Origin of the sequence: Methanohalophilus portucalensis (genome assembly GCF_002761295.1) — an archaeon.
Lineage (GTDB): Archaea > Halobacteriota > Methanosarcinia > Methanosarcinales > Methanosarcinaceae > Methanohalophilus > Methanohalophilus portucalensis.
Map to the genome: position 1 here is coordinate 548430 of NZ_CP017881.1, position 56656 is coordinate 605085.

The following is a 56656-nucleotide window of genomic DNA, read 5'->3' on the forward strand; positions in this document are numbered from 1 at the left end:
TTGATATAAAATAATGTAAATCAAACACTTTTGTTATTGTTAGTTTAAACAGAACCTTTACGACTAAATATATGAAAATTTAAATTTGTTCATGGTTCTTATCATTATCAAAGGAGGCATGTAATGAGAAAAATGCAAAAAGGGCTTACAGACTTTTCAGACACTTTAAAGACACCGACACTATTGGTATCGTTATTTTTAGCTTTTGCATTTGTTTTAGCCGGGACGGTCTTTCCGGAGCGTTTCGGAGTTTATATGGATTTCACCTTTAATTGGATGGTCGCAAATCTTGGCTGGTCTTTCTTATTTGGTGGCAGTATTTTTTTATTGCTTATTGTATATTTGATGCTAAGTCCGCTTGGGGATATAAAACTGGGTGGGGACTATGAAAAACCTGCTTATTCCAATCTATCATGGTTTGCCATGCTTTTCAGTTGCGGAATGGGGATTGGCCTGCTTTTCTGGGGTGTTTCAGAACCGATATGGCATTATATGTGGCCACTCTATGAACAACCCAATACATCTGAATCCCTGCATGCCGCCATGAGGTATTCTTTCTTCCACTGGGGCTTCCATCCGTGGGCAATCTATTCTGTGGTTGCGGGCTCCTTAGCATATTTTTCCTACAGGAAAGGATTGCCAATGTTATTGAGTTCTACACTGGAACCTATACTGGGAAGAGAAGGTATTGATGGAAAATGGGGTATTGCTGTTAATACCATTGGTGTCCTTGCAACCCTGTTTGGTATTGCGACAACTCTTGGTTTAGGGGTTATGCAGATAGGCGCCGGGCTTGAGGAATTATTTGGTTATTCCAGCGGACCTACATTATGGGTAATGATAATTACTGTTGTTACGATTCTTGCGATAATGTCCACAGCATCCGGTATTGACCGGGGCATTAAATGGCTGAGCCAGATCAATCTGGGTGTGGCAGCTCTTTTAATGATTCTGATATTCATTCTTGGACCAACGCTATTTACCCTTGAGCTGTTTACTCATTCAGTAGGAGGATATTTGCAAAACTTGCTCCAGATGTCCTTTGGAACAGATCCTGCCGGAGTAGGAGCTGAAGGCTGGGGGGATTCCTGGACTATCTTCTACTGGGCATGGTGGATTGCCTGGGCACCATTTGTTGGATCCTTCATTGCCAGGGTTTCAAGGGGCCGGACAATCAGAAGTTTTGTTGTAGGGGTAATGCTTGCTCCTACAGTTGTCAGTATGGTATGGTTCAGTATATTTGGAGGATCTGCTCTGTTCATCGAGCATTTCGGAGCCGGTGGAATTGCTGGAGCTGTTGAAGTTGATTCTGCACTGGGCTTTTTCAGCATGCTTAGTTTTTTCCCTTTCTCTGATATCCTTATTGCAGTTGCAATGTTCTCAGTAGCCATCTTTTTCATAACTTCATCTGACTCGGGTACTTATGTCATAGGAATGCTGACCTCTAAAGGCAACCCCAATCCTCCGCTTCCACTGAGGATTATATGGGGTAGTCTTGAAGGAGCTGTTGCAGCAGTTCTTCTACTCGCTGGCGGACTGGGTGCCCTCCAGACAGCTTCAGTAGTCGGAGGATTCCCCTTCATGATAGTTATGCTTTTGATGCTCTATTGCTTATTGAAAGCATTATTTATGGAACTGCAGGAAGAGTCGCTGCCGTTGGAGAGGGCTAAATTAAGGGCAACAATTAATGAAATTAGAACACGGGACAATCAAAAGGACAAAGAGTGAGAACTGATATCCGATCGTTTAAGGGATGATTTGATGGAAGTTACATCATCCCTTTAATTTCTTGTTTTTCATTTCATCATAAATCTTTATCTATGCACCCGTTGCAGCACATGCAGCAACCACTTTTCTCTTTTTCCCCGAAACCTCAGTTTTGTGTATGCCCTGAATTCAATGCCACTCATTTTTTATTGACAATATTGCTCGACCGAGGAAATATATTTATGTAATCTAATTATTTGTTATTAATTGTACATGTCTTTTAAAAACAATCTTTGCAATGATGCGGATGGCCTTGCTCCGGTAGTTGGTACAATCCTGATGGTCGGGATTGTAGTCGTACTGGCTGCGGTTATTGGCACACAGGCTCTTTCTGTTGATACGCCTGATGACCACTACGAGCGGTTCAAGGAGATTACCGAGCAGGACATAAATTCCGAAACCCTTCCTGATGGCCTTGTGGCCCGCTGGAGTTTTGAAGGCAACTATGAGGATGTTACTGGTAATGGGAATGATGGTTCTGCTGTTGATGATGTCAGTTTTACTGATGGGATCTCCGGTCAGGCAATCCAGCTGGATGGGGATAGTTATGTGGAAGTGCCTTCTTCGGAATCACTGAATATCACGGATGAGATCACGCTTGTGGCCTATGTTAAGTGGACGATTGATCCGGCAGACGGGGATAAATGGGCAAACATTGTTTGCAAAGATGTCATAGGTGAGTGGAATGCTGCATATAGGCTTCAGCATGGAAATTCTCTTCTTTCTCCAAATACTGATTTTGAATTTGCAATTGATCGAGGGGGCAATAAATATGTTCAATCTGATGATGGTCCTGCTATAAACGATTGGTACAAGATTGCAGGCACATATAATGGTTCTGAAATGATTCTTTATATTAATGGAAATATGGTGGGTTCTGATGAGTTATCAGGCCCTATCACGGCAAGTAATGGAGGGAAACTATACATTGGTACAGATACTCCCTCTAAAGCCCGTAAATTCATCGGCTGCATCGATGAGGTGCAGATATACAACCGTGCCCTTTCACAGGCCGAGATTCGGTCCATAGGAAACTGATAGCCTGTAACTAATTTAAAAAAAAACCGCCTTGTGGGCGGCAACCTGTTGTCTTCACCCAAGACTGCAATCCGCAATCTCGTTCGCCATTTTTTCCTGCATCAATTTTCGCACTTCTGACAGGTCGGATGTCTGGCCCAGTACACACATAAGTTTTACAAGGGCAACTTCTGATAACATGTCTTCGGCTTCGATTGCTCCGGCTTTGAGCATATCCGTGCCGGTGTCATAGACACGGTCACAGACACGTCCGTGCAGGCACTGGGATGCGATCACTATCGGTATGTTTGCTTGTGTTGCACGCTTGATCTCAGGGACCCAGTCGGTGGACACATGACCCAGCCCGGTTCCTTCTATTACAATGCCCTTGTATCCTGCATCGATATAATTGCCCAGGATTTCGGGTCTTGCACCGGGTGTGAACTTGACAATAGCACATTCGGGCTCGATCTTATCCCTGAGAGCCAGTTCTGTCTCTCCGCGTGCGGTGTATTCTGATTCTGTGGTGATCTGTCCTGTGGCATAATCCACAAAACCAATCGGGCGGGAATTGATGGACTGGAAAGCATCCCTGCGTGAGGTGTGCATTTTCCGGACTCTGGTAGCATAATGTATGCCGCAGCGATCATCGGAACTGCTCTCATGCATGACCGTGCAAACTTCTGCAATATCACTGACAGCAACCTTTGTTGCACAGATTGCATTCATCACATTGTCACTGCTTGGCCTGTCTGCACTGCGCTGGGAACCTACAAAAACAACAGGCACCGGTGTGTCAAGCATGAATGCCAGAGCTGCTGCGGAATACATCATCGTATCGGTACCATGAGCAATCACTATGCCGTCTGCTCCGTTGTCAATTTCTTCATATACGGCCCGGGCAAGCTCTGTCCAGATCTGTGGTGTCATGTTCTCGGACAGGATATTCGCAACAACCCGTCCTCTTATATTGGCAATATCATCAAGTTCAGGGATTGTACGGACAATATCATCTGCAGAGCACTGTGAGCTCACAGCACCGCTACGGTAATCGATCTTACTGGCAATGGTACCTCCTGTGGAGATAAAAACTACATTTTTAAGTCCTTTATTTTTGGTTACCTTGCCCTGCTTTTCTGGCTTTTGTATTTCTTTTTTAGGCTCCAGGAAAGTGATCTCTGTACCATCCGGCTCTATTCCTACATTGTATCCACTGACCATCTTCAGCACAATATGGCCGGTGACACTGGGCATTACAACCCCCTCATAGGCAGTTCCGCCCTTCTCGACCCTTATCCTGTCTCCTTCTTTGTAATCCATAATTATCCCTGCAATGAATTTATCATCTTATTTTTGCTGTATGTAATCTTCAACAACCTGCATCAGCTTTTCAATGGAATCTGTGGTATGGTCCCTGATCCTTTCAACCTCTTCGGTCCACATTCCTGTTTTCGTACCAAAATTGTCGATTGATGTTTTCATGGCTTCTGGGGCAGGTCCTCCAGTGATTTTTCTTTTCTGTATGTTGAGCATTGGGTCCAGAGCCTGTTTTACCATATCCTCATTCAATCCCTTTTCTGTCAGGCTTTCCCCGAGGACCGTGCGTCCCACGGCTTCTACGTCTTCCAGGGTCGGTTCGACATCTCCTTTTGCCAGGATCCCCACAATCTGGTGTGCGGTCCTGAAAGGTATCCCGCATTCCCTGACCAGCGTGTCAGCAAGTTCGGTGGCGGTAGTAAATCCGGTTGAAGCCTGTAATTCCATAGTATTATTGTTAACTTTCATGCTATCCAGCATACCTGCCATGATCCTCACCGATGCACGTGTGGTTTCCACGGACCTCCAGATATGAGGACTGGCGTCCTGCATATCCCTGTTATAACTCATTGGCAGGGATTTGCAGACCGTGAGTAATGACATCAGGCTTCCCACAGCGATCCCGCTTTTGCCTCTCACAAGCTCTGCAGTATCAGGATTCTTTTTCTGTGGCATTATTGATGAGGTGGATGCATATTGGTCGGACAATTCAATAAAACCAAACTCCGTAGAAGACCACAGGACCAGTTCCTCTGATATCCTGCTCATCTCGATCATAATGTTTGCAAGTACAGAAGCCGTTTCCAGCAGGAAATCCCGGCCACTGACTGCATCCATGGAATTTTGCATTACTTCTTCAAACCCGAGCAACTCTGCAGTCCTGTTCCTGTCGATCGGAAAACCCGTGGAAGCAAAAGCCGCAGCTCCGAGGGGACAGCGGTTGATCCTGTCAAGACATCCAAGTATTCTTTCCACGTCTCTTCCCAGGCTCTCCGCGTGGCCCATGATATGGTGGGCCAGTGTGGTAGGTTGGGCATGCTGCAGGTGTGTATATCCCGGCATGATGGTATCATGGTTCTCAGATGCAATCTTTGCCATAGTGTTAACAAGCTGCAACATCTCTTCTGCCAGTTCCAGTACTTCTTTGCGCAGTCTCAAACGGATACAGGTGGCCACTTCATCATTGCGGGAGCGGCCGGAATGCATCCTTCCACCTACGTCTTCTCCTGCCATATCAATAAGTCTGGCTTCCAGGGATATGTGTATATCTTCGTAACTATGATCAAGGGAATCGATACCCTCTTCGCGGATGCGTTTCAATCCATCCAGGATTTTGGCACAATCATCTGCGGGGATGATTCCCTGCTCTTTCAGCATGACCGTGTGGGCAAAATCCACCAGGACATCAGAATCAAATATCCATTTATCGTCTTCCATGGATGAAGTATAACGCATTATTTCCTCGTCCGGGAGAGAATCAAGGCGTCCTCTTCTTAAAATATCACTCATGATTATTCCTCAAATGAACAATTTTAAAGGGTCTGCCCACATGAAAAGTGGTTTAATGGGACTTTCTGGCTGCCCTTCTATTTAAGGTCTTATCAAATAAAAGTAGCTGTTCTGATAAATTTAATTCTTTAATTTTCGGCTACAGGAAGTTTAATATGCACTTCTGTTCCCTTTCCTTCACCTTCACTTTCCACCCAGATTTCTCCATCGTGTGCCTCTACTATGGTTTTGGAGATATAGAGACCAAGCCCTGTACCGCCATATTTACGTTTCTGGGAAGAATCTATCTGGTAAAATCTCTGGAATAAATTGTCTATCATATCTTTCGGTATGCCGATTCCCGTATCTTTGATATTTATATGTATGTATTCATCTTCTTTGTTTGCAAAGATAGTAATTGAACCGCCCTTTGGAGTGAATTTGATAGAATTATCTATTATATTGGTAAACATATCAGTAAGTTTGTCCCGATCTCCTTTTATTGAAGGAAGGTCCGGTTCGATTTTCTTAATCATTTCCAGGTTTTTCTCTTCTGTCTGGATTTGCAGGTCCTCTATAATCTGATCTGTCAGTTCGGATATATTCAAGGTTTCAAAATCATACTTAACAGTGCCTGCCTGTGTGCGACTGAGGTATAGCAGTGAATCCACGAGTCTCTGCAGCCTTTTTGTATTACGCATCACGGTTTCTTCTGCATGTTTCTGTTCTTCTCCCAGTTCACCGAGGCTGCCGTCATTTAGAAGTTCTGTATAACCCATGATCGATGTGAGGGGTGTTTTCAATTCATGGCTCACATTGGAAAGGAATTCATCTTTCATTTTATCCAGTGACTTCAATTCCTCATTTGCCTTTGCCAGGTCTTCTGCATATTTCCTGAGTTCTTCTTCGGCCCTTTTACGTTCGGTAATATCACGGGCCACAACCAGGATTGTAGGTTTATCATTATATTCTATGACACGGGCACTGATTTCCACAGGAATTGTAGTATCATCCTTGCGTCTGTATGTAGCCTCAAAGATGGCATGCCCCTTTTCTTTGACCTCTTTGATCCTTTGGGGTATCTCTTCCATAGAAAGACTGGTGTTTATTTCTTTTGTTTTCATGCGGAGTAATTCATCCCTGCTGTAACCCACGGTTTCACAGGCCGCCTTATTAACTTCCATGATGTTGCCTTTAAGGTCGTGCATAAAGATCGCATCATTGGTGCTGGCAAAAATTGTGCGGAACTTCTCTTCTGATTTTTCAAGTTCCTTTTCAGCTTTGCGGCGCTGTACGATTCTCCACATTCCCTGCATAAGGAGGGTAAGCTGTCTTACATCAGAACTGTCATAATTTTCATTCTTATTCCCCACACCTGCAAGGGCTACAATCTTACCTCGCTCAAAAATAGGTACATCCATATGGCGAATCAGTTCCACATGGTCCTTTGGGTATCCACTTTTCCTGGCATGTGGTTTTTTGTAATCGTTATTTATAAATGGTCGTCTTTGTCGTATACTTTCTCCCCAGAGTCCCACATCTTCGATCTTGTATTCTATCTTTTTGTCCTTAATTTTACAACGATTCATTGGGGTGTCGGACCAGGATTTCAGTTGTATGCTACCTATATCTTCATCTACAAATGCAAGATAGCCAATCTTGCTTTCTGTAAGTCTAACTCCCTCAGCTCTTGCAAAATCGATGATTTCTTCCAGGGAGGCCTCTGTCATCTGGTTAAGCTTTACAAGGGTTTCCAGGCGAGATTCATCCAGGTGGAGGGCTTCTTCGGCCTTCATGCGGTCACTGATATCTTCAACAATCCCGACTCCTCCCAACAGCTCGCCATCTTCTGATATATAGGGGCTGTAATCGGCTTTTATGGGGGTTACTTTTTCACTTGTGGTGGAATGATAATTTCCCTCATAATGACCGGAGCGTCTCTGGAATACAGATTTTACGGCTTCATACATCTTTTTGTCTTTTAAGTCCTTGAGTATGTTGAAACCGATTATTTGTTCTCTGGTCACCTCGAGTATTTGCATTATATTCTCGTTGCAGTGAGTTATTACCCCATTTTCATCAAAATGGAATATTCCTAGGGGTGAATTCTCAAAGATCAATCTGTATTTTTTTTCAGATTCCCGCATAGCCTCTTCGGCCATTTTACGGTCTGTAATATCAATTATGATCCCCTGGTAGTAAGAAGGTTCTCCAACTTCATCTCTTCCTATAAAGGACCGCTCGATCACCCAGCGTATATCTCCGGATTTGGTGAGTATGCGGTATTCCTTGGAAAAAAAGATCTTGCCTTCAATTTCATGTTCGTTGACCTCGCTGCGTACCATATCAAGGTCCTCGGGACATATTATGTCTCCATAGACAAGTTTGCCGGAAGTGAAATCTTCGGGCGTATAACCAAACTGGGAAATGTTTCCGGATACGAATTCCACGGGCCAGTCTTTTTCTGCAGTCCACAGGAAAGCCACTACAGGACTGTTTTTATAGATTTCTTCGAGTTTCCTGTCCGAACGGAGTCTTTTACGTAAGGTTTTCTGGCTTATCTTCTGCTCGCTAACGCTTTCTACAGTACAGATCATCCCGTCATAATTTCCTTCCTTGTTGAGTAAAGGAATCAATCTGCCTGTCTGGAAACTTAAATTGCCACCCTTTGTAATGATTGGCATAGTTTTGTAGGGAATGGGTTTAAGAGAATCTCTCGCTCTCAGGAACATTTCCCTGAAATGGGCTTCATCACCAACGCTGTGGCGGGAAGCAGACATATATTGTTCCAGTTTATTCCCCACTACTTCTTCGCTTTTGATACCGGTGATTTCTTCCATTCCTTTGTCAAAATAGATGAAAACCTCGTCTTTGTCAACGGCCCACATGCCTTTGCAAATAGTGTCAAGTATCCTTTCCAGAAGATTTTCCATTGTAGTACCCTTTGTCATCTCGCCCATAAAAAATTACAATAAATGGTATCTGGCTGATTCAATTAATATTTTATCATTAGTTTCATGCTGTCTTTTTATTTTTTCCCTTGAATGGGAAATGCAGCATATAACCTGCTGCCATTGTTAGTATTATAGTGGCTCCGGAAGGTACGTCTAAGTAGTAGGATAAAAACAGGCCTGTAAAAGTAAATACCGTGCCGAATATTACGGCAAGTATCATCATCCTGTCAAGTCTGTCTGTAAACTCACGGCTCAATGATGCCGGTATTGTTAACAGGGCGATCACAAGGATCAATCCTACAACTCTGATCATGACTATTATAGTAAGGGCTATCAGGCAAAGCATGTACAGACTAAGTTTTTCAACCGGTAGTCCTGAGACCTGTGCAAATTCTTCATCAAAACTTATGGCCATGAATTCTTTGTAGAGCAGATAGACACTTACAATGATCAGGGTATCAATTAATATCATCAAATAGAGGTCATTTATAGGAACTGTCAGTATATTGCCAAAAAGGTAGGTCATAAGATCCGGTGCATATCCCGGTGTAAGGCCTATGAATAGGACTCCCAGTGCCATACCTACAGACCATAGTATTCCGATTGCGGTATCTTCGGCGATATTGGTACGTCTGTTGACAAGGCCTATTACAAGTGCAGAAAGCAGACTGAAGGGCAGGACACTGAAAAGGGGATTCATTCCCAGGTAATAACCCAGGCCAATTCCTCCAAAAGAGGCATGTGCGATTCCTCCGCTTATGAAAACGATTTTCCTGACAACCACATATACCCCGATAATCCCGCACGCTATGCTGGCCAGCAGGCCTGCAACGATAGCATTTTGCATGAATGTGAATTGTAAGATATCCAGCATATTCGATCTCCTCAATGGGCTTTCAATACCCTGTGGGGTACACCATGTGCTATCATTTCCACGGGGCACTTATAGGCTTCTTCCAGGTCTTCTGGTTTCAATTCTTTAGTACCATGGTAGTAGAGTTTCTGGTTTAGACAGGCCACTTTATCAACATATACTGAGACCGCACTTATATCATGGGTGACCATAATGATTGTTACACGGGATTTGAGTTCTTCAAGTATTTCATAGAACTCTTTTTGCATAGTTGTATCTATTCCGGCCACAGGTTCATCAAGAAGTAACAGTTTTGGTTCTGTGGCAAGTGCCCGGGCTATGAAAACCCTTTGCCTCTGCCCGCCGGAAAGTTCGGCAATATGGCGATCCCTGTATTCATACATTTTGACCTTTTCCAGGGATTCCTTCACCACTTTCCTGTCATTGGGATTGTATTTCCTGAAAAGGGATTTCTTTCCAATGCGTCCCATCATAACAACATCCCATACATTGATCGGAAAATCCAACCTTGATGCACTGTGCTGGGGAACATAACCTACAATATTCCTCCCTTCCTTCGGTTTTTTACCGAATATACGTACATCGCCACTGTCTGGTTCTATCAGGCCGAGAATTACTTTTAATAAAGTACTTTTTCCCCCGCCGTTAGGTCCAATGATCCCCAGAAAAGTACCTTCCTGCACGTCAAGGTTTATCTCTTTGAGGGCAGGCACATCGTGGTAGTACGACCACACATTTTTTATTTCCACTGCATGCGGATGGTTATTTAAGTCCTTCACGGAAAGCCTCTGTTACTTTATACATATTGTCTGTATAATTGCGTGCAAGGGGGTCCACTTTCACAACTTTGCCGTCCATTTCTTCTGCAACGGCTTCTGCACTCTGTGTACTGAATTGGGACTGCACAAAGATAACAGTTATGTTTTCCTGCTTTGCAAAAGTTATGATCTCACTGAGCTGTCTTGCACTTGCTTCCTTACCTTCGGTTTCGATGGGTACCATATTAAGGTCGTACCTTTCTGCAAAGTATCCCCATGCAGGATGATAGACCATGAAACTATTCCCTGACTTATTTTCAAGTGTTTCCTGGATCTCCATGTCAAGCGATTTAAGTTCCTTGGTGTAGGAATCCCGGTTTTGTGTATATGTTTCTTCGTTGGATGGGTCAATTTCAACCAGGGCTTTGTATATGTTATCGACCATTATAATTGCATTATTGGGATCATTCCATACATGAGGGTCCATTCCTTCTCCCATTGGCCTCAGATCAATTTCCTTGGAAGAATTAACAAGTAACATATCTTCATTTATGTCCTTTATTTTTTCCAGCCATACCTTTTCAAAAGGTAATCCGGAACCAACTTTTACGTATATTTCCGCTTTGCTGAGTTCTTTTAGCTGACTTGAAGTTGGTTCATAAGTTGCAGGACTTGCACCCGGGGGGATCATCACAATTGTTTCAACATGCTCTCCCCCAATCTTTTCCACAAATTCAGCCTGAGGAAGTATGCTTACAACAACGGTTGTTTTTTCCTGCTGGTCTGAACTGTTTTCCTCCATACAACCTGAAGTAGCAACTATGGCCAGTATTAATATAAGCAAAAACATATTTTTGGCATGGGTCCAAAAACGAACGTTTCTATAAATCGGTTCCATAATATATCTTCCTTATGGCATGGTTTATATATAAGCATTTTTGATTTTGTATCCACTATAATGTGTTTCAAACTTTAAATTCTTTGGCATTTTGGTACTACTCAAAAAATCTATTTCTAAATTGTTATGGCCGCACCGCCACATTTATTGTTCCACTGTTGGGAATATGGCTACAATACAATTCTAACACAAAAAAAATATTTATACATTTATCATTATACACTTCACCATGACTAATAATATCTGGCGTATTGCCCTGGTGAGCATTCTGCTATTTCTCGCTTTTTCAGGTTGCACCACAACAACGGATGAAACCTCCGTCTCCAATGATGATGTTCTTTTCCAGATATCTACAATTGATTCTTTAATTGCCGGTTCCTATGATGGGGTTATGCCGGTTTGCGAGCTTAAAGAACAGGGTGACCTGGGTCTGGGTACCTTTGACCGGCTGGATGGTGAAATGATCGTTATGGGCGGTGAAGTTTATCAGGCAAAGGCAGATGGACATATTTATCAGGTAAACGATACGACTACCACTCCCTTTGCTGCAGTGACCTTTTTTGAAGCAGATGATACGATTACAATTGGGTCAGGTACAGATTATTCATTTTTACAATCCACCATTAAAGAAATGGTTCCCGGCCCCAATCTCATGTATGCATTGAAAATAGAGGGAACATTTGCAAACATAAGTATACGAAGTGTCCCTGCCCAGAGTAAGCCCTATCGACCTCTACTTGATGTGGTAGCAGAAGAGGAAGCTGTGTATCATCATGAAAGCATAAATGGTACTATGGTGGGGTTCTTGCTTCCTTATTATATTGAGAATATCAATGTGCCAGGTTATCATTTCCACTTCATAGATGCAAACCGAACAATCGGAGGCCATGTGCTTGCATGTAATCTGACCTCTGGCACTGTTGAACTGGATTATACATATGATTTCACCCTGTCAATTCCCGAATCATCATCGTTCTCTGATGCATTGCCCGGGGATAAAGATGCCCTTAAAGCCATTGAGCAATAAGTAACCTTTTTCTTTTTTACGAGTGACAGGGTGCAGGGGCAGAGAAAGCCCATGAGTTCACTCATGGGATGAATCGTACCCCGCTTCCTGTTATGCACTGGATCTAAATATGGGACAAGCATTATATATTTGTCGAGCAAATACTGTAATGTGGCAACAAAGAGATGGACCTGTAGTAGGACAACTGTGTACAATATAGGGTACCACTTGATCTGGTGTCCCAAATATCGCAGAAGTGTTTTGGGAGAAAATATTCAAAACAGATTAAGTGAACTGTTGTTAGAAAAAGCCGATGAAATCGAGATAACAATAGAAAAAATGGAGATTCTTCCAGATCATGTGCATTTGTTTTTGAAATCCACGCCTACAGCAAGTCCACACTGGATAGTTCAGCAATTAAAAGGGTATAGTTCAAAGATTCTCAGACAAGAGTTTCCCGAACTCAAATCGAGGTTGCCGACACTCTGGACAAGAAACTATTATTGTGAATCGGTTGGACATATCTCACAAAAATCCGTCAAAAAATACATCGAACAGCAGAAGAATGTATGATATTGACTTACAAAATCAAGCATAATCGGGATTTTTCCGATGAACTCCTGAAAGCAAGGAGAATAGCCGAATATGTAGTAGCTCACAAACCGTCTTCTTCAAAGTTAACTTCCAGAGATGTAAAGCATCTTGGACTGAAATCTGTCATCTCCAATCAGATTATAAGGAAATATGGACGGAATAAGAAGATAAAGAAAGTCAATCGTGTCAATCTGATTATTCCAAATCAGGGTATACAAATCAAGGAAGATAATATAATCTATATTTCTTCGTTGAAGTTGAATCTCAAATACCAGTTTACTGCAAATTTTAAGAAAATCAATCAGATAGAAATCAATAATGAGTATGCTTTTGTTTCTGTAACAATTCCTGAAAATACTGAATATGAACCTGAACACTGGATAGGTGTGGACAGGAATACTACAGGACATGTCGTTGTTGCTGGTGAACCTGATAGTGGGAAAGTAATGAAACTTGGAAAACATGCACAGCACACCCATAACAAATACAAACATATCAGAAAGCGATTGCAGAAACAGGGTAAATACAGGAAGGTCAAACAACTTAAAAATCGGGAAAGCAGAATAGTTCGTGATTTAAATCACAAGATGAGCAGGAAGATTGTTGATACTGCAAAATCAGATAATAGCGGAATTAAACTTGAGGACCTTAAAGGCATAAGGAAAAACCGTAAACATGCAAAATCATTCAAGTACTCCCTGAACAGTTGGTCATTCTATCAATTGCAAACAATGATAGAATACAAGGCCAAGCTGCTTGGGGTACCGATTTCCTATATAGATCCGGCATATACTTCTCAGAAATGCAGCAGGTGTGGACATATTGGAGACAGGAATGGCAAACAGTTTGAGTGTCCTGCATGTGGACACGTTGACCATGCGGATGTTAATGCAGCTTTCAATATTGCGTTATCTCCATGTATGAGTCAATCCAGTGCAGAAAGGGATGTACTGGAAGGGAGTACTGATACCCCTGAAGTGGCAATGGCTTGAAAGCAGTCAACCACAGAACCCCACGGACTTTAGGCGTGGGAGTATGTCAGCACCCATGATTCTTAAATAGCTTCATTACAATATGACTACTGATACTGATATATAGAAATTTTTGATTGTAATTCAGGTGAAGCAATGTACTCAGACAGAATAAATGCACTACCACCATATTTGTTTGCAACGATAGATGAAGCCAAAGCCAAGGTCAAAGAAAAAGGCGTGGATGTAATAGACCTTGGTGTGGGTGACCCTGATCAACCTACTCATCAGCATATCGTCGATTCCATGTGCGAGGCTGTCCGCGATCCCTCAACCCACAGGTATCCATCCTATTCTGGCATGCCGGCTTTCAGGGAGGCAGCAGCCCGCTGGTGTAAGGAGACAAAGGGAATTGACATCGATCCGGCCACAGAAGCCCTCACAATGATTGGCTCCAAGGAAGGTGTAGCACACATCCCTCTTGCTTTCCTCAATCCCGGAGATGTAGCCCTTGTGCCTGATCCCGCATACCCGGTGTACAAGATAGGCACTCAATTTGCAGGTGGTGTACCTCATATTATGCCTCTGCTTGAGGAAAATGATTTCCTTCCGGATCTGGATTCGATTCCAAAGGATGTACTTGAGAAAACCAAACTCATGTTCATGAATTACCCCAACAATCCGACTTCAGCCACAGCAAGCCTCAAGTTCTTTGAAGAGGTTGTGGATTTTGCACGGGAAAATGATGTTGTGATAGTCCATGATAATGCTTATTCAGATATGGTTTATGATGGTTATGAGGCTCCCAGTTTCCTGAGTGTTGACGGTGCAATGGATGTAGGTGTTGAATTCTATTCCCTTTCCAAGACTTACAATATGACAGGCTGGAGGATTGCCTTTGCCGTGGGTAACAAGGATATTATCACCGGTTTTGGAAAGGTCAAGTCCAATATAGACTCCGGTGCATTCGAGGCAGTCCAGAAGGCAGGAATTACTGCACTGGACAGTTCCCAGCAGTGTGTCACAGATATGAATAGTGTATACAAGCAAAGGCGTGACGCCCTTCTGAAAGGTCTTGACGCGATGGGTCTTGATGTGAATCCACCAAAGGCCACCTTCTACGTATGGGCCCGCGTTCCTGAGAAATACAGTTCAATTGACTTTTCTTCTCTCCTGCTTGAAGAAGCGGGAATTGTCGCGACCCCTGGTGTAGGATTTGGCGACTATGGTGAAGGCTATATCAGGTTCGCTCTCACCCAGACAGTTGAACGTATAGAAGAAGCCGTAGGAAGAATGGAAAAACTGGATTTCTAATCCTTTCCTTTCTTTTTCTTTTCATTTTTCAGGCAGTATACTATCCGGATCTATGCGCCCGCTTTGTATCATATGATCGGCCAGTACAATTGCCATCATGGCTTCGGCGACAGGTACCATTCTCGGCGGGATAGTCGGATCATGTCGCCCCTTAATTTCTATAATTTCTTCTTTTTTTGTCAACATATCTGCCGTATGCTGGGTCGATGAGATCGATGGTGTGGGTTTTACAGCACAGCGGCAAATCAGTGGCATGCCTGTGGTAAGTCCTCCGAGCACACCGCCTGCGTTGTTGGTAAAAGGTTTTATTGTTTCGTTGTCAACTTCAAAGGCATCGTTCATCTCACTGCCTCTCATTCGGGCTGCCTTGAATCCTGCACCAAATTCAATTCCCTTGACTGCACCGATACCCATCATTGCAGCCGCAATATCTGCATCGATCTTATTGAATACTGGCTCACCCAGTCCTGCAGGTACACCTGTGGTGAGGATTTCCACAATTCCTCCGGTGCTCTCCCCGCAGTTGCGCATATTCTCTATCATCTCAAGCATTTTTGTTGCAGCTGCGGGGTCTGCGCAGCGCACAGGATTTTTTTCGATTGCATTTTTGATATCCGGATCGATATTTTCTGCCCGGATTCCTCCGAGTTCGATTACATGTGCAACTACTTCGATACCGTATACTCCAAGTAATTTTTTTGCAATTGCGCCGGCTGCTACCCTGCCAATGGTCTCACGGCCTGATGATCGTCCTCCTCCCCTGTGGTCCCTGTGGCCGTATTTTTCCATATAGGCAAAATCCGCATGACCGGGTCTGGGTTTATTGCGTAATTTGTCATAGGAACTGGAATTTGCATCCTTATTGTAAACAATCAGTGATATCGGGGTGCCTGTTGTAATACCTTCAAACACTCCCGATAGAATTTCTACCCGATCCTTTTCTTTGCGGGGTGTTGCAGCAGCACTCTGGCCCGGTCGGCGGCGATCCAGTTCTTTTTGTATATCTGCTTCATCGAGGGCCAACCCTGCAGGAGTTCCGTCTACAACTGCTCCCAGGGCTTTTCCGTGGGATTCTCCCCAGGTGGTTATCCTGAACGAATGGCCAAACGTGTTTCCTGCCATGCTATTATGTTACACACTCCGTTATTTATCAATTTGCTTCAATCCTGCTTTTCATATGGCTCCATATGTACAACCACATCCTTTACACCCTTGATATACTGCTTGATTTTATCACTCACCTGGTGGGATATGCCGTGTGCCTGGTCAACCGGCATTTTTGGATCCACCTCGATATGCAGGTCGATATAATATTCTCCTTTTGTCCCTCTTGTGCGTATCCGGTGGCATTCCATTACCCCATCTACTTCAAAAGCTATGTCACATATTATATCTTCATCAATTCTTGATTCATCGCATAGGGTTTTGCTGCTGCTTTTGATTATATTGATCGCCGCGCGGATTATAAAAAGGGAAATGATGACAGCTATTACCGGGTCGATAAGGGGGAATCCACCTTTGACTGCAAGCAGGCCTGCGATGACTGATAGGGATACGTAGATATCACTTCTAGTATGCATGGAATCTGCAATCAGGATGTCACTTTTCAGTTTCTCACCTTCCCTTTTTTCGTATATTGTTACAAAGAGGTTGACTGCAATGGTAAGTATCATTACAACAAAACTTAAAAAAGTGATTTCCGGTGTGGATGGTGAGATAAAACGATCAACTGACTTGGAGATTATTTGCACCGCCACTATGAACAGCAATACTGCAATAAAAACCGAAGCCAGGGATTCATATTTTTGGTGTCCGTAGGGATGACTGCGATCAGGCGGCTTTGATGCAATCTGGATTCCGAGTATACCTATTATGTTGGAGATACCGTCAAAAAGGGAATGATAACCGTCGGATTCCATACTTAAGGTGTTAGTAAAACCACCATACCCGATTTTAGCAAAGGATACTATCAGGTTAAGTACAAGTATCTTAACAAGTATCGATCTTATTAACCGGTATTTATCTGTAGGGGAATCCATCATAATAATTTAAATCCTGTTTGTTATATTTAGATACTACTTTAATGAAGAAGTATATTGACTTTCCGTTATTTCGTTAACAGGGTGACTATAAGATGTTCAAAGTTGCGATTACAGGCAAAGGCGGTGTGGGAAAAACCACCATTTCAGGTACAATTGCACGTTTGCTTGCCAGGGACGGCTATGATGTTCTGGCAATAGATGCGGATCCGGACATGAATTTGGCTTCCTCTCTGGGTATAACCGCTCCTCCCAAACCATTGACCGAATACAGGGAAATGATCGAGGAGCGTGCGGGGCAGACAGGAGGCATGTTCAAATACAATCCTAAAGTGGATGATGTAGTTGAAAAATACGGGGCCGTGGGTCCGGACAATGTAAAAATGCTTGTCATGGGTACGGTGGAAAAGGGCGGAAGTGGCTGTATGTGTCCTGCATCAGCATTTTTGCGCGCCCTGCTGCGACATGTGGTGCTCAAGGACAGCAGTGCTGTCATAATGGATATGGAAGCTGGCATAGAACATCTGGGCAGGGGAACCACAAAAGGCATTGATTTAATGCTGATTGTTGTGGAGCCGGGCAGACGTTCCATTGAAACCGCATCACGTATAAAGAAACTTTCTGACGAGATTGGTATCAGGCATATTGCTGCAGTCATTAATAAGAGCAATGAAGCTGACATGTCAACTGTGCTGGAGGATATCGGAATCCCGGTAATTGGCGAGATTCCTTTCTCATCGGACTTTATAGAAGCTGATCTACAGGGTCTGTCGCCCATTGATTTGGGTGGGGATGCATTGGAATCTATCAAAAATGTCAGGGACAATATGGTGGATATGATTACATCCTTTGATGATGCTCAAATGAAGTAAAGGATCACAGGCAGCAAAATCACTCCCATAAGGTGACTTCTCCTGACCTTCATGAAAGGGGGAAGCATGCCTATTGTAGTGGCTGTCAAAAAGAGCAATATTCCGAAAATCCCGGTGAAAAGGGCTACCATTATAGTAAGTCCGGCTATGACAGCAAAACATAGTTTCCTGTATTCTATTTTCTTCAGGACATGATGTACATTGTTTCCAATAGCTATGGTAGATAGGTAGGATAGCAGGGCTGCTGCAACTATTGCTGTCAGGAAAAGAATTATTGAGCGGCTATCAATGGTTGCAGTATCAAGCAAACGGTTGACTGCTACCATAGCACCGCTTCTTGTTTTACCGATCATCGCCAGGGCAAAAAGGCCAAAAATAGAGTTTGCTGTATTAACTCCGGATATGGATACTATAAACTCCTTTGAATCTTCCAGTTCATCTTCAATATCATCCCTGTCGATTTCTTTTGGAATAGTAAATCTTGCAACCACTGTGGCAATTGAAGCCGAGATCCCGGGCAGCCACGCAACAATTGAGCCAGCAAAACTGCCGGATATTATGCCACGTAATATTCTCTTTACTGAAAGTTGCATGCGGGATATATTTTCAGAAGGGATGTGCGAATCTGACATCAGGCTGATCGCTAGTTGGGAGGCACCGAATAATCCGCTCAAGATAGGTAACAGAATGGACGTTTCACCAAATTTTAAGATTGGTGTTGCCAGGTATTCCATCTCAAATGCAAAATATCCCAGCAATCCGCTTAGTATAAAGAGACAAAGAGCATAACCTTTGTATCTAAATGAGGCAAGTGATCCCTGTCCTGTGACATATTCTCCTTTCTCGGTCAGGATAAGTATGGCTGATATGGCTATGAGTATCCAGGCCATATTTTCCTGTATAGTATCATAGGCATTTGTGAAGAAAAATACCAGGGGATATGCCATTATAAGGGCAAAGGCAACAGAACCTGCACTTCCCAGGGCAGAAAGCCTGACTGCTTCGGCCCCATATCCATCCAGTAGCAACCTGTGGCCGGGCAGGACTGCAAGGGCCATGTCATCGTTAGGTGCGCCCAGAAAAATGGCAGGTATAATATCATGAAAAGTGTGAGATATGGAGTTGGATAATACAATTATTGCTACATAAAGAGGTTCGATTCCCTGATTCAAAAGAATGGGACTCAATCCTACCAGTATCAGGGCGAAATTGTTTGTATGTATGCCCGGGATAAGGCCGGAAACAATACCCAGCAGAAATCCTGCCAGGATTGACAACAGTATCAGGGATATTTCAACTGTCATGATTGCCTGTTATTCAGGCATAACAATATTTATATTTTTGTTTATGTTAATATTTTATTAGTTTATTATTTTTATTTGTATTCAATGTGTAACGTAAGTATTTATACGAGATCAAATTGACTGTGGTCACATGACCGAAGAAAAAACCAGGTGTATGAAATGCAATCATGAAGCTATCATTTACCAGCCATATTCCGGTATGCACCTGTGCAAAAAACATTTTACAGAAGATGTAGAGCGCAAGGTCAAGCTTACGATTCGCAAGAATTACAATATAGGCAAAAACGAAAAAATTGCAGTTGCCTTGAGTGGTGGTAAGGATAGCTGTGTGGCCCTGTATATTTTGAACAAGATTTTTGGCAAACGCAGGGATTTGGAACTGGTTGCAATTACAGTAGATGAAGGTATTTCTGTTTACAGGGAACGCTCAATAGGCTATGCCAAAAAACTGACGTCTGATATTGGTGTAAAGCATCTTATCCATAGTTTTGCTGATGAATACGATACATCCCTTGATGAACTGGCAGCAAAGGAAAGGGTACATGGTGCATGCAGTTATTGTGGTGTGCTGCGCAAATCCCTGGTAAACAGGATAGCTCTTGAGATCGGGGCTAAACGACTTGTGACAGGTCATAACCTTGATGATGAAGCCCAGACGATAATGATGAATCATCTGGGGGGTGATGTGGAGCGGATGATACGTCTTTCTCCACCAAGAGAACTCGAAGGGTTGGTCCTGCGTGCCAAACCCTTACGCAAGATCCCCGAAAATGAAGTGGAATTGTATGCAAAGGTCAATGATATCCCTGTAGATATAAGCCTGTGTCCTTACAAACATGAGGCTTTGCGTAACGAAGTAAGACTGATGCTTGATGACTTTGAGCAAAAACATCCTGGTACGAAATATTCACTCCAGAAGGGTTTTGATAAAATGGTGGGGATACTTGCGAAAGAATTTCCTCAGGCGGAAATTAAAAAGTGCACAATTTGCGGGCAGGCCTGTACTGCTGATGTCTGTCAGGCCTGCCGGCTTCTTGGCAAGACCTGATCAACGCTGAAATTTCAGATAGTCATCAATATCATAAAATTGTGTGCTTTTACCGCTTAAATACATCCTTGTCCACCACAGTACTGTCAGGGGCTGAATTACTGCAAAGGACAGGACAAAATCGGCAAATGACCAGAATGTACTGAGTATTTCTATGGAACTCAGGACTTCCCCGGCTACTCCGGTGAGTATTGACAGGCCAATCAGAACCAGCCAGAGTATAACTGTATCAAGTTTATTGTTCATGAAAAATGAAAAACCTTCTTCCAGGGCTTCCAGGGGTTCCAGTCCACCAACAACCAGTGCATATTCTGCAAAAGTAAAGATCAGTTTGACTACGATTGCATAGAATATCCAGGCAAATATCCCAAAAACAAGGATTAATGTTCCAGAGAGTGCTTCTTCAGGGTTTTGCATCAATATGCTCAGGTCTCCAATTGCCAGTATTCCAGGTACCACGAAGATTATTCCTGCGAGCATAATCAGCATTACTATGAACCTGGTAAGGAAGAGGTTGATAAGGTTCTTTTTTCCTGATGTAAACATCTCATTGATACTGGTGGAGCCGTCTTCAAGTGCTTTTTTTGCCATTCCTATGGCTCCGCCGTAAAAATAGGAACTTATCAGGGTGGATACTACAAATGCTGTGATAAACAGGAGTATGAACAATCCCATATTTTCATAAAAGGCAGCTGTGAGGACTCCAAATGCCATTTCAGGATTGATATTTGTGGGGTCTGTTGTAATATCCTGCATTGCAGGCATAACAAATATGATGACCGCAACCATGAAAAGAACAAACATTGCAAATATGCCTGCAAATATGTTCAAAAAGAAGGGGATGCAAATATTGAGATTATGTGTCCAGGTCTGAAAACCTTTTCTCAGAACCGTATTTATATTTTCCATTAAATATTATCTCCCGATTTCCATATCGTGATAGTTATATGGAAGTTTCCCTATGGATATAACTGCATTTCCATAAGTCTTCTTATTGTATAAAGATTCTCATGCAGGTGATTCAATGGATGCCGAAAATGATAAAATCATGGTAGTTTCTCACTGTCTTCTCAACCCTGAGTCGCGTCTGGCAGGTATTAAAAATCCGGGAAAATTTTCTCCTGGAAATAATAATGTAATCCAGCTTCCCTGTCCGGAACTGATTTATTTTGGTTCAAGCCGCCGGGAAATTACCAGGGACCAGTTAATTCATTCGGCCTACAGAAAATTCTGCAGACAATTATTCGCCCCCTTTGCAGATATGCTCGAGGAATTTTATCGCAGGGGCTTTTCAGTTGAATTTGTGGGAGTAGGAAAAAGCCCCTCCTGTGCTGCAGATCTCACTACAGTGAGTGGTCCTGCCGGCAGGGTGTCAAACTTTACACATGAACATGCCGCTGGCAGGGGTGTTTTTTTTGAAGAAATCGAGATGGAACTTGTCAGGCGTGGAATATGCTATAGTATGCAGGATTGCCACAAACAGTAAAATATATATAACATGTAGTCATCACGAGGGTTGCTGACGGGTTGTCTTTCTTTTCCTAAAACCCCCACTCCCCAAATATTAAACCCCCCTTAAAACCCGTCAGCTTTTCCCCATTAGTAATTCTCAATAGGGCAATCCCTATTATCTTTATAACAAATAAGTGTAGGATAGCTTATACTGTTTTATTATATCAAAAAAAAGAAAATGAAGGTCAAGAGACCTTCAGAAAATTCCTGCCCCGATAAACAGGGAGGAGAAAAGGATTGCAACTACGTTTACTACTTTTATTAATGGATTTATTGCAGGTCCTGCCGTGTCCTTAAATGGATCTCCTACGGTATCTCCCACAACAGCTGCTTTGTGAGCTTCGGAACCTTTTCCACCATGGAATCCGTCTTCGATAAGTTTTTTCGCATTATCCCATGCACCTCCTCCATTATTCATTGTTAATGCAAGGAGTAATCCGGATGCGATGATTCCTATAAGAAGACCTCCCAAAGCCAGTGGTCCAAGAACGTAACCTACAATCAATGGAGTGGCTACAGCAAGGATTCCTGGAAGTGCCATTTCTCGAATGGCTGTGGCCGTAACAATGTCTACACATTTTCCATATTCGGGTTTGGAAGTACTTTCCATTATGCCAGGAATCTCTTTGAACTGACGTCTGACTTCATTGATAACTGCAAAAGCCGCTTTTCCGACAGCCTGCATTGTTACTGCACTGAATACGAACGGCAAAAGAGCACCTATCAACAGGCCTGCCAGAACGACCGGGTTGTCAAGAGCGAGTTCTCCTATCTCCAGATTTACTTTGTATCTGTAATCTGCAAAAAGAGCCAATGCACCAAGAGCCGCTGAACCAATGGCATATCCTTTTGTTACAGCTTTTGTTGTGTTCCCAACTGCATCCAGGGCATCTGTAACCTCTCGTATTTCAGAAGGTAGTCCTGCCATTTCGGCAATACCGCCGGCATTGTCAGTGATGGGGCCGTAGGAATCCAGAGTAACAATCATTCCGGTTGTGGAAAGCATTGCTGCTGCTGCTATTGCTATTCCGTAGAGTCCCATTGCCGGGTCTGCTGCCCCGCCGGCAACAAAAAAGGAGCCCAAAATACCACCTACTATTATTAAAACGGGTAGGGCAGTACTTTCAAGTCCCATTGCCAGGCCCGAAATTACATTTGTACCTGCACCGGTTTCAGAAGCTTCTGCTACTTTTTTAACCGGTCTGTAACTTGTTGAAGTATAATATTCGGTGAAGAGGACCATCAGTACCATGATGACAACACCTACAAGTGATGCATAATAGATGTTGATGTTACCGATAAGCATGTCTGTTACGAAATAGAATGCAACAAGACAAAGAATTGCAGATACTGCCACTCCCTTATAGAGCGCTTTCATTATCTTATTGTCATTTCCTATGCGTATGAAGAAAATTGATATGATGGATGCAAAAACAGCTACTGCACCGAGAATTAATGGGTAGATCACTGCGTTGGGATAGGTTTGCAGAATCTGAGTACCAAGCAGCATAGCTGCAATTACGGTAACTACGTATGTCTCAAACAGATCTGCTCCCATACCAGCACAATCTCCTACATTATCTCCTACATTATCGGCAATTACGCCGGCGTTTCGGGGATCATCTTCAGGTATGCCTGCTTCAACTTTACCTACAAGATCTGCTCCAACATCAGCGGCTTTGGTATATATACCGCCACCAACCCTGGCGAAGAGACTGATAAGACTTGCACCAAATGCAAATCCAATTATCTGATCCACATCACCGAACATTATGTAGAATACACTAGTACCAAGCAGAGCCAAACCTACTACTGCAAAACCTGATACTGCACCACCATGAACTGCGACTTGCATAGCTTTTTTCAGTCCTTCTGATGCAGCGTTTGCTGTTCTTACATTTGCTCTTATAGATACATTCATTCCAATATATCCTGCAGCAGCGGAACTTATAGCTCCTACTATGAATCCGATAGCAATTTTTCCACTGTTTTCTTCCAGCAATACATATATCAGAAAAGCCAATATTACAGCAACTATAGCCACTGTTTTATATTGACGGTTCAGATATGCCATGGCCCCTTCCTGTATCGCGGTGGCAATTTCCTGCATTCTTTCGTTACCTGTTCCTTCTTTGAGGATACGGGTTGCGAAAAATGCAGCAAATACCAGACTTACGATACCTGCCAGAGGGGCGAGGTATATTATATCCTGCATTATTGTTCTCCTAAATTTGTTTGATTTTTATGATAATGCTATGATGGGTTATCAGACAGATGGAAGTTCCAGCTGCCCTTTCCCTATAATTATTAATCTTTAGTGGTGCCACAAAGGCAGGTTGAAATAGAACACACCTAATAAGAAATTAACGTTTTAAAATTTTTAGATTGATGTGTGCCATGTTCGATTTGCCCTAACATATTTTTGTTAGTATTAATGTTTTACCTTTTATATGCACCACAGATATGAATAGACATATTAATCATAGCGTATTATCCTATGCCAATGAGGATTTCAGGGCTTATACTCGTAATTTTGCTGCTTTCGTGCTCTGTATCAGGGGCACTTGCGGCTGATGATGGCGGGGATTATATACATATTTCAAGTATGCAGGTTCGATTTTCAGGTACTGATGCGACAGTTGATCTGTTCTATGACCTGGATTTTTTCGGGGACATGTATATTTTTGCATTAGGCAGTCGCCATCTTAAACCTGAGTTTGAGGCCTTTTTTTATGATTTTGAAGAATTAAAGGTTGTAGAACTCGGAAGGGCCCATTCCAGATTCGTACTCAAAAATGTATCTCGGGAAAGTGATAATTTCTATCTTCATGATGAGAAGAAACTTGGCAGACAAGTTGGTTCTCTTGTAGTTATTTATCCTGCAGGCCCTTCAAAAGCTATGGGAAGTGTGGATTCGATCCCAAATCTGTTTTATGAAAAATAATGAATCTGCAGTAATTGATTATATGTAATCTTTATGTCCTGCTATCCTTTTGATTGGAATTCAATCTGTTCTGACAGTAAAATTTTTATAGTTATGCATTATAATGCATTATTATGGTGCGTCCCAGAAAAAAGAGGATGGTGGGATACCGTCACAGGTGTCGGCGTTTCAATCCCGATGACACGAACGAAAGTATGCCTGTTGTTGACGTGGGTGTAGATGAACTGGAATCCATGAGATTGAATATTTTGGAAAAATTATCTCAGGGAGAGGCAGCACAGAAAATGGGAGTCCATCAATCTACATTTCAAAGAACCCTTCGCATGGGTCTTGAAAAAGTTACGGATGCACTGGTCAATGGAAAAAGTATCTTTTTAGAAGGAGGTGAAGTCAATATGCCTGGAGGAGATGGCACAGGTCCAGATGGAACTGGTCCGACGGGGGCCAGAGGACAGGGTCGTAGAGGTGGTGGAAATCGCCCGGGCCGAGGAGCTGCAGCTCCGCAGAATTGCAGGTGTCCTTCATGTGGACATCTTGAACCACACCAGCCGGGTGTACCCTGCAGTCAGGCCAAATGTCCTGAATGCGGTTCCCAGATGGTGCGTGGTTGAATTTATAGACTGAAAATAATTAAGAACAGACAAAGGAGGTTGTATTAATATGCCAGGTGGAGATAGGACCGGTCCCAGGGGAATGGGGCCTATGACAGGAAGAGGTGCAGGTTACTGCAGTGGAAATGAAGTGGCCGGATGGCAGAATAGTTTATTTGTTCATAACCCTGCCAGAGGAAGATTCCAAAGGTTTGGTGGTTTTTCGCGAGGTAGAGGTATGGGAAATTATGCTCGAAGACCTCTCACACAACCCGTGTATGAATCCGGAACAAGTCCATCTTTAAATTTTCCATCTGCAAAAAGGGAACTTGAAAGTCTTGAGAAAGACAAGGAATGGATTTGTCAGCGCATAGAACAATTGAAAGAACAGCTTACAGAAACAGGATCATTATCTGAGGATTAATGGTCCCTTTTTAATTTTTGATGGGATTTTAGATGACTAAACGCAAATCAAGGTTAATTTATGGACCAATCCTTTCAAGAAGATTGGGCAGATCATTGGGGATAGATGTCATAAGCAATCCTTCCAGTCGGAAAAACTGTAATTTTGATTGTATTTACTGTCAGCTGGGTTCTGTTGCACACAAGATTCAATCTGTAGATGATGTTGTTGGATGTGTCTCATCTGCTGAAATTGTTGAAGGGATAAAACATTATCATCGTAATATCGAAGATATTGACTACATTACCTTCTCGGGGACATGCGAACCGACACTTAATCCTGCAATGGGAAAAATGATCGAGGGTATCCGGCAGATATCTTCTGTACCCATATGTGTGATAACCAATTCTTCTCTTACGGGCAGGGATGATGTACGCCAAAGTCTTGCAAAGGCAGACCTTGTTGTTGCTACCCTGGTTTCAGGTTACGATAAGACCTTTGAAAATATAAACAGGCCTGCTTCCGGTATCCTGCTGGATGATATTATAGAAGGTCTTGCATCTCTTTCCCATATGGGCACTTGCAGGCTTTCCATAGAGGTCATGCTTGTTGACAGTGATAAATTTGGATACAACACATCGGATTCTGAAATATCTCGTCTTGCTGACATTCTGGAATATATCAATCCGGATGAAGTTGAAGTGCTTACAATTACCCGTCCGCCTGCTGAATCTTCCTTAAAGGCTGTCGATGAAATAAGATTGAAGGAAATTGCCAGTTATTTTGACAGCAGGCTTGGCAGGAGGAAGGTGCGTTTGGTACTGCGTGGTATCAGGAAGGGGCGCTCTACTATCAAGCATGAGAACATTGAAGAAGAGGTTTATGACTTAATCCTGCGTCGTCCCTGTACCACTGAGCAGGTGATTACCTCACTTGGCCTTAATAGGGAAACTCTTATTCCTGTTCTTGAGAATATGGAATATAGGGGGAAGATTGAGTTGGTCTGGGAAGACAAAAGCTGGTATTATAGAGTTTTGTGATTATTCTTTCCAGTGACCACTAAATATATACATGAATAATCATTATAGATTCATGTGTATTTAGGGGATGGTATAACCTATGAAGGAAACAATAGAATCGTCACTTGCAGAGGAACGTGTTTTTGAACCATCTGCAGATTTCAAATCCCGGGCTAATATGAATGACCCGGACATTTACCGGAAAGCAGATGAGGACCTTGAAGGATTTTGGGGGGACCTTGCGGAAAATATTGACTGGTTTGAAAAATGGGATCAGGTACTTGAATGGAATCCACCTCACAGTAATTGGTTCCTGAATGGTAAGGTCAATGCATCATATAATTGCCTGGACAGACATCTTTCTGCCAAAGGGGATAAACCAGCCATTATATGGGAAGGGGAGATGGAGAATACTCGCACCTACACTTACAATGAACTATTTTATTCCACCTGCCGCTTTGCCAATGCATTAAAAGAATTGGGAGTTCAGAAAGGGGATATTGTTACGATATACCTGCCGATGATACCTGAAGCTGTGATTGCGATGCTTGCCTGTGCAAGGATTGGTGCCCCTCACAGTGTGGTATTTGCCGGCTTTTCCCATGAAGCACTTGCCCAACGTATTGAAAACGCGGGCAGCAAATTTGTCATTACATGTGATGGTTACTATCATAAAGGTAAATTAATAGACCAGAAAGAAAAAACCGATATGGGGGTGGAAAAAACAGAGGGAGTGGAACACGTCCTTTTAGTAAATCACACTGCAACCCCGGTAAATTTCATTGAGGGGCGGGATGTGTGGTGGCATGATCTTGAAAAACAGGTTGATTATCAGTGTCCTGCGGAACATATGGATTCTGAAGATACGCTTTTCCTCATGTATACCAGTGGAACCACAGGGAAACCCAAGGGTGTGGTTCATAGTACAGGCGGTTATCTTGTGGGTACCTGCATTACTGCCAGCTGGGTATTTGATCTGAAGGATGATGATATTTACTGGTGTACGGCAGACGTGGGGTGGATCACCGGTCATTCCTATATTGCATATGGTCCCCTTCTCAACGGTGCAACAGTGCTACTGTATGAAGGAGCTCCCGATTACCCCGAAAAGGGGCGGTTCTGGGATATTATTGAAAAACATGGTGTTACAATATTCTATACGGCACCTACCGCTATCAGGACATTTATGAAATGGGGCGAGCATCTGCCTCTAAAACATGACCTTTCTTCCCTTCGTTTGTTGGGTAGTGTCGGGGAACCTATCAACCCTAGGGCCTGGTTATGGTATTATGAGAATATCGGAGGTAAGCGGTGTCCTATAGTAGATACCTGGTGGCAGACAGAAACAGGTATGATAATGATCACACCCCTGCCAGGCATTACTCCGATGAAACCTGGTAGTGCTGTCCGTCCGTTCCCGGGAATCGAGGTATCCATTCTCGATGAAGAAGGAAATGCGGTTCCAGAAGGGCATGGGGGGTATCTTGCAATTGAAAAACCCTGGCCCAGCATGATACGTACCATTCACGGGGATGAGGAACGCTTCATTGAAACTTACTGGAGTATGTGGGGCAAAGATACCTATATGTCGGGGGATGGTGCCCATACTGACAGTGACGGTTATGTCTGGATTCTCGGAAGACTTGATGATGTGATCAAGGTTTCCGGTCACAGACTCGGTACTATGGAGATCGAAAGTTCCCTGGTGTCCCATTCGGATGTTGCAGAAGCTGCTGTTGAGGGGAAAGAGGATGAAATTAAGGGGGAGGTAATAGTTGGTTATGTTGTGCTTGAAGCCGATGTTCCTGTTAGTGATGAGCTGAAAGAGCAACTTAAGGGTCATGTTGTAGATGAGATTGGGCCGATAGCCCGCCCTGCGGCGATAGTTTTTGCAGAGGATCTGCCTAAGACCCGTAGTGGAAAGATTATGCGCCGGGTCCTGCGCGCAATAACGAATAATACTGATCCCGGGGATGTGACCACTTTGCAGAATCCTGAAGTGGTTGAAGAACTCAAAAGAAAAGTTCATCTATCAGATTAACATTCAAACTGCTAGAGGTTTAATTTTCATGGAAAGGAATACTGGCCTTATAGTTGCAATGGATGTTACGCGTATGGATCGCGCCGTCGAGATTGCCAGCGAAGTTGCTGAATGTGTGGATGCCATAAAGGTGGGCTATCCGCTGGTGCTCTCAGAAGGTTTAAGTGTAATATCCCGGCTTGCCGATTACGCTCCTGTCATTGCTGACTTTAAGGTTGCCGACATTCCAAACACGGATGAACTTATCTGCGAGCAGGTATTCAAGGCAGGTGCCTGTGGTGTAATCGTGCATGGTTTTACAGGTGAGGATAGCCTGAAAGCCTGTATAGGTGTGGCCCAACGTTATGATGGGGATATTTATGTAGTCTCTGAAATGAGCCACCCGGGTGGTTCGAAATATTTCCAGCCGATAGCCGATGAAATTGCTTCAATGGCGTATGAATTCGGTGCTACAGGTATTGTCGCACCGGCTACCCGGCCAGAAAGGGTAAAGCACCTGCGTTCTATAATAGGTGATGGTCTTTCTATTATATCCCCTGGTGTAGGTGCACAGGGGGGTAAAGCCTCTGATGTGATTGCAGCAGGTGCGAACTGGATTATTGTAGGTCGAAGTATTTATAATTCAGAAAACCCCAAAGAAACAGCCATGGAACTTGTTACCGGGATTGGTATCTAAGGAAAAAGCCAGTGATGATATACTCTTCTGAGATAGTGATGAGCCCTATGAGTTCTGAGGCTTTTACTTTTTACATTCAGGTCCGGTGTTGATTTATATTCAGGAGAAGGTGCATGACCAAAAATGAGTTGACCGTAAATTGTCGGGATGGTGCTTGTGAACCTCTTCTCGAAACATCTGCCGGTGAAAGAGTTTTCAGGTCAGGCACAGATTCCGTTATAGTTACGCTGCCAAAAGACAGGAGAATAATTTCCAATTCCTGGCTCAATGGGGGCATCCGTGATGATATCAATGTCCTTATCAATCAGCGGATAGGAAGGCATATTGGAAGTGAGGATGAGCTGGAGGAAGGAAATGTTGAAGGCTATCTCGCCCATGTAGTGGAGCAACTTGGCTATTCTGCATCAAATGCAGCTGCATTGCTAACTGCTGCAAGTATGGGAAATGTTGCTTTTGTCACGCACTCTTTCCGTGGCCTTGAAGTAACAGCAATTGCAACCGCAGGCGTAGAAGTAAATGCATGCAGTCCTTCAGACCCTGCTTCCTATTATCAGGAAAATGGTAAATGGCAATCTCTTGGCGGGACAATAAATATGATTCTTCTAATAGATGCAAATTTACCGTCATATGCTCTTACCAGGGCCTGGATGACTGCTACTGAAGCCAAATCAGCAGTTCTGCGTCAATTGATGATTCCAAGTCGTTTTTCTGAAGAATTGGCTACCGGAACCGGGACTGATATGATGGCAATTGTATCCAATGATTCTGCTTATCTGCAATTGACTGACGCAGGTCCTCATTCCAAACTTGGTGAGCTGATATGTAAATGTATAAACCAGGCCCTTTTAAAAGCCCTGGATCAACAATCAGGTATATCAACTGTTTCCCAGAGGGATATGCTCGTAAGGCTTGATAGGTTTGGGGTTGATGAAAAATACTTCTGGAAAGTTTCGACATCCCTTGAGGGTGAAAACAAAAAAGGTCCATTTTATGACAATCTCAGGAATATTTCACGTAATCCTGCTATGGTTGCATTGATTTCTTCTATTCTTCATCTTGTCGATGAATTGAGGTGGGGTCTGATCCCTGAAAACAGCGCAAAGAAAGTAGCTTTTTCCCAGATGCGTCAACTGGACAACGTTTTGAATTTGGGTATGGATGTCCCTTACGATTATTTGCTGGAACCGAAAGAATCAATAATTGATAACTGGGTAAGAGTTACTTCCTGGATTGTAAAAAGAAATGTTTAATTCCTTTACTATAATATTAATATAAAAACGGGGTTTACCATGAATCTGAGAAATTATATAGCCACTTATTGTACCGATTCTAAGAAAAAGCCAACAGGTGTCATAGTTCATAGTGCAGATATAGGAGACGAACTTCCTGAGATGCCGGATCGCTTTTTCTACATGGCCGAGTGGTCTGATGTGCCTTCCAGACGTATATGGAAAAGTGAGCCTTATCAGTCAGTATTGATCCATGAAAATGGTCAACTCATCATACACGAACATCTCAGGAAAGCCAACTTCCGTATCCATCTGCTGGAGCTGGAAGAGAAATACGAGACCTCCTCACGAGCAGGACATTTCGTTCTCTCAGTACCTGAAGCTTTCGAGTTTGCCTATAATGCACACAGGGATACAGCAAGGCGATTTTCCAGGACGCCCTATATCTCTCATCCAATGGACGTTGCATCTATCCTCTTAAAGAACAGTGCCCCTGACATAGTTGTAATTGCAGGCCTGTTGCATTCGATCAAAAAAGAGTCTAAAATAGATATGGTTGAAGTGGAGAATAAGTTTGGTGAGACGGTTGTAAATTTTGTAAGAGCAGTATCTGAACTGGACCAAACAGATGATCCCTCCCTGTTATCTGTTGATGAAAATATGTGGAAGGAGCGCAATGAAGCCTGCCTGAAGGCACTTGAAGATGTTGGAAGGGATGTCAAACTCCTATTCTGTGCAGACAAACTTGCCAGCATCAGGGATATGAAGGATGAGGAAAATATTCATGGTAATATAATATGGAACCATTTTATAGTAGGAAAAGAATTTCATAAATGGTATTATGGACAATTGCTAAGGTCCTTTGAATCCCAACCCCATAGTATTATAGATAGCCCAATGTATAAACAATTGAAAGGATGTGTCGAACAGTTCTTCAGTGATGCCTGATTTTTTTTATTTTGTGGTACTAATATGGGTGTGTCTATAGTCGAGCTTGTATGTCGCTCGGAAAAACGGAAAAACTTGGTTGTCTATCTAAAAGATGGCCCCCGGAATCTGGCCGCTATCAAAAAGGCTCTTGATGTCACATCAACCGGTGTGCTTCCTCAGATAAAACTTCTTAAAGATAATGATATTCTTGTGCAGAAAGATGATGAATATGAACTGTCTATTTTTGGTAATATAGTAGTGCAGAAAATATTGCCGATTTTTAAACTGACCAATACGCTTGAAAAGAACCCTGAATACTGGTTTTCCAGGGATATTTCCGCTCTTCCAATGCAATTTATGGAACGGCTGGGTAATCTGGGTGATTCAAAGGTCATTGAACCGGATATCAATTCTCTATTTGATCCGCCTCAGGAATTAATAGACCATCTGCTTGTAAGTCGCCATGTTGCAGCTATTACTTCTTATTTCCATCCTTATTATGCCAAACATTTTATAGGACTTGCTAAAAAAGGCGTGGAGATAAACCTGATTTTCACCAATGATGTCTATGAGCGCATTGCTGAAGATTATGGGGAGGATGCAGAGGTTTTTTTTGGAATGGATAACACCAACATATATATTCACGAGGGTAATTTGCCGGTAGTTAGCATGGTATGCGCGGACGGCTTTTTCCTGTTGTCCCTCCTTAACCAGAAAGGAATATATGATCACAATAAACTTATAAGTACGAGTGAAGAAGCTATAAAGTGGGGACATGATCTGTTTGAATACTGTTGCATTGCGTCACAAAAGAAGGAATAATTGCTATTTTCCTGCGTTCATTATTAATACATGAAACGAAATAGTATTTATATGATAACGGTGGACTTTAAGCTTGAAGAGTGGTGACTCGATGCCAAAAACCCTCGATATTGCAGAATTCAGGAATATGGTAGAAAAAACAAAAAAGTTGCACGAAGACCTTTCTTCCCTATCCCATAAGATGGATGATATGGATGATGAGGTGAAATGCAATAGGGATTATGTTTTGTCACGGCACTCTTCTGAATTATACTATGAATCTGATTTACTTTCTGCCGATAAACGCAAGGGTAAATAATCCTTGCTCGTGTGCGGCTTTATGGCCAAATATCTCTAAGTGACAAGTATTTATTATTTATGGAACGGGTCAATATGGCAGATAAAAAGAAAGGAAACAATCCGTCTGGTAGTGATGATTCTTTCAGTGATATTACTGATATGATCGAACAGATGATGCAGAGATTCGGAGTAGGTATAGAAGAATTCTCTGATGAGCCTTTCATTTATGGTTTTTCTATTACACAACGTGCTAATGAGGATCCTGAAATCAGGGAATTTGGCAATATCCCATCTGATTATAATGATTTTGAAGAAGAAATTGATCCTTTAGATGGCCCCATATCCATAGATGAGAAAAAGCCTCTGATAGATGTTCTTGAAATAGACGGGGAAGTGTATGTTACCGCAGAAATTTCAGGTATGTCCAGGGATGATATTTCTGTCTGTGCAACAGACCAGTACCTGGAGATCAATGCTTCCAATAAATATTATACATATTCCGAAACTCTCGAAATGCCTCTAAAAGTAGACCCTAATAGTGCAAAAGCAACTTTCCATAATGGTGTTCTTGAGGTAATATTTTCTGTTATGGAAGAAGTCGGGAAAGTGGATATTAAAATTAATTAACTCCTCTAATTAATTTATTTTGGTGGTGCACCAGGTGAATTGTTTTGGGAAGAAAGTACTTGTAGTGGATGACGAAGCGCATTTACGTGACCTTCTTCAAAATTTGTTGGAATTGAATGATATTTCGACATCGTGTGCTTCCAGCGGGGAAGAATGTCTTTTGATGCTTGAATCATCCCTGCCGGATCTTGTCCTTCTTGATGTCATGATGCCGGGCATGGATGGGTGGGAAGTTTTCCACCGCATTAAAGAAAAGTATGAACATTTGCCAGTTGTTCTTCTTACTGCCAGGAATCATGATTTTGACAAAATGATGGGATTGGATATCCTCAAAGCTGATGATTATATTACCAAACCCTTTGATAACGATGAACTCGTAGAATGTGTTTGTAGCCTTCTGGATTAATCTTTTTCAACAAGTGGCTGGCAGATAATCGCAGAATTGTCAGTAATATAGAGATGAATTGCTTTATCGCCATTTAATCCGTCTTCTATGCGATTACGGAAATTCCAGTAATCCTCAGGGTCAATTTTTCCTCTTATTAATGCATTTTTGGCATTTAATTCTTTAAGTTTACTATTTATATCTTCAACGGATACCTTTGTCTCTGCCAGCACAGCATACTGATTTTTAAGCAATGGGGACTTCAATTTTTCATCAGATGTCATTAATGCCCTTTTCGGATCAATTCGGAACAAATATGTCTTATTATCTCCATTGCTCATTTTTTCTGCAAGTTCGTGCAGAAGATCTGCCTTCACAACAGATGGTTCAGGTTCATATGCAAATTTTTTCATTATTTCTGATTCGGGGATTTCTCCTGTCCCGCTGCTACAAAGTGATTCTTCGGAAGGCAGTGTGATTGCAGATCTATCACATTTTTTGAGATGGTTTAAGTATAATGTAAGGCGATTGATTTTACCATTTAGGGACAGGTATTCCATTTCACAATCAAAGGGAATCCTTTCTGGAGTTAACTGGGGAGGCACTTCAAAGGCGAATCCTTTAGTCCGGGATGAATAAGCATTAATCATATCTTCTATGGATGGTGTAATGCTGGAAATTAAACGCCTCTTCTCTTTTGGGGGCCTTGCAGGATCAGAAAACACGACATCGAGTTCAGGAAGTTTATGTATTATTTCGGGGTCAAGGGCGTCACCACAGATAAATTCTACATTGTCCACTCCATATAACTGGCAGTTCTTTTTGGCATGTTCTATCTTTACAGGGTCGATTTCTATGGCATAGACTTTTTTGCACTCCTTTGCAAAGAAAATGGTCTGGCCGCCGATACCACAACTTATATCCGCCAGAACGTCACATTTAAGTCTCTTGGCCCTGTACTTTGCTACAATTTCGGGGGTAGCAAAGCGCAATCCATCATGGTCAGAACATATCGGTTTGGTGAATTTGTCTTTGTTTTTCATTGCATTCCAATGGTTTATTGGTGCTTTTAAAGGTGTTGTTTCCTGTATCACTGTTTTTGGTCCAAAGCATTTATATACCTAATATGACATCATACAGCCCAAGCTGAGAATATAGTATGTAGATGATACATACTTCGCAGGTAGGCAAAAAGTGTGGAAATGTAGGATTTAACATAGACCATCAGTGGGCCAATTCAATGAAAGCCCCCATACATGCGCGTTGTGTATGTGTGGATGGTAGATGTGTAAATCTTTTTGTGATGATGTTGCAGTATTGCTGCTCCTATCCGCATAACGTAGAATATCCATGTTGAGCTCAAACCTTGATAGGTAGCCCAACACACTTTTTTGTTAATTCAACCTGCGTAAGCGATTGAACATAAAAAAATTCAAGGAGAATACAAGTGCCAACAATACACAGACCAAGGCGAGGTTCTCTAGCGTTCAGTCCACGCAAAAGAGCAAAGAGCCACATCCCAAGGTTCAGGTCATGGCCTGAGGCTGAAGGTGAGCCAAAATTGCAGGGATTTGCAGGTTACAAGGTCGGAATGACCCATGTAATTATGATTGACGACGCCAAAAACAGTTTGACTGAAGGCGCTGAAATTGCCGTACCTGTTACTGTTATCGAAACACCGCAGATTGGTATTGCAGCAATACGTGCCTATAAGGATACTCCCTATGGAGAAAAAACAATTTCAGAGGCATGGTCAGCAAACCTGGATGGCGACATTGGACGCAGGATAAAGACTCCCAAAAATTACGATACGGAAAAATCACTTGAAAATATGGCTTCCATTGTGGAAGAAGGGAATGTTTCCGAGATTCGTGTGATCACATATACAATCCCGTCTTCAGTAAATGGGATTCCAAAGAAGAAAGCAGATATTATGGAAACTGCAATTAGCGGTTCCGATGTAAAAGCCAAGTTTGAGTATGCAAAGTACATACTTGGAAGCAAGGTTGGAATCTCTGATATCTTCTCGGAAGGGAATATCATCGATGTGGCCGCTATCACAAGAGGCTACGGTACTGAAGGGCCTGTGAAAAGATGGGGTATCCAGCTGGCAAAGAACAAACACTCTCGCCAGAGCAGTTTGCGTCAGGTAGGTACTCTTGGGCCATGGAATCCACCACATGTAAGCTGGAGAGTTCCACAAATGGGCCAGGCTGGTTACCATCAGCGTACAGAGTATAACAAACGTATCCTGAAAGTATCTTCTGATGTTGACGAAGTAAATCCTGCAGGAGGATTTGTGAACTACGGCCTTGTCGGAGGAGATTATATCCTTGTAAAGGGTACTGTCCCCGGTCCATCAAAGAGACTTATCAGGCTCAGGGAACCAACCAGGCCAAAGACATCTGCTGTGGGAGAACCTCAGCTTATGCATATAAACACACAGTCCAGGCAGGGGTGAGATAAATGGTCACAGCAAATATTCTTGATATTTCAGGTAATTCCAAAGGTGAAATAACCTTGCCCGATGTTTTCGAAGAGATTTACAGGCCGGATCTTATCAAAAGGACCGTGCTTTCTTCCCAGTCTAAGAGGTACCAGCCCTATGGTCCCAAGATGTATGCCGGAATGGAAACTTCTGCAGTCTCCTGGGGATCCGGGAGAGGTGTTGCTCAGATCCCAAGGCTTGTCAACGGAAGCCGGGTTGCAAGAGTTCCCCAGGCAGTAGGCGGAAGGCGTACCCATCCACCAAAACCTGAAGCTGACAGGACAGAGAAGGTTAACAAAAAAGAGAAACGTCTTGCAGTTCGCTCTGCAATAGCAGCTACAATTAATGCAGAACTCGTCAAAGGACGAGGTCATGTATGTGACGCTACCCTGCCTCTTGTAGCAGAAGATGCCCTGCAGGATGTTGAGAAAACAGCAGAAGTTATTAAATTCCTCGAAGCAGCAGGTGCTTATGATGATGTCCTGCGTGCCAAAAACAGCCGTTCCATCAGGGCCGGCAAGGGCAAGATGAGAGGAAGGAAATACAAAAACAAAAAGAGTGTTCTGATCGTTGCCGGTTCAGAAAGTCCAATATTCCGCTCGGCACGTAATCTGCCAGGCGTGGATGTTACAACAGTAGATTCACTTTATACTGAATTACTTGCACCCGGTGCAAAGGCAGGACGACTGACGGTATGGACAGAATCCGCAATATCCAGTCTGGAGGACATGTTCATATGAGCGCTATTAAATTCCCGTTCATCACCGAAAAAGCTATGACGCATATGGAGGATAACAAACTTCAGTTTGTTGTCGATACCCGTGCCAACAAGAGCCAGATCAAGGAAGATGTGATAAAGATCTACGGTTTCCCCGTAAAGTCCGTTTGCACAACGACAACGATGAAGGGAGAAAAAAAGGCTCTTGTCACATTTGATGAAGTAGATGCAGCACACGAGATTGCTACACGTATTGGTTTGATGTGAGGTGTTGATTTATGGCAAGACGAATTATATCACAGAACAGGGGTCGTGGAACACCTACATACAGGGCACCTTCACATCGTTATAAAGCTGCTCTTAAGCATCCTTCAGTTGAAGAAGGCAGCACAATTTTTGCCGATGTGGTGGAAATTGTCCATGATCCAGCAAGATCCGCCCCTATAGCAAGGGTTTCCTTTGAAAGTGGCGAAGAACGTTTAATTCTCGTTCCGGAAAGTATCGGTATAGGGGATCGCATTGAATGCGGTATCTCTGCAGAGATCAAACAGGGTAACATCCTCCCGCTGGCTGAGATCCCGGAAGGAGTACCGCTCTGCAACATAGAATCCAAACCAAACGATGGTGGAGCTTTTGCTCGTTCATCCGGTGCCTATGCTACCCTTGTGGGTCATGAAAGGAATAGGACAGTTGTCCAGCTTCCTTCAGGTGAAATGAAATGGCTGAATCCAAAATGCAGGGCCTCTATTGGGGTTGTTGCTGGTGGCGGACGTGCCGAAAAACCATTCCTGAAGGCCGGTAAGAAGTATCACAAGTTAAGATCCAGGGCAGCCAAGTATCCGAGAGTTTCCGGTATTGCAATGAATGTTATTGACCACCCATTCGGTGGAGGTAACAGGCAACATCCAGGCAAACCAACTACCGTAGGCAGGAACGCCCCACCTGGCAGGAAGGTAGGACAGATTGCAGCCCGGAGGACCGGAAAGCGTTAAATGAGGTGTATATATGGCTAAAAAATCTTCATCAAGGTTACCAAAGAGGAAAGGAGAATATACCTATCGGGGCAAATCTGTGGATGAGCTCAAGGAATTGAGTATTGAGCAATTCGCCGAACTTCTTCCCGCAAGGGAAAGGAGGACCATTCGCCGTGGGCTTCCCGATGGGCATAAAAAAGTCCTGGAGAAATTCAGGGCTGGAAAGGATAGTGTGCGAACCCACCACAGGTCAATGATAATTTTCCCTGAAATGGTAGGTAAGCAAATTGCAGTTTACAACGGTAAAGAATTCGTAAGTGTAGATGTACAGCCTGAGATGGTAGGTCACAGGTTTGGAGAATTCGCACAGACAAGAGGCAGAGTTTCCCACGGAAGCGCTGGTGTTGGTGCAACCCGTTCCAGTAAATTCGTACCACTAAAGTAAGGTGATTGTTAATGGCAAGAATTGATTATTCAACGGAACTTGAGCCAGCAACAAGTGCCAGAGCTATGGGTTCAGAGCTACATATCTCTCCCAAGAAATCACGTGAACTCTGTCGCGAGCTTAAAGGAATGCGTACTACATCTGCAAAGAATTATCTTGGAGAGGTAATTGATTTCAAAAGGGCTGTACCATTCAGGAGGCACAATGACAGTCTTGGGCACAAGAAAGGTCCAATGGCAGCAGGTCGTTATCCTGTAAAAGTGGCTGCAGAAGTTCTCAAACTTTTAGAGAATGCTGAGAGCAATGCTGAATACAAGGGTCTTGATCCTTCTCAAATGTACATAAACCATGTTTCTACAAAGAAAGGCCGGGTTATCCATGGAATGCGCCCCAGGGCTCGTGGAAGGGCTACCCCCAAGAATACGGAAACCGTAAATATCGAAATTATTCTGAGCGAGGTGCGCTAAAATGGCAGTAGAGAAGAAATTTGTTGAGGATGGCTATGTGAAAGCCTCACTTGATGAATATTTCGCAAACCAGCTGAGTCGGGCCGGTTATGGCGGCATGGAGATCAATCGAACCCCTATGGGGACACAGATTGTTGTTTATTCCGAAAAACCCGGTATGGTTATAGGGAAGGCCGGAAAGGTCATCCGTCGGCTCACAAGAGATGTCGGGCGCCTTTATAATCTTGATAACCCTCAGATTGATGCACAGGAAGTAAAGAGGCCGGAACTGAATGCCCAGATGATGGCAACACGGCTTGCTTCTTCCATTGAACGTGGCTGGTATTTCAGGAAAGCAGGTCACAATGCAATGCGTGCCATTATGAATTCCGGTGCTCTTGGGTGTGAAATAATCCTCTCCGGGAAGGTTACAGGTGCAAGGTCAAGGGTCGAGAAAATGGTAAATGGCTATATCAAACATGCAGGAAAACCTGTTGATGATATTGTGGACGAAGGGTTCGCAGTAGCCGTTAAAAAACTTGGTACAATTGGCTGTAAAGTGAGAATTATCCATCCGGGTGCTGTGTTGCCAGATTCCTACCACCTTAGGGAGGTTGTGGAAGAGGCAGTTGCAGAAGTTGCTCCTGAAGAAGCTGAAAGTGCTGGCGTTGAAGAACTTGTGGAAGCAGAAGCAACCGGTGAAGTTGCAGAAGCTGAGGATGTTGAATCCACTGAAGAAGCAACAGAAGCAAAAGCTGCTGAAGAAGTACCTGAGGCAGAACCGGAAGTTAAAGCAGAATCCGAAGAAGTTGAATCAACCGAAGGCTCCGAAGAAAATGTCCCGGAACCAGAAGATGAACAACTCCCAGGTGAGCAGCGCCGGCTTGTTGAAGGTGTATGGCAACATAAGCATGAAGAACATGATTACTGGCATCCCATGGCACGTGTCCATAGGGGGGATAACTGATGGCAATCCTTCGTGTAAAGGAAATCAGGGATATGTCTCCCAATGAAAAAGTGGATGAACTTGAAAAACTCATGAATGAGCTTATCAAGGAACGTGCCCTTTCCTCTGCAGGTGGCGCGCCTGAAAATCCCGGTCGTATAAAGGAACTCAGAAGGACGATTGCGAGAATAAAAACCATCCAGAGGGAAATGAAGGAGATATAAATTGGATATATCACCCCAAAACCTGATCTATCACGAATTGATAGGACTGATGGTTGAGGTGGTTGATTCTACCAATAAATATCTTGCAGGCATTAATGGAAAAGTAGTTGATGAGACACGGAACATGTTGGTAATCGAGGTCGAGGATATGTACGAAAAACAAGTACCAAAAAAAGGTTCCACATTTGTGTTTCATCTTCCAGTTGGTTCTGGATGTTCCCCGGCTACATCAGTAGAGGTCGGGGGCACCCTCTTGCTCTCACAACCCGAAAACAGGACCAAGAATATCAGGAAATTACGCATGAGGTAATAATCATGGCACGAAACATTGGATTGGATGTTCCTGAGCCTTCCGAAGAATGTGACGACGTAAATTGTCCTTTCCATGGCACTCTTCCCGTAAGGGGACAGGTGTTGTCTGGAAAGGTAGTCAGTGACAGTATGGACAGGACAGTTGTAATCCAGCGAAAATATGATAAATTCATCAATAAGTACCAGAGGTACGAGAAACGTCAGTCAAAGATACATGCTCATAATCCTCCTTGCATTGATGCAAAGGAAGGGGACATTGTAACAATAGCAGAATGCCGTCCCCTGAGCAAGACCAAAGCTTATGTAGTTGTTAAGGCGGAGGCACAGGTATGAAAGGAATGCGTTCCAGTGTCCCCAAATGCCTTAATGCCGGTGCACGTATCGACTGTGTCGACAATACCGGTGCAAGGACTGTGGAAATTATTTCTGTCAAGAAATACCGTGGTGTGAAAAACCGTCAGCCAAAAGCAGGTCTAGGCGATATGTGTGTTGTCTCTGTCAAGAAAGGAACTCCTGAAATGAGAAGGCAGATCCTCCACGCAGTAGTTGTCAGGCAGAAAAAAGAATTCCGCAGGCCGGATGGAACCCGGGTTAGCTTTGAGGATAACGCAGTGGTAATTACAGATCCCACCGGTTTCCCCAAAGGAACAGACATTAAGGGCCCTATTGCCAGGGAAGTCGCAGAACGTTTCCCCAAGATAGGGACTACAGCATCAATGATTGTGTGAGGTAATCAATATGGTGTCAAAACAGCCAAGAAAACAGAGAAAGGCACGTGGCACTGCCCCTCTCCACGTCAAACAAAAATACATGAAGGCTCCTCTTTCCAAGGATCTGCGTTCCAAGTATGGACGCAATGCAACTGTAGCGGTAGGCGATACCGTGCAGGTAATGCGTGGTGACCATGCAGGAACAAAAGGATTGGTAGAAGGTGCTTCTCTAAAAAGTGGAATGATTGTGATGGAGGGTGTCTACGTCACCAAGGCAGATGGGACTGAAGTACCCAGGCCACTTTATCCTTCAAATGTAATGATTACATCACTGGATTTGAAAGATAAGCAGAGAGAATCAAGATTACTAAAGAGCAGGTGATAGTGTGGGCAAACATCAAAAGAGAATATCTGTCCCGAAGAGCTGGCAGATATCCAAGAAATCTAGAAAATGGATAACCTCTACCAGGCCAGGCCCTCACAGCAAAGACCAGAGCGTACCTCTTGCCATAGTGCTGCGTGATATGCTTGGCATAGTGGATAACAGGGCAGAGGCAAAAAGAGTCCTTTCCGAAGGGAAAGTTCTGGTTGACGGTGTAGTAAGGAAAGATGTTCGTTTCCCCGTAGGGATAATGGATATTATTACCATACCTTCCGATAACACTTCATACAGGGTTTTGCTTGACAGAATGGGAAGGCTTTCCCTCCAGAAAATGGACGGTATTGAGGAAAAGAAACTTTGCAGAATTGACGGAAAGACCTGCATAAAAGGTGGCAAGTTACAGCTTAATCTGGACGACGGGTCCAATGTGCTTGGATCAAATAATTACAACAGGAAGGATTCTGTAGTGATGTCCATTCCAGATAAAGAGATCCTCAAGCACATCGAATACAAAGAAGGTAATCTTGCCCTTATTGTAGGCGGTAGCCACACCGGAGAGGTCGGCAAGATCGCTGAGATAAACACTGTTCTCAGTTCCAAGAAGAATACGGTCTCCATTTCAGGAGAAACCGATTTTGAAACAATTGAGGATTATGTTTTTGTAATTGGCGAAAACGAACCTGAAATTACAATGGGTGGTGAGCTGATTGACTAATCCCATGAAAGATCCCAGAGTTGACAAAGTAGTTGTCCATATGGGTGTAGGAGAGAGTGGTCAGCATCTTGTGGATGCAGAAGGAATATTGTCAACTATTACCGGACAGGGAGTTGTCAGATGTTATTCCAGAAGAACCATGCCTTCCTTTGGTATCAAAAAGCATGAACCAATAGGATGTAAAGTAACCCTCAGGGGAAAGAATGCAGAAGATTTTCTTTCAACGTCGATTGACATTATTGAGAAAAAACTTTCTGCTTCCCAGTTTGATAATGATGGAAACGTGGCTTTCGGAATCGAGGAGCACACTGATTTCCCTGGAATGAGATACGATCCGAATATTGGTATCTTTGGAATGGACATAAATGTCATAGTTAACCGTCCGGGTTACAGGGTCAAGAAAAGGCGTGCTTCAAAACATAAAATCTCCAGTTCACATAAAATAACAAAGGATGATTCAATTTCATTCTTCAAGGAGAAATATGCGGTGGAGGTCGTATAATGGTACAAACCAAGAAAAGTTTTGGACGTGGTGCCAGCGAGTGCAGAAGATGTGGTCGTAAGCAGGGATTGATCCGTAAATACGGCATCTACCTTTGCAGGCATTGTTTCAGGGAAGTAGCCCATGAAATGGGTTTTGAAAAATATACATGAGGTGATTGATTATGGTATTATTAGATCCTCTTGCAGATGCTTTGTCGGTAATTAAGAATGCAGAATCCGTAGGTAAACAGGAATGTACCGTCAAACCTGCATCAAAACTGATTGGCAACGTCCTGAAAGTAATGAAAGAATCCGGATATATCGGTGAATTTGAGTTTGAAGATGACGGCAAAGCTGGTCTCTATAAGGTTGAACTTGCCGGAAGGATAAACAAATGTGGTGCTATCAAACCCAGACATTCAGTAGGTGCTGAAGACCTCGAAAAATGGGAAAAGCAATTTCTTCCTGCAAGAAACTTCGGTACATTAATTCTTACGACTCCTGCTGGGGTAATTTCCCAGTACCAGGCACGTGAGCAAAATGTCGGAGGTCAGCTCCTTTCATTTGTCTACTGAAGATAAGGGGAAGTTGATATGGTTAAAGAAACGAAAAAGGCAATCCCAATCCCTGAAGGTGTGACAGTTTCCTATGAAAATAAGGTATTCACCGCCTCAGGAGAAAAAGGAACCAATACAAAGCGTCTCTGGTATCCCGGGATCACTATTACCGTTGATGAATCTGAAGTAACTGTGGATTGTCAGTCCGTAAGGAAAAGGCAAAAAGCAATGGTCGGAACCTATGCTTCTCACATAAGCAATCTTATGGATGGTGTTGTCAATGGTTTTGAGTATAAGATGAAAGTCGTTTACTCTCACTTTCCAATGCAGCTTAAAGTGGAAGGAGATAAATTGCTTATCAATAATTTCCTTGGTGAGAAAAGAGCAAGGGTTTCCAGGATAATTGGTGAAACCAAAGTCAAAACCAGCTCTGATGAAGTGACGATTACTGGCATCAACAGGGAAGATGTAGGACAAACTGCTTCCAATATGGAACAGATTACCCGCATCAAAGCTTTTGATCCCCGTGTATTCCAGGACGGATTATATCTTATTGAGAAGAGTTGAGATAGGTGGTCTTAATGGAAGAGAATACTGATTTAAAATGTGGGCTTTTCGAAGATGCTGAATGTAAAAGGCTTTTTAAGGCACGCAGAATCCAGAAAAGTAAAAAACCCACTTTCAAAAGAGCGGGTTCCCACAAATTCAAGCGTCTTGATTCCAACTGGAGACGTCCCAGAGGTTTACAGGGCAAACTGCGTAGACATTATGTTGCCAAGGGTGCTATTGCACAGGTAGGCTATGGAAGTCCCAAAACAGTAAAGGGATTGCATCCATCCGGCTTTGTAGAGGTGCTTGTGCACAACCCGGCTGATGTGGATGATATCGATGCCTCCATACAGGCAATCCGTATATCTGGTAAAGTCGGCGGCAGGAAAAGAGCACTTATTGAATCCAAAGCGGATGAAATGGGTATAAAGATATTCAATCGCAAAGGAGGTCAGTGAGATGACAAACCTCACCAACCAGCGCAGGATTGCATCTAAAGTCTTAGGATGCGGACTGCACCGTGTCTGGCTTGACCCCGAAGCATTGGAAGATATCGCTGCTGCGATCACAAGGGAAGATATTCGTGAACTTGTTGAAAGTGGTAATATTAAGTCTGCACCGGTAAAAGGTGTAAGTCGCGGCAGGGCTCGTGCCAGAGATGCCAAGAGGAAATATGGTCACAGAAAAGGTCATGGATCCAGAAAAGGTAAAAAAGGTGCAAGGAACCCTCGTAAAGAGCAATGGATGAAAAAGATCCGTGCACTTCGTCGAAGGCTCAAAGAACTTCGTGATGATGGTACACTCGACAGATCCACCTATTGTAAGGTTTACAGGAAAGCCAAAGGTGGGGAATACAGAAGTGTTGCTCATCTTGAAGCTCACCTCGATATCGGAAAAGATGAATGAGTATTGATTAAAATGAATTTACATATTATATGTTGGAGGATAAATCATGGCAACAGGCCCCCGTTATAAAGTTCCTTTCAGAAGACGAAGGGAAGGGCGTACTGATTATCACCAACGTCTGAGATTGCTCCTTTCAGAAGAGAATCGTCTTGTTGTTAGGAAAAGTATTAGGAATGTCAGGATACAGCTGGTAATTCCAAATAATGAAGGAGACGAAACTCTTGTCTCCGCAATTTCAGGCGAATTGGGCAAATACGGTTATGAGGGATCTACCAGCAACACCACCGCGGCTTATCTTACAGGCTTGCTTTTTGGAAATAAAGCGCTTGCTGAAGGCTATGAAACAGGTGTTCTGGATATTGGATTACAATCTCCCTCTGCCGGTTGTAAAGTCTATGCAGCTCTTAAAGGTGTAGTGGATTCCGGAATGGATATCCCGCACAATCCTGCTGTATTCCCATCAGATGAGCGCATAAGTGGAGAACATGTGGCAGAATATCTTGAAGGATCAAATCTGCCAGAGGTTTTCGAGGCGACAAAAGAAAAGATCCTTTCGGATTTCAATTAAGGTGGTTATATGGCATATCAATATGAAGAAGATTGGGTTCCCCTTACAAGACTTGGCAGTCTGGTAGCTGAAGGACAGATAACTTCCATGGATGAAGCTATTGAGTCAGGTTTGCCAATCAGGGAATCTAATATTGTGGATATACTGTTACCCGGTCTTGAAGATGAAGTACTTGATATTAACATGGTCCAGAGGATGACTGACTCTGGAAGACGTGTCAAGTTCAGGGCAACAGTTATTGTAGGAAATGGTGACGGGTATGTGGGTCTTGGTCAGGCCAAAGACGGACAGGTTGGACCTGCTATCCGCAAGGCAATTCGCAATGCCAAGATGAACATTACTCGTGTAAAACGTGGCTGTGGTTCCTGGGAATGTGGTTGTGGACTTCCACACACTGTTCCTTCCGAGGTGCGTGGCAAAGCAGGCAGTGTTAATGTAGAACTCAAACCAGCTCCCAGGGGTCTTGGTCTTGCTGCAGGGGACACTGCAAGGAAAGTGCTTGAAAAGGCTGGTATCAAGGATGTCTGGACAAGGACCGAAGGTCAGACCAGGACTACCCTCAATTTTGCCAAAGCAACTTACAATGCTCTCAAGCATACCGGTACAATTAGGGAACCTCTCAAAATGGAATGTAAGGAGGCCTGAAAATGTATGCGGTTATAAGAATGCGTGGAAATGTTAATGTCAGGAAAACAATTGCTGATACATTAACCATGCTTCGCCTGAATCGTATAAATCACTGTGTGATACTCGATGAGACACCCAATAACAGTGGTATGATCCAGAAAGTGAAGGACTACGTGGCTTATGGTAAGATTGACGCAGAAACCCTTGCCCAGATTCTTGCCAATCGTGGTAAAATCGAAGGTGGGATTTCCCTTACCGATGAATACATTGCTGAAAATACAGATTTTGATTCGATTGCTTCTTTTGCAGAAGCCGTTTCCGAAGGCAAAGCCAGTTTTTCCGCAGTTCCAGGTCTGAAACCCGTATTCAGGTTACATCCTCCAAGGAAAGGTCATTCAGGTATCAAGAGACCTACTCAGAAGGGTGGGGTACTTGGTAACCATGATGAAAACATCAATGTTCTTCTTAACAAGATGAGGTGAAATCATGGGTAAAACTCAAACAAAGAAATATAGGGGTTCCAGAACCTGTGGGGGAGGTACTACCAAAAACAGGCGTGGTGCTGGAAACCGCGGTGGGCGTGGCAGATGTGGTGAAGTCAATCACCACTTTGTCCTTGCACTCCAGGGTGGTTACACCCACGGTAAGTATGGATTCAAACGTCCTTTAAAATCAATTCATGAAGTTTCCATCGTTAATGTGGGTGAACTTGATGAACTTGCAGACCAGCTTGTAGTAGATGGTCTTGCAAATGTTGAGGATGGTGTCTATAAAATCAATCTTGCAGACCTGGAAATTGAAAAAGTTCTGGGCTCAGGAAAGGTTAACAAAAAAATGGAAATTACAGCATCCAGTTTTTCCGGATCTGCTCGATCAAAGATCGAGGAAGCCGGCGGATCATGTGTTGCTATAGAAGAGTAATGTCTAAATGACATTACTCTTATTAACCTGTCCGATATATTTACATTTATATATTACAATATTGGAATCCGGCAAAAGGTGTAATTGATGAGCTTTAAGGAAAGTTTAGAACCGTTTTTTAGCAGGTTACCTGCTGTGGCAAGTCCGGAAGGACATGTTCATTTCAAGAATAAACTGCTGTGGACTCTGGGGATCCTCATGCTGTACTTTGCTCTTGCAAACGTACCTCTTTTTGGGCTTTCCGCGGAATCCATTGACCTATTCGAACAATACAGAGCTTTCTTTGCTGGAGCTTCTGGTTCTTTGATGCTACTTGGTATTGGGCCTATTGTTACTGCATCCATTGTTCTTCAGCTTCTCACCGGTGCAGATATTATAAAGCTGGATATGTCAGATCCACGGGATCAAGCTTTTTTCCAGGGTGCCCAAAAGTTCCTGGTATTCATTATGATTGTAATTACTGCGCTGCCTCAGATTGTTGGGGGTTACATTCAGCCTGATGCAGCTATTGCCGCATCTCTGGGAGTGGGTCTGGGAGTAATTACATTCCTGATATTCCTCCAGATATGTGTGGGTGGAGTATTGATCCTCTTTATGGATGAAATTGTTTCCAAATGGGGTATTGGATCCGGTGTAGGACTCTTTATTGTTGCGGGTGTTTCACAGCAGATTGTGACCGGTTTAATTAACTGGGTGCCCGATTCATCCGGATTACCTTCCGGTATTATTCCCAAATGGCTTTATATCATTCAGAATGTAGGAGCAGATTATCTTTTCTCCGGTGATGGTTTCATGTTTATCCTGATACAGGGTGGAATATTGGCACTTATCACTACAGTTGCAATCTTCTTTTTGGTTGTATATGCAGAAAGTACCCGTATTGAAATTCCTCTTGCACATAGTTCCGTGAAAGGGGCAAGAGGTCGTTTCCCTGTGAAACTGATCTATGCTTCAGTTCTGCCGATGATTCTTGTCAGGGCACTACAGGCAAACATACAGTTAATCGGTCTTATGCTTGCAGGTCGGGGTATTACAATTTTTGGAGAATACTCCGGTTCAACCCCTATAAACGGGTTAATGTATTATTTGGCTCCTATACACAGTCCCTATGACTGGATTCCTTCTTTAGTGCAGGAAACCTTTACCGGTTATGGTGTTGCTGCCCCTGAACTCTGGCAGATTGGTCTCCATGTGCTTATAGACGCAGTCTTCTTGATTGCTGGTGGTATCATTTTTGCATTGTTCTGGATAGAGACTACAGGAATGGGTGCCAAACCCACGGCTAGGAAAGTATTTAATTCCGGTATGCAGATTCCCGGTTTCAGGAGAAATATTGGCAGTATTGAGAAGGTAATGGACCGCTATATCCCCCGGGTTACTATAATAGGTGGTGCATTTATCGGTGCTCTTACATTGGTTGCCAGTTTGCTTGGTACCATTGGCGGAGCAGGTGGTACAGGTCTTCTGTTGACTGTAAGTATTGTCTACAGGTTGTATGAAGACATTGCTTCTGAACAAATGATGGAAATGCATCCTATGATGCGGTCTTTCTTCGGACAGGAGTAATAACAGGAAGTAAAAATATGAATGTGGTGTTATTTGGGCCACCGGGTGCCGGAAAAGGTACCCAGGCCAAAGAACTTTCCAGATACTATGATATTCCCCATATATCCACGGGGGATATCCTCAGGGCCAATGTAAAGCAAGGAACCGAACTGGGCAAAAGAGCGGAGCATTACATGAACCGCGGAGAACTTGTGCCTGATGAAGTTCTGATTGGTATTATTAAGAATCGTCTGGCTGAACCTGATTGCAAGAAGGGTTACCTGTTAGATGGTTATCCACGTACGATACCACAGGCTGATGCCCTGGATGGTATTCTTGATGAAATCGGAATGCCACTGGATGTTGTGTTGAATATTGATGTTCCGGATGAAGAACTTGTAGGGCGTCTTTCAGGTCGTTACATGTGTAAATGTGGCGAAAGTTATCACATCAGGTTTAATCCTCCACAAAATGAAGGTGTATGTGATTCCTGTGGTGGCCAATTGTACCAGCGTGATGATGATAAGGAAGAAGTCATTCGCCAGCGTTTGGAATCCTATAAAAATAAGACACAGCCATTGATAGATTATTATGCTAATAAGAATTTAGTGGTGCATATCAATGGCGAAAAGGACATAAAGGATGTATTTGATGATATTCGTGATGTCCTTGATAAATATGTGAATTGAATTTAATGAAAAATGTCGGTGATGGTTGCCTTGGAAAATGCAAAATTAAAACAGCTGCTTGAAAGATTTGTCATAGCTGTAGGTATATCCCTTATGCTTGGAATCGTTCTGATTGGCGAGGACGGCAGAGAAATAGTCGGATCGATTGTGGGAATTATAATGGATCCAATCATTATGCTGGTTGGTGAAAGTAATTTCCATGTTATGCTTTTTATCATGGCTGCCATTACTGCTCTTTATGCTTCTCTTATCCAGAAATATACTATTGACTGGGATCTTATGCGCAGTACTCAGGAACGTATGAAATCTTTCCAGAAGGAGTATCGTGAAGCTCAGTTGGCCCAGAACAATTACATGATCAATAAGCTGGATGAGCAGCGTAAAGAAATGATGTCTGACCAGATGGAAATGTCCAAGCAGCAGTTCAAGCCAATGGCCTATATTAGTATCATTTCCCTTCCCCTTTTCATGTGGGCATATTATTACATAAGTGAACATGGTAGTGCTGCACTTACCTTCCCATTCATCGGTGAGATTCTTTTAACAACTCCTATAATCGGGCCTATCCAGTACTGGATATTCTGGTATTTTATCACTTCTCTGGCTATCAGTCAGGTTGTACGAAAGGCTCTGGATATTGGTGGCGTGTGAATGCTTGTTACGATAAGCGGTCTTCCGGGCAGTGGAACCACCACTGTATGCCGGATGCTCGCCTCACATTATGACATAGAAATGATTTCAGCAGGTGACGTTTTCCGCAATCTTGCAAAAGAACATTCCATGAGTCTGGGGCAATTCGGAAAACTTGCCGAATCCGATCCTGCAATAGACAGGATGATCGATGAGAGGCAGAAAGATATTGCTTTAAGCCGGGATAACATTATTCTGGAAGGCAGGCTGGCCGGTCATATGGCAGGCGATGAAGCACTTTGCATATGGCTCAAAGCATCCCTAAAGGTCCGTGTTGAACGTATCGTTGGGCGTGAAGGTTCTTCTTTTGAAGCAAAACTCAACGAAACAATAGAAAGGGAATCTTCCGAATCTTTGAGATATCGCGAAATTTATGATATAGATATAAATGACCTTTCAATCTATGATCTGGTGATCGAGTCAAACCGCTGGAACCAATACCAGATATGTGATATATTAAAGACTGCAATTGATAATCTGGGTGGGTTTTTTAACGAATAATATTAATTATGATTACGATTTAACCCGACAAAGGGAATATATTATCAAAGGAGATGCTCATACAGACCCGTCATATGGTTGTCCTCCTCTTAAGCGTCCTCTCTCTTTTTACATCAGGATGGGAGTGGTAAACCTTGACAAACCCGCTGGGCCTACAAGTCATGAGGTCACTGCGTGGGTCAGGGATATGCTTGAACTCCCCAGAGCAGGCCATTCAGGTTCACTGGATCCACGGGTGACAGGTGTATTGCCGATTATGCTGGGTAAGGCAACAAAAGCTGTCTCCGCACTTCGCCTTTCAGCCAAGGAATATATCTGTCTTATGCGCCTCCATGACAATGTTCCTGAAGAACGTGTGCGGAAGGTATGCGATGAATTTACCGGTCCTATATACCAGACCCCTCCTGTAGTTTCGGCAGTCAGGCGTGCTATCAGGATACGCAATATCTATTCCCTGGATGTGCTGGAAGTTGAAGACAATCTTGTCCTTTTCAGGGTTAGATGTGAGGCAGGAACCTATATACGCAAACTCTGTCATGATATCGGGCTTGTGATTGGTTGTGGGGCCCATATGCAACAGCTCAGAAGGGTTGGCACAGGACCATTTGATGAGTCATCGCTTGTCACTCTGCATGACCTGAAAGACGCTTTTGTATTCTGGCAGGAAAATGGTGATGAAGAACACTTGCGTCGTATTATCAGACCAATGGAGGAAGCTCTTGTACACCTGCCGCATATCACAATCCGTGATTCCGCCGTGAGTGCTATTTGTCACGGGGCAGCACTTACAGTACCGGGTATTGTCGGTCTCGATTCTGATATCCAAAAAGAGGGTGATGTTGCCGTTTTTAGTTTGAAAGGTGAAGTTGTTGCTCTTGCAAAAGCATCAATGGACTCCTCTGAAATTCTGGATTTATCCAGTGGAATTGCTGCTATTACCGAAAGAGTAATAATGGATGCCGATGTTTATCCGAGTCGCTGGAATACAAAACGTATGCAGCGTACATGAAATAATATTTGCTGAGGTAGTCTAGCGGTACGGCGCAAGCCTGGAAAGCTTGTGGGGCTTGACCCCTCGGGAGTTCGAATCTCCCCCTCAGCGTCTTTCTATTTTTAACTAAGCTTAAGAGTTAATGGAATTACCTGCGGAAAGTTACATTTGGTTTATGTGTCTGCTTTTAGCTTCTTTTATTACATTGATTGCATTTTCCAGACTTTTCCATCCGATTATCTCAACATCTTTATTTTCTAAATTTTTATACGTCTCAAAGAAATGGGTTATCTCCTTTAAAAGATGGGGTGGGACTTCATCTATTGTTTCTATGTGTATCCACAAGGGATCACTTTCCGGAACACATAATATTTTTTCATCTCTGCCTTTATCGTCCATCATATCAAATAGTGCAACAGGATGCACATCTATCAAGCAACCCGGGAATGTAGGTTCCCATGTTAATACCAGTGCATCTAAAGGATCCCCATCAAGGGCGAGCGTGTCGGGAAAGAAACCATAATCACAGGGATAGACCATCGAAGAGAACAGCATCCTGTCAAACTTTATCATTTCTTTTTCCTTGTCATACTCATATTTATTTCGACTTCCCTTTGGAATTTCTATAAGTACACTTTCAATTTGTCTTTTGACCATTTTCACACCCTGTTTGATTATATTTGTCTCTATTATATTTCATAATGGTGCATATTTCAGTTACTTGTAAAAATATTGATGGATATATCAATATTACACTCAGTATCCAGATGGGAATTTTCGGGAGATGTTTATTCAATCACAAAAACTTTAACTCCATAATTCCATTCTTTTTTTATGAATGGGGAGGTTAAGTGGTACCATGCCAGTTCAGAGGAGACCTTTTCTCTCCTTGAAAGCAATAAGGAAGGTTTAAGCGACGATGAAGCATCTTTCCGCTTATCTACCTATGGTTACAATGAAGTTGAAGCAAAAAAGAAACATGGCTCACTGTATCTTTTTGCCAGACAATTTGCAAGCCCACTGATCTATGTGTTAATTGCTGCTGCAATAGTCACTTTCTTCTTAAAAGAATATGCAGATACTGCTGTGATCGCCGGAGTGGTCCTGGCTAATGCAATAATTGGTTTTGTGCAGGAAAAAAAGGCTGAAAACGCTCTGGAATCCCTTGCCCGTATGATGCGTCCCGAAGCTACTGTACTGCGCAATGGACAGCGCAAAGTTATCCCCAGTCGAGAACTGGTAGTAGGGGATGTAGTACTATTTGATGCCGGTGCAAGGGTACCTGCCGATGTAAGGCTTTTCCAGACCAAGAACCTGCGTATCGATGAATCAGCTCTTACCGGCGAATCCATGGCGGTTGAAAAGAAAACCACATCCATTTCCGGTGAGGACGTACCACTTGCAGACCAGAAAAATATGGCATTTGCCGCCACTCTTGTAACACAGGGTGTCGGATATGGTGTGGTAGTGGCAACCGGACCCCGTACCGAGATCGGGAAGATTTCTGAACTCATCAAGGAATCGGAAAGTATTTCCACTCCCCTGATACGCACCATAAACCATCTGGGTAAATTACTATTTGTTGTAATCCTTTTTGTATCGGTCCTGACATTTATTATTGGACGTCTGCAGGGCTTTGAGAATCTGGAAATTTTCCTGGCCTCAGTTAGTCTTGCAGTGGCGGCTATTCCTGAAGGTTTGCCAGCTCTTATCACCATATCACTGGCCATAGGGGTAAAATCTATGGCCTCAAAGAATGCCATAATGAGAAACCTGCCTTCAGTGGAAACACTGGGATCAGCTACTGTCATATGCTCCGATAAGACAGGCACCCTGACTATGAATCAAATGACAGTAACAACAATATACACCTCTGAAGGGTGGTTTGATGTTACAGGTGAAGGTTATTCTCCCAAAGGGACCTTTGCCAGTGAAGGAGTACAAGTTTCACCTTATGATTATGGTTCCTTGATGGAGACCCTCAAGGCGGGTTCTCTGTGTAACGATGCGTATCTGCGTGAAGAAGGAGGTGTGGTTGGTGATCCTACAGAAGGGGCACTGCTGGTATCCGCTTTGAAAGCATCATCTTTCCATTTACCTCGTATTGATTCACTTCCCTTTGAATCCGAAAAGCGATTTATGGCAACCCTGCACGAAAAGGATGAAAAATCCAATGTAATTTTTGTAAAGGGCTCGCCGGAAACAATAATCAGTATGTGCTCCTCAAAGTACGGAGAAAATGAGGTTTTTGATCCGACTGAAATACTTGAAGTTGCTTCAAACATGGCATCTAAAGGCCTGAGGGTTATTGCCATGGCATACCGGGAAGTGGGATCTGACAGGAAAGAAGTAAAGGAAGAGGATATTGATGATCTTATTTTTCTGGGGCTGCAGGGAATGCGTGATCCTCCCCGGGAAGAGGTCAAGGCTGCTATTAAAAAATGCAAAACAGCCGGTATCCGTGTAATCATGATAACGGGGGATCATGGCCTCACAGCTCACAGTATCGCAAATCAACTCGGCATAACCACAGAAGGTGTACTTACAGGTTCAGAACTTGATAGTATGTCGGATGAGCACCTGCATGAAAAATTAAAAAATGTTTCTGTCTTTGCCCGCACTTCCCCGGAAGATAAATCCCGTATTGTCAGGTTGCTTCAGGAGCAGGGAGAGGTTGTGGCCGTCACGGGAGACGGGATAAATGATGCACCAGCACTCAACAGGGCAGATATAGGAGTTGCAATGGGCAAATCCGGTACAGAGGTCGCCAAGGAAGCCTCGGACATGGTGCTTGCAGATGACAACTTTGCTTCCATTGTAAATGCTGTGGAGGAAGGCAGGGATGTTTACGACAAAATCCAGAAGGTTATTTTATGGATGCTGCCCACCAATGCCGCAGAGGGACTTGCTGTAATGGCTGCAGTGCTACTGGGAATTACCAATCCTCCTCTCTTGCCTCTACATATATTGTGGATTAATACTGTGACAGCAATCTGTTTAGGTGTACCCATCGTCTTTGAACCAAAGGAATCCCTGTTATTGAGAAGACATCCACGCCCTCCCGAAGAGCCGCTTTTACTGCCGGTTATCAAGCAAAGAATCGTTTTAGTTGCCCTGCTGATGGTAACAGCAACATTCCTTTTGTTCTTCTTTGAAATCAATGATCAGAAAACCACAGTAGCTACGGCGCAAACCATTGCGTTGAATACCATCGTATTCTTTGAGATATTTTACCTTTTCAGTTCAAAATCCATTTATGAAAATATATTTGGCCGGCTGTTTTCCAATATGGCAATGTTGGCAGGGGTGATTGTGGTAATCCTGTTACAGTTGCTGATAACCTATAATCCATTGATTAATGGTATCCTTGACACAGCACCTTTAAGGTTAGTTGACTGGGTAATTATAGTAGTAATCTCCAGTTCTGTGTTTTTTGTGATCGAAACCGAAAAGATGCTGCGTAAGCGCCAGAAAAGCAAGATTACCCGTTAAGGAAAGCATCAAGTCTTTCCATTCCTTTTTCTATATTTCCTAAACTGTTGGCATAAGAGAATCTAACATGGCCTTCTGCACCTGACCCAAAGTCAATTCCTGGTGTAATGGCCACTCCGGTTTCTTCCAGGACCTGCCTGCTGAATTCAAGTGAATTCCCGGTAAACTTATTCGCGTCAGCCAGGATGTAGAAGGCACTATTTGGAGTGTAATTAATGCCAAAACCGATATCTTTGAGTTTCTCAAGCATGTAAATACGACGTTTGTCATAGGTCTCAACCATTGATTTCACATGGTCCTGTGGACCTGTGAGCGCTGCAACTGCGGCGTGTTGGACAAAATTGTTGGCGCATATGAAAAAATTCTGCTGCATTTTCTGGACCAATCGGATCATGTTAGGAGGCACGATCATGTAACCCAGTCTCCAGCCGGTCATGCAGTATTTTTTGGAAAAACCATTTAGTACGATTGCATTATCTGTATATTCCAGTATGCTGTGGTCTTCTGCATCCCCGTAAACAATTCCCTGGTATATCTCATCGGAAATTATCGGGATTTCTCCTGCCAGGTCCGCAATCGACTCCATCTCTTCTGGAGGCATCATATAACCTGCAGGGTTGGAGGGACTATTAATTAGAATGGCAGATGTATCAACATCAATATTTTTTGAGAGGTTATCAGAATTCAGGCAATAGCCTTCTTCTCCTTTTGTAGGAACCAGGACTGCCTTGCCCCCGATGGCTTTGACGAAATTTGGATAACATGCATAATGAGGATTTGACATCGCTACCTTCATCCCTTCATCAACAAGCGCCATGAAACTCAACATAAGGGCCGGGCTTGTACCCGAAGTAACAACTACCTGTGAAGGGTCGATATCAAGGTTAAAACGTGTGTTGTAATCTTCAGTGATTGCCTCTCTTAGTTCGGGTATTCCCTGACTATGTGTGTAAGTTGTATTGCAGGCATCCAGGGCATTGTGGGCAGCTTCACATATATGGGGAGCAGTGGGGAAATCCGGTTCTCCAATCTCCAGATGAATTATACTTTTACCCTCTGCTTCGAGCTGCTGGGCCCTCTCCAGTACCTCCATAACGTAAAAAGGTGGTATGTTTGCTACTTTCTGGGATATCATGGTAATGATATGCGCTGTATTTGTTATTTAAATCTGACTTTTCAATCTATTATCTAATTCTCAAAAAACATTACCATTAAATTCCCTGGCATCCTCACGTGCTGCATAACATATTTGTTCCCTTAGATCAGGTATTGCGGAGAGCACCCTTGTCCAGTCTGGCAACAGCATATCATGGGGTTTATCAAGATATTCTTCCCCGGATTTCATGATAACCTTTGAGAACATATCCACATAAGTTTCCTCTTCATGGCGGTTAAAGTTTAGGCCATTGAAAAGGGCATCAGTATAATATTTCCTTATAAGGTCCTGCCCTCTTCTTTTATATTTCACCTGTACACTATGCAAGAGTGAATGGGATATGGGGGTGGTTGATGATTCTGTGATTATACGCAGGAATGTCGAGAAAATATCACCAGTCATCTTGCATAGGCCTTCCGTGCGGTCCTGGCCAAGTTTTTTATGTTTATGATCGTAAAATCCAAGATCTGTCTGGCATACTCTCTTGTATGTGGCATTGCGGTAGACTTCTGCAAGCAATCCGACTTCAAGTCCCCAGTCTGCCGGGATTCTTATATTGAGTGCAAGATCGCTTGTCATTGCAAATTCACCGGAGAGGGTGTAGCGGAAAGATCTGAAATAGTCCAGGATCTCTGAATCACATCGAAGTTCTTTGTGCAGGGTATCCATAAGGGGTTGGACAAAAAGACGATAAACACGTCCATGCATAGTTTTTTTGTCCAGGTTTACTCTTGCATAATAACCTTTGTTGAAAAAGAAATTCAGATCTCGACTGACTATAGGATAAAGAAGCTTTAAAGGAATGGAAGATGTGTAATTGACAATATCCGCATCATGCAGGGCAATTGCATAAGAATTCAGGCTGGCAACACCTAGGCCCAGCCAGGCATCCATGCCCTTACCTCTGAAACCTGTAAGGTCAAGATCAATCTCCTTCATATCA

General features: G+C 43.2%; 66 protein-coding genes and 1 tRNA gene (1 of these 67 running past the window's edge). 52 read left to right on the plus strand and 15 right to left on the minus strand.

What is annotated here, in order from left to right:
* Positions 1–123 precede the first annotated feature (123 nt).
* A complete protein-coding gene (locus tag BKM01_RS02920) occupies positions 124–1728 on the plus strand; it encodes a BCCT family transporter (protein ID WP_072360062.1) in 1605 nt (534 codons plus the stop codon).
* Positions 1729–1980: 252 nt separating this feature from the next.
* The gene (locus tag BKM01_RS02925; protein ID WP_072360060.1) at positions 1981–2805 is read left to right on the plus strand and encodes a LamG-like jellyroll fold domain-containing protein; all 825 of its coding nucleotides are present in this window, start codon (positions 1981–1983) and stop codon (positions 2803–2805) included.
* Positions 2806–2859: 54 nt separating this feature from the next.
* Here BKM01_RS02925 and gatD read toward each other — a convergent pair whose 3' ends face one another.
* From gatD to BKM01_RS02955, 6 genes are all read right to left on the minus strand, one after another.
* Positions 2860–4104: a Glu-tRNA(Gln) amidotransferase subunit GatD gene (gatD, locus tag BKM01_RS02930; RefSeq protein WP_072360058.1), complete on the minus strand. Its 1245-nt coding sequence runs from the start codon at positions 4102–4104 to the stop codon at positions 2860–2862.
* 27 nt (positions 4105–4131) lie between these two features.
* Positions 4132–5610, minus strand: coding sequence for an argininosuccinate lyase (gene argH / locus BKM01_RS02935; protein WP_072360056.1), 1479 nt, complete (start codon positions 5608–5610; stop codon positions 4132–4134).
* Positions 5611–5738: 128 nt separating this feature from the next.
* Positions 5739–8549, minus strand: a complete 2811-nt coding sequence (locus BKM01_RS02940) for a PAS domain S-box protein (protein WP_072360054.1) — start codon at positions 8547–8549, stop codon at positions 5739–5741.
* A 55-nt stretch (positions 8550–8604) separates the two neighbouring features.
* Complete coding sequence (locus BKM01_RS02945; protein WP_072360052.1) at positions 8605–9417, minus strand: metal ABC transporter permease; 813 nt, start codon at positions 9415–9417, stop codon at positions 8605–8607.
* Between the two features lie 11 nt (positions 9418–9428).
* Positions 9429–10196 carry a metal ABC transporter ATP-binding protein gene (locus BKM01_RS02950; RefSeq protein WP_084006297.1) on the minus strand — a complete coding sequence of 256 codons (768 nt, stop codon included), beginning with the start codon at positions 10194–10196 and terminating at the stop codon, positions 9429–9431.
* A complete protein-coding gene (locus tag BKM01_RS02955) occupies positions 10180–11073 on the minus strand; it encodes a metal ABC transporter solute-binding protein, Zn/Mn family (protein ID WP_084006296.1) in 894 nt (297 codons plus the stop codon). Before BKM01_RS02955 ends, BKM01_RS02950 begins: the two co-directional genes overlap by 17 nt.
* 229 nt (positions 11074–11302) lie before the next feature.
* On the opposite strand from BKM01_RS02955, the gene budA reads away from it, so the two are divergent.
* From budA to BKM01_RS02975, 4 genes are all read left to right on the plus strand, one after another.
* A complete protein-coding gene (gene budA, locus BKM01_RS02960; RefSeq protein WP_072360050.1) occupies positions 11303–12100 on the plus strand; it encodes an acetolactate decarboxylase in 798 nt (265 codons plus the stop codon).
* A 150-nt stretch (positions 12101–12250) separates the two neighbouring features.
* Entirely contained in the window at positions 12251–12652 is a 402-nt protein-coding gene (gene tnpA / locus BKM01_RS02965) for an IS200/IS605 family transposase (RefSeq protein WP_072360048.1), read from the plus strand.
* Positions 12649–13665, plus strand: a complete 1017-nt coding sequence (locus BKM01_RS02970) for an RNA-guided endonuclease InsQ/TnpB family protein (RefSeq protein ID WP_072360046.1) — start codon at positions 12649–12651, stop codon at positions 13663–13665. Before tnpA ends, BKM01_RS02970 begins: the two co-directional genes overlap by 4 nt.
* A gap of 135 nt (positions 13666–13800) precedes the next feature.
* Complete coding sequence (locus BKM01_RS02975) at positions 13801–14958, plus strand: LL-diaminopimelate aminotransferase (protein ID WP_072360044.1); 1158 nt, start codon at positions 13801–13803, stop codon at positions 14956–14958.
* 21 nt (positions 14959–14979) lie between these two features.
* On the opposite strand, the gene aroC is transcribed toward BKM01_RS02975, so the two are convergent.
* The gene (gene aroC, locus BKM01_RS02980; RefSeq protein WP_072360042.1) at positions 14980–16080 is read right to left on the minus strand and encodes a chorismate synthase; all 1101 of its coding nucleotides are present in this window, start codon (positions 16078–16080) and stop codon (positions 14980–14982) included.
* Positions 16081–16118: 38 nt separating this feature from the next.
* The gene (locus BKM01_RS02985) at positions 16119–17000 is read right to left on the minus strand and encodes a cation diffusion facilitator family transporter (RefSeq protein ID WP_084006295.1); all 882 of its coding nucleotides are present in this window, start codon (positions 16998–17000) and stop codon (positions 16119–16121) included.
* A 92-nt stretch (positions 17001–17092) separates the two neighbouring features.
* Between BKM01_RS02985 and BKM01_RS02990 the strand changes: the two genes are divergently transcribed.
* The gene (locus BKM01_RS02990; protein WP_072360040.1) at positions 17093–17869 is read left to right on the plus strand and encodes an ATP-binding protein; all 777 of its coding nucleotides are present in this window, start codon (positions 17093–17095) and stop codon (positions 17867–17869) included.
* Here the strand turns inward: BKM01_RS02990 and BKM01_RS02995 are convergent.
* Entirely contained in the window at positions 17857–19173 is a 1317-nt protein-coding gene (locus tag BKM01_RS02995; RefSeq protein WP_072360038.1) for a tripartite tricarboxylate transporter permease, read from the minus strand. The two genes, BKM01_RS02990 and BKM01_RS02995, sit on opposite strands and share 13 nt — an antisense overlap.
* A gap of 130 nt (positions 19174–19303) precedes the next feature.
* On the opposite strand from BKM01_RS02995, the gene BKM01_RS03000 reads away from it, so the two are divergent.
* Positions 19304–20221: a TIGR00269 family protein gene (locus BKM01_RS03000; RefSeq protein ID WP_072360036.1), complete on the plus strand. Its 918-nt coding sequence runs from the start codon at positions 19304–19306 to the stop codon at positions 20219–20221.
* On the opposite strand, the gene BKM01_RS03005 is transcribed toward BKM01_RS03000, so the two are convergent.
* Positions 20222–21130: a DUF7847 domain-containing protein gene (locus BKM01_RS03005; RefSeq protein WP_072360034.1), complete on the minus strand. Its 909-nt coding sequence runs from the start codon at positions 21128–21130 to the stop codon at positions 20222–20224.
* 115 nt (positions 21131–21245) lie between these two features.
* On the opposite strand from BKM01_RS03005, the gene BKM01_RS03010 reads away from it, so the two are divergent.
* Entirely contained in the window at positions 21246–21707 is a 462-nt protein-coding gene (locus BKM01_RS03010) for a DUF523 domain-containing protein (protein WP_072360032.1), read from the plus strand.
* Between the two features lie 222 nt (positions 21708–21929).
* On the opposite strand, the gene BKM01_RS03015 is transcribed toward BKM01_RS03010, so the two are convergent.
* Positions 21930–23948 carry a sodium-translocating pyrophosphatase gene (locus tag BKM01_RS03015; protein WP_072360031.1) on the minus strand — a complete coding sequence of 673 codons (2019 nt, stop codon included), beginning with the start codon at positions 23946–23948 and terminating at the stop codon, positions 21930–21932.
* Positions 23949–24236: 288 nt separating this feature from the next.
* Between BKM01_RS03015 and BKM01_RS03020 the strand changes: the two genes are divergently transcribed.
* The 12 genes from BKM01_RS03020 (at position 24237) to BKM01_RS03075 (ending at position 33699) form a co-directional block, all read left to right on the plus strand.
* Positions 24237–24677 (plus strand): hypothetical protein, encoded by a 441-nt coding sequence (locus BKM01_RS03020; protein WP_072360305.1) that lies wholly within the window; start codon positions 24237–24239, stop codon positions 24675–24677.
* Positions 24678–24790: 113 nt separating this feature from the next.
* Positions 24791–25288 (plus strand): DUF134 domain-containing protein, encoded by a 498-nt coding sequence (locus BKM01_RS03025; RefSeq protein WP_072360029.1) that lies wholly within the window; start codon positions 24791–24793, stop codon positions 25286–25288.
* Positions 25289–25337: 49 nt separating this feature from the next.
* A complete protein-coding gene (locus BKM01_RS03030) occupies positions 25338–25691 on the plus strand; it encodes a DUF5320 domain-containing protein (protein WP_072360027.1) in 354 nt (117 codons plus the stop codon).
* A 32-nt stretch (positions 25692–25723) separates the two neighbouring features.
* A complete protein-coding gene (locus tag BKM01_RS03035; protein WP_072360025.1) occupies positions 25724–26710 on the plus strand; it encodes a radical SAM protein in 987 nt (328 codons plus the stop codon).
* A gap of 79 nt (positions 26711–26789) precedes the next feature.
* Positions 26790–28730: an acetate--CoA ligase gene (gene acs / locus BKM01_RS03040; protein ID WP_072360023.1), complete on the plus strand. Its 1941-nt coding sequence runs from the start codon at positions 26790–26792 to the stop codon at positions 28728–28730.
* A gap of 28 nt (positions 28731–28758) precedes the next feature.
* Positions 28759–29406: an orotidine-5'-phosphate decarboxylase gene (gene pyrF, locus BKM01_RS03045; protein ID WP_072360021.1), complete on the plus strand. Its 648-nt coding sequence runs from the start codon at positions 28759–28761 to the stop codon at positions 29404–29406.
* 113 nt (positions 29407–29519) lie between these two features.
* On the plus strand, positions 29520–30656 hold the full coding sequence (locus BKM01_RS03050; protein WP_072360019.1) for an adenosylcobinamide amidohydrolase: 1137 nt from the start codon (positions 29520–29522) through the stop codon (positions 30654–30656).
* A 39-nt stretch (positions 30657–30695) separates the two neighbouring features.
* Positions 30696–31583 carry an HD domain-containing protein gene (locus tag BKM01_RS03055; RefSeq protein WP_072360017.1) on the plus strand — a complete coding sequence of 296 codons (888 nt, stop codon included), beginning with the start codon at positions 30696–30698 and terminating at the stop codon, positions 31581–31583.
* Between the two features lie 24 nt (positions 31584–31607).
* Positions 31608–32387, plus strand: a complete 780-nt coding sequence (locus BKM01_RS03060; RefSeq protein WP_072360015.1) for a helix-turn-helix transcriptional regulator — start codon at positions 31608–31610, stop codon at positions 32385–32387.
* 73 nt (positions 32388–32460) lie between these two features.
* Positions 32461–32685, plus strand: coding sequence for a hypothetical protein (locus tag BKM01_RS03065; RefSeq protein WP_143744142.1), 225 nt, complete (start codon positions 32461–32463; stop codon positions 32683–32685).
* A gap of 74 nt (positions 32686–32759) precedes the next feature.
* Positions 32760–33293: an Hsp20/alpha crystallin family protein gene (locus tag BKM01_RS03070; protein ID WP_099816331.1), complete on the plus strand. Its 534-nt coding sequence runs from the start codon at positions 32760–32762 to the stop codon at positions 33291–33293.
* Positions 33294–33327: 34 nt separating this feature from the next.
* The gene (locus BKM01_RS03075) at positions 33328–33699 is read left to right on the plus strand and encodes a response regulator transcription factor (RefSeq protein WP_072360009.1); all 372 of its coding nucleotides are present in this window, start codon (positions 33328–33330) and stop codon (positions 33697–33699) included.
* Here BKM01_RS03075 and BKM01_RS03080 read toward each other — a convergent pair.
* Positions 33696–34721, minus strand: a complete 1026-nt coding sequence (locus tag BKM01_RS03080) for a methyltransferase domain-containing protein (RefSeq protein ID WP_072360303.1) — start codon at positions 34719–34721, stop codon at positions 33696–33698. The two genes, BKM01_RS03075 and BKM01_RS03080, sit on opposite strands and share 4 nt — an antisense overlap.
* Before the next feature lie 122 nt (positions 34722–34843).
* On the opposite strand from BKM01_RS03080, the gene BKM01_RS10740 reads away from it, so the two are divergent.
* The 30 genes from BKM01_RS10740 (at position 34844) to BKM01_RS03225 (ending at position 51176) form a co-directional block, all read left to right on the plus strand.
* Positions 34844–35035: a hypothetical protein gene (locus tag BKM01_RS10740; RefSeq protein ID WP_143744139.1), complete on the plus strand. Its 192-nt coding sequence runs from the start codon at positions 34844–34846 to the stop codon at positions 35033–35035.
* Positions 35036–35125: 90 nt separating this feature from the next.
* On the plus strand, positions 35126–36139 hold the full coding sequence (locus BKM01_RS03085; RefSeq protein ID WP_072360008.1) for a 50S ribosomal protein L3: 1014 nt from the start codon (positions 35126–35128) through the stop codon (positions 36137–36139).
* Between the two features lie 5 nt (positions 36140–36144).
* Positions 36145–36906 carry a 50S ribosomal protein L4 gene (gene rpl4p / locus BKM01_RS03090; protein ID WP_072360006.1) on the plus strand — a complete coding sequence of 254 codons (762 nt, stop codon included), beginning with the start codon at positions 36145–36147 and terminating at the stop codon, positions 36904–36906.
* On the plus strand, positions 36903–37151 hold the full coding sequence (locus tag BKM01_RS03095) for a 50S ribosomal protein L23 (protein WP_013037805.1): 249 nt from the start codon (positions 36903–36905) through the stop codon (positions 37149–37151). The genes rpl4p and BKM01_RS03095 overlap by 4 nt, the downstream gene beginning before the upstream one ends.
* A gap of 11 nt (positions 37152–37162) precedes the next feature.
* Positions 37163–37876 (plus strand): 50S ribosomal protein L2, encoded by a 714-nt coding sequence (locus BKM01_RS03100; protein WP_072360003.1) that lies wholly within the window; start codon positions 37163–37165, stop codon positions 37874–37876.
* A 13-nt stretch (positions 37877–37889) separates the two neighbouring features.
* On the plus strand, positions 37890–38303 hold the full coding sequence (locus BKM01_RS03105; protein ID WP_072360001.1) for a 30S ribosomal protein S19: 414 nt from the start codon (positions 37890–37892) through the stop codon (positions 38301–38303).
* Between the two features lie 11 nt (positions 38304–38314).
* Entirely contained in the window at positions 38315–38770 is a 456-nt protein-coding gene (locus BKM01_RS03110) for a 50S ribosomal protein L22 (RefSeq protein ID WP_072359999.1), read from the plus strand.
* A 1-nt stretch (position 38771) separates the two neighbouring features.
* On the plus strand, positions 38772–39716 hold the full coding sequence (locus BKM01_RS03115; RefSeq protein ID WP_072359997.1) for a 30S ribosomal protein S3: 945 nt from the start codon (positions 38772–38774) through the stop codon (positions 39714–39716).
* A complete protein-coding gene (gene rpmC / locus BKM01_RS03120; RefSeq protein WP_072359995.1) occupies positions 39716–39919 on the plus strand; it encodes a 50S ribosomal protein L29 in 204 nt (67 codons plus the stop codon). The genes BKM01_RS03115 and rpmC overlap by 1 nt, the downstream gene beginning before the upstream one ends.
* Before the next feature lies 1 nt (position 39920).
* Positions 39921–40229, plus strand: a complete 309-nt coding sequence (gene rnp1 / locus BKM01_RS03125) for a ribonuclease P protein component 1 (protein ID WP_072359993.1) — start codon at positions 39921–39923, stop codon at positions 40227–40229.
* A gap of 5 nt (positions 40230–40234) precedes the next feature.
* A complete protein-coding gene (locus tag BKM01_RS03130; RefSeq protein WP_072359991.1) occupies positions 40235–40564 on the plus strand; it encodes a 30S ribosomal protein S17 in 330 nt (109 codons plus the stop codon).
* Positions 40561–40959 (plus strand): 50S ribosomal protein L14, encoded by a 399-nt coding sequence (locus BKM01_RS03135; RefSeq protein WP_013037797.1) that lies wholly within the window; start codon positions 40561–40563, stop codon positions 40957–40959. Before BKM01_RS03130 ends, BKM01_RS03135 begins: the two co-directional genes overlap by 4 nt.
* Before the next feature lie 10 nt (positions 40960–40969).
* A complete protein-coding gene (gene rplX / locus BKM01_RS03140; RefSeq protein WP_072359990.1) occupies positions 40970–41323 on the plus strand; it encodes a 50S ribosomal protein L24 in 354 nt (117 codons plus the stop codon).
* 4 nt (positions 41324–41327) lie between these two features.
* Positions 41328–42038, plus strand: coding sequence for a 30S ribosomal protein S4e (locus tag BKM01_RS03145; RefSeq protein WP_072359988.1), 711 nt, complete (start codon positions 41328–41330; stop codon positions 42036–42038).
* A 4-nt stretch (positions 42039–42042) separates the two neighbouring features.
* Positions 42043–42540, plus strand: a complete 498-nt coding sequence (locus BKM01_RS03150; RefSeq protein ID WP_072360302.1) for a 50S ribosomal protein L5 — start codon at positions 42043–42045, stop codon at positions 42538–42540.
* On the plus strand, positions 42540–42692 hold the full coding sequence (locus BKM01_RS03155; protein WP_013037793.1) for a 30S ribosomal protein S14: 153 nt from the start codon (positions 42540–42542) through the stop codon (positions 42690–42692). Before BKM01_RS03150 ends, BKM01_RS03155 begins: the two co-directional genes overlap by 1 nt.
* 11 nt (positions 42693–42703) lie before the next feature.
* Positions 42704–43096, plus strand: a complete 393-nt coding sequence (locus tag BKM01_RS03160; protein WP_072359986.1) for a 30S ribosomal protein S8 — start codon at positions 42704–42706, stop codon at positions 43094–43096.
* An 18-nt stretch (positions 43097–43114) separates the two neighbouring features.
* Positions 43115–43645 carry a 50S ribosomal protein L6 gene (rpl6p, locus tag BKM01_RS03165; RefSeq protein ID WP_072359984.1) on the plus strand — a complete coding sequence of 177 codons (531 nt, stop codon included), beginning with the start codon at positions 43115–43117 and terminating at the stop codon, positions 43643–43645.
* A gap of 14 nt (positions 43646–43659) precedes the next feature.
* On the plus strand, positions 43660–44085 hold the full coding sequence (locus BKM01_RS03170) for a 50S ribosomal protein L32e (RefSeq protein WP_072359982.1): 426 nt from the start codon (positions 43660–43662) through the stop codon (positions 44083–44085).
* 1 nt (position 44086) lies between these two features.
* The gene (locus BKM01_RS03175) at positions 44087–44533 is read left to right on the plus strand and encodes a 50S ribosomal protein L19e (protein WP_072359980.1); all 447 of its coding nucleotides are present in this window, start codon (positions 44087–44089) and stop codon (positions 44531–44533) included.
* Positions 44534–44579: 46 nt separating this feature from the next.
* Positions 44580–45101, plus strand: coding sequence for a 50S ribosomal protein L18 (locus tag BKM01_RS03180; RefSeq protein ID WP_072359977.1), 522 nt, complete (start codon positions 44580–44582; stop codon positions 45099–45101).
* A gap of 9 nt (positions 45102–45110) precedes the next feature.
* The gene (locus BKM01_RS03185) at positions 45111–45746 is read left to right on the plus strand and encodes a 30S ribosomal protein S5 (protein ID WP_013037787.1); all 636 of its coding nucleotides are present in this window, start codon (positions 45111–45113) and stop codon (positions 45744–45746) included.
* A gap of 2 nt (positions 45747–45748) precedes the next feature.
* Positions 45749–46210 (plus strand): 50S ribosomal protein L30, encoded by a 462-nt coding sequence (locus BKM01_RS03190; protein ID WP_072359975.1) that lies wholly within the window; start codon positions 45749–45751, stop codon positions 46208–46210.
* Positions 46211–46214: 4 nt separating this feature from the next.
* Positions 46215–46649 (plus strand): uL15m family ribosomal protein, encoded by a 435-nt coding sequence (locus BKM01_RS03195; RefSeq protein ID WP_072359973.1) that lies wholly within the window; start codon positions 46215–46217, stop codon positions 46647–46649.
* Between the two features lie 87 nt (positions 46650–46736).
* Positions 46737–48215 carry a preprotein translocase subunit SecY gene (gene secY, locus BKM01_RS03200; RefSeq protein WP_072359971.1) on the plus strand — a complete coding sequence of 493 codons (1479 nt, stop codon included), beginning with the start codon at positions 46737–46739 and terminating at the stop codon, positions 48213–48215.
* Between the two features lie 17 nt (positions 48216–48232).
* On the plus strand, positions 48233–48883 hold the full coding sequence (locus BKM01_RS03205; RefSeq protein WP_072359968.1) for an adenylate kinase: 651 nt from the start codon (positions 48233–48235) through the stop codon (positions 48881–48883).
* Between the two features lie 21 nt (positions 48884–48904).
* On the plus strand, positions 48905–49534 hold the full coding sequence (locus BKM01_RS03210) for a DUF106 domain-containing protein (RefSeq protein WP_072360301.1): 630 nt from the start codon (positions 48905–48907) through the stop codon (positions 49532–49534).
* Entirely contained in the window at positions 49535–50074 is a 540-nt protein-coding gene (gene cmk / locus BKM01_RS03215; RefSeq protein ID WP_072359966.1) for a (d)CMP kinase, read from the plus strand.
* Positions 50055–51083: an RNA-guided pseudouridylation complex pseudouridine synthase subunit Cbf5 gene (locus BKM01_RS03220; RefSeq protein ID WP_072360300.1), complete on the plus strand. Its 1029-nt coding sequence runs from the start codon at positions 50055–50057 to the stop codon at positions 51081–51083. The genes cmk and BKM01_RS03220 overlap by 20 nt, the downstream gene beginning before the upstream one ends.
* Before the next feature lie 10 nt (positions 51084–51093).
* Positions 51094–51176 (plus strand) — tRNA-Ser (locus BKM01_RS03225).
* A 51-nt stretch (positions 51177–51227) separates the two neighbouring features.
* On the opposite strand, the gene BKM01_RS03230 is transcribed toward BKM01_RS03225, so the two are convergent.
* Positions 51228–51722, minus strand: coding sequence for an inorganic diphosphatase (locus BKM01_RS03230; protein WP_072359964.1), 495 nt, complete (start codon positions 51720–51722; stop codon positions 51228–51230).
* Between the two features lie 177 nt (positions 51723–51899).
* Here BKM01_RS03230 and BKM01_RS03235 point away from each other — a divergent pair, with 177 nt between their 5' ends.
* Complete coding sequence (locus BKM01_RS03235; protein WP_072359962.1) at positions 51900–54557, plus strand: cation-translocating P-type ATPase; 2658 nt, start codon at positions 51900–51902, stop codon at positions 54555–54557.
* Here BKM01_RS03235 and BKM01_RS03240 read toward each other — a convergent pair.
* The gene (locus tag BKM01_RS03240) at positions 54547–55692 is read right to left on the minus strand and encodes a pyridoxal phosphate-dependent aminotransferase (RefSeq protein WP_072359960.1); all 1146 of its coding nucleotides are present in this window, start codon (positions 55690–55692) and stop codon (positions 54547–54549) included. The genes BKM01_RS03235 and BKM01_RS03240 overlap by 11 nt on opposite strands.
* 60 nt (positions 55693–55752) lie before the next feature.
* Positions 55753–56656 carry the 3' portion of a glucosyl-3-phosphoglycerate synthase gene (gene gpgS, locus BKM01_RS03245; RefSeq protein WP_072359958.1) on the minus strand. The gene runs 320 nt beyond the window's last position, so 904 of the gene's 1224 nt are visible here — the last part of the coding sequence; its start codon lies off the right edge, out of view — the gene reads right to left on this strand; it ends in the stop codon at positions 55753–55755.

Excerpts from the sequence above, each read along its gene's own strand:
- gatD (WP_072360058.1), bottom strand. The coding sequence starts at position 4,104 with ATGGATTACAAAGAAGGAGACAGGATAAGGGTCGAGAAGGGCGGAACT.
- rplX (WP_072359990.1), top strand. The coding sequence starts at position 40,970 with ATGGTGTCAAAACAGCCAAGAAAACAGAGAAAGGCACGTGGCACTGCC.
- BKM01_RS03000 (WP_072360036.1), top strand. The coding sequence starts at position 19,304 with ATGACCGAAGAAAAAACCAGGTGTATGAAATGCAATCATGAAGCTATC.
- BKM01_RS03160 (WP_072359986.1), top strand. The coding sequence starts at position 42,704 with ATGGTATTATTAGATCCTCTTGCAGATGCTTTGTCGGTAATTAAGAAT.
- BKM01_RS02990 (WP_072360040.1), top strand. The coding sequence starts at position 17,093 with ATGTTCAAAGTTGCGATTACAGGCAAAGGCGGTGTGGGAAAAACCACC.
- acs (WP_072360023.1), top strand. The coding sequence starts at position 26,790 with ATGAAGGAAACAATAGAATCGTCACTTGCAGAGGAACGTGTTTTTGAA.
- BKM01_RS03240 (WP_072359960.1), bottom strand. The coding sequence starts at position 55,692 with ATGATATCCCAGAAAGTAGCAAACATACCACCTTTTTACGTTATGGAG.
- BKM01_RS03070 (WP_099816331.1), top strand. The coding sequence starts at position 32,760 with ATGGCAGATAAAAAGAAAGGAAACAATCCGTCTGGTAGTGATGATTCT.
- BKM01_RS03080 (WP_072360303.1), bottom strand. The coding sequence starts at position 34,721 with ATGAAAAACAAAGACAAATTCACCAAACCGATATGTTCTGACCATGAT.
- BKM01_RS03095 (WP_013037805.1), top strand. The coding sequence starts at position 36,903 with ATGAGCGCTATTAAATTCCCGTTCATCACCGAAAAAGCTATGACGCAT.
- BKM01_RS03105 (WP_072360001.1), top strand. The coding sequence starts at position 37,890 with ATGGCTAAAAAATCTTCATCAAGGTTACCAAAGAGGAAAGGAGAATAT.
- BKM01_RS10740 (WP_143744139.1), top strand. The coding sequence starts at position 34,844 with ATGATACATACTTCGCAGGTAGGCAAAAAGTGTGGAAATGTAGGATTT.
- BKM01_RS03035 (WP_072360025.1), top strand. The coding sequence starts at position 25,724 with ATGACTAAACGCAAATCAAGGTTAATTTATGGACCAATCCTTTCAAGA.
- rpmC (WP_072359995.1), top strand. The coding sequence starts at position 39,716 with ATGGCAATCCTTCGTGTAAAGGAAATCAGGGATATGTCTCCCAATGAA.
- BKM01_RS02940 (WP_072360054.1), bottom strand. The coding sequence starts at position 8,549 with ATGGGCGAGATGACAAAGGGTACTACAATGGAAAATCTTCTGGAAAGG.
- BKM01_RS03230 (WP_072359964.1), bottom strand. The coding sequence starts at position 51,722 with ATGGTCAAAAGACAAATTGAAAGTGTACTTATAGAAATTCCAAAGGGA.
- BKM01_RS03100 (WP_072360003.1), top strand. The coding sequence starts at position 37,163 with ATGGCAAGACGAATTATATCACAGAACAGGGGTCGTGGAACACCTACA.
- BKM01_RS02925 (WP_072360060.1), top strand. The coding sequence starts at position 1,981 with ATGTCTTTTAAAAACAATCTTTGCAATGATGCGGATGGCCTTGCTCCG.
- BKM01_RS03175 (WP_072359980.1), top strand. The coding sequence starts at position 44,087 with ATGACAAACCTCACCAACCAGCGCAGGATTGCATCTAAAGTCTTAGGA.
- BKM01_RS03015 (WP_072360031.1), bottom strand. The coding sequence starts at position 23,948 with ATGCAGGATATAATATACCTCGCCCCTCTGGCAGGTATCGTAAGTCTG.
- cmk (WP_072359966.1), top strand. The coding sequence starts at position 49,535 with ATGCTTGTTACGATAAGCGGTCTTCCGGGCAGTGGAACCACCACTGTA.
- BKM01_RS02955 (WP_084006296.1), bottom strand. The coding sequence starts at position 11,073 with ATGGAACCGATTTATAGAAACGTTCGTTTTTGGACCCATGCCAAAAAT.
- BKM01_RS03050 (WP_072360019.1), top strand. The coding sequence starts at position 29,520 with ATGACCAAAAATGAGTTGACCGTAAATTGTCGGGATGGTGCTTGTGAA.
- BKM01_RS02975 (WP_072360044.1), top strand. The coding sequence starts at position 13,801 with ATGTACTCAGACAGAATAAATGCACTACCACCATATTTGTTTGCAACG.
- BKM01_RS03010 (WP_072360032.1), top strand. The coding sequence starts at position 21,246 with ATGGATGCCGAAAATGATAAAATCATGGTAGTTTCTCACTGTCTTCTC.
- BKM01_RS03235 (WP_072359962.1), top strand. The coding sequence starts at position 51,900 with ATGAATGGGGAGGTTAAGTGGTACCATGCCAGTTCAGAGGAGACCTTT.
- BKM01_RS03025 (WP_072360029.1), top strand. The coding sequence starts at position 24,791 with ATGGTGCGTCCCAGAAAAAAGAGGATGGTGGGATACCGTCACAGGTGT.
- BKM01_RS02920 (WP_072360062.1), top strand. The coding sequence starts at position 124 with ATGAGAAAAATGCAAAAAGGGCTTACAGACTTTTCAGACACTTTAAAG.
- BKM01_RS03135 (WP_013037797.1), top strand. The coding sequence starts at position 40,561 with ATGAAAGGAATGCGTTCCAGTGTCCCCAAATGCCTTAATGCCGGTGCA.
- BKM01_RS02985 (WP_084006295.1), bottom strand. The coding sequence starts at position 17,000 with ATGATGGATTCCCCTACAGATAAATACCGGTTAATAAGATCGATACTT.
- rpl4p (WP_072360006.1), top strand. The coding sequence starts at position 36,145 with ATGGTCACAGCAAATATTCTTGATATTTCAGGTAATTCCAAAGGTGAA.
- argH (WP_072360056.1), bottom strand. The coding sequence starts at position 5,610 with ATGAGTGATATTTTAAGAAGAGGACGCCTTGATTCTCTCCCGGACGAG.
- BKM01_RS03130 (WP_072359991.1), top strand. The coding sequence starts at position 40,235 with ATGGCACGAAACATTGGATTGGATGTTCCTGAGCCTTCCGAAGAATGT.
- secY (WP_072359971.1), top strand. The coding sequence starts at position 46,737 with ATGAGCTTTAAGGAAAGTTTAGAACCGTTTTTTAGCAGGTTACCTGCT.
- aroC (WP_072360042.1), bottom strand. The coding sequence starts at position 16,080 with ATGGCAGGAAACACGTTTGGCCATTCGTTCAGGATAACCACCTGGGGA.
- BKM01_RS02970 (WP_072360046.1), top strand. The coding sequence starts at position 12,649 with ATGATATTGACTTACAAAATCAAGCATAATCGGGATTTTTCCGATGAA.
- BKM01_RS03195 (WP_072359973.1), top strand. The coding sequence starts at position 46,215 with ATGGGTAAAACTCAAACAAAGAAATATAGGGGTTCCAGAACCTGTGGG.
- BKM01_RS03115 (WP_072359997.1), top strand. The coding sequence starts at position 38,772 with ATGGCAGTAGAGAAGAAATTTGTTGAGGATGGCTATGTGAAAGCCTCA.
- BKM01_RS03030 (WP_072360027.1), top strand. The coding sequence starts at position 25,338 with ATGCCAGGTGGAGATAGGACCGGTCCCAGGGGAATGGGGCCTATGACA.
- BKM01_RS03180 (WP_072359977.1), top strand. The coding sequence starts at position 44,580 with ATGGCAACAGGCCCCCGTTATAAAGTTCCTTTCAGAAGACGAAGGGAA.
- budA (WP_072360050.1), top strand. The coding sequence starts at position 11,303 with ATGACTAATAATATCTGGCGTATTGCCCTGGTGAGCATTCTGCTATTT.
- BKM01_RS03020 (WP_072360305.1), top strand. The coding sequence starts at position 24,237 with ATGAGGATTTCAGGGCTTATACTCGTAATTTTGCTGCTTTCGTGCTCT.
- BKM01_RS02995 (WP_072360038.1), bottom strand. The coding sequence starts at position 19,173 with ATGACAGTTGAAATATCCCTGATACTGTTGTCAATCCTGGCAGGATTT.
- BKM01_RS03060 (WP_072360015.1), top strand. The coding sequence starts at position 31,608 with ATGGGTGTGTCTATAGTCGAGCTTGTATGTCGCTCGGAAAAACGGAAA.
- BKM01_RS03155 (WP_013037793.1), top strand. The coding sequence starts at position 42,540 with ATGGTACAAACCAAGAAAAGTTTTGGACGTGGTGCCAGCGAGTGCAGA.
- BKM01_RS03170 (WP_072359982.1), top strand. The coding sequence starts at position 43,660 with ATGGAAGAGAATACTGATTTAAAATGTGGGCTTTTCGAAGATGCTGAA.
- BKM01_RS03185 (WP_013037787.1), top strand. The coding sequence starts at position 45,111 with ATGGCATATCAATATGAAGAAGATTGGGTTCCCCTTACAAGACTTGGC.
- BKM01_RS03210 (WP_072360301.1), top strand. The coding sequence starts at position 48,905 with ATGGTTGCCTTGGAAAATGCAAAATTAAAACAGCTGCTTGAAAGATTT.
- BKM01_RS03055 (WP_072360017.1), top strand. The coding sequence starts at position 30,696 with ATGAATCTGAGAAATTATATAGCCACTTATTGTACCGATTCTAAGAAA.
- BKM01_RS02945 (WP_072360052.1), bottom strand. The coding sequence starts at position 9,417 with ATGCTGGATATCTTACAATTCACATTCATGCAAAATGCTATCGTTGCA.
- BKM01_RS03190 (WP_072359975.1), top strand. The coding sequence starts at position 45,749 with ATGTATGCGGTTATAAGAATGCGTGGAAATGTTAATGTCAGGAAAACA.
- BKM01_RS03005 (WP_072360034.1), bottom strand. The coding sequence starts at position 21,130 with ATGGAAAATATAAATACGGTTCTGAGAAAAGGTTTTCAGACCTGGACA.
- pyrF (WP_072360021.1), top strand. The coding sequence starts at position 28,759 with ATGGAAAGGAATACTGGCCTTATAGTTGCAATGGATGTTACGCGTATG.
- rpl6p (WP_072359984.1), top strand. The coding sequence starts at position 43,115 with ATGGTTAAAGAAACGAAAAAGGCAATCCCAATCCCTGAAGGTGTGACA.
- BKM01_RS03110 (WP_072359999.1), top strand. The coding sequence starts at position 38,315 with ATGGCAAGAATTGATTATTCAACGGAACTTGAGCCAGCAACAAGTGCC.
- BKM01_RS03150 (WP_072360302.1), top strand. The coding sequence starts at position 42,043 with ATGAAAGATCCCAGAGTTGACAAAGTAGTTGTCCATATGGGTGTAGGA.
- BKM01_RS03205 (WP_072359968.1), top strand. The coding sequence starts at position 48,233 with ATGAATGTGGTGTTATTTGGGCCACCGGGTGCCGGAAAAGGTACCCAG.